At 71.6% G+C, this 55,696-nt stretch carries 46 protein-coding genes, 1 tRNA gene and 3 pseudogenes; 29 read left to right on the forward strand and 21 right to left on the reverse strand.

Features of this window, described 5'->3' with window-relative positions; all coding sequences use genetic code 11:
* Positions 1–239 precede the first annotated feature (239 nt).
* Positions 240–310 (forward strand) — tRNA-Gly (locus AC07CM_RS07220).
* A 430-nt stretch (positions 311–740) separates the two neighbouring features.
* Here AC07CM_RS07220 and AC07CM_RS07225 read toward each other — a convergent pair.
* Positions 741–935, reverse strand: coding sequence for a hypothetical protein (locus AC07CM_RS07225; protein WP_333777233.1), 195 nt, complete (start codon positions 933–935; stop codon positions 741–743).
* A gap of 532 nt (positions 936–1,467) precedes the next feature.
* Between AC07CM_RS07225 and AC07CM_RS07230 the strand changes: the two genes are divergently transcribed.
* The gene (locus tag AC07CM_RS07230; RefSeq protein ID WP_478875340.1) at positions 1,468–2,574 is read left to right on the forward strand and encodes an acyltransferase family protein; all 1,107 of its coding nucleotides are present in this window, start codon (positions 1,468–1,470) and stop codon (positions 2,572–2,574) included.
* A 37-nt stretch (positions 2,575–2,611) separates the two neighbouring features.
* Here the strand turns inward: AC07CM_RS07230 and AC07CM_RS07235 are convergent, their stop codons facing one another.
* The 3 genes and pseudogenes from AC07CM_RS07235 to AC07CM_RS07245 form a co-directional block, all read right to left on the reverse strand.
* Positions 2,612–3,067, reverse strand: a complete 456-nt coding sequence (locus AC07CM_RS07235) for an HD domain-containing protein (protein ID WP_478875341.1) — start codon at positions 3,065–3,067, stop codon at positions 2,612–2,614.
* Positions 3,064–3,582, reverse strand: a pseudogene (locus tag AC07CM_RS07240) (ABC transporter permease); the annotation flags it as partial. The gene AC07CM_RS07235 and the pseudogene AC07CM_RS07240, both read right to left, overlap by 4 nt.
* 255 nt (positions 3,583–3,837) lie before the next feature.
* Positions 3,838–5,010: a SpoIIE family protein phosphatase gene (locus AC07CM_RS07245; protein WP_478875342.1), complete on the reverse strand. Its 1,173-nt coding sequence runs from the start codon at positions 5,008–5,010 to the stop codon at positions 3,838–3,840.
* 175 nt (positions 5,011–5,185) lie between these two features.
* Between AC07CM_RS07245 and AC07CM_RS07250 the strand changes: the two genes are divergently transcribed.
* Positions 5,186–6,427 (forward strand): GNAT family N-acetyltransferase, encoded by a 1,242-nt coding sequence (locus AC07CM_RS07250; protein ID WP_478875343.1) that lies wholly within the window; start codon positions 5,186–5,188, stop codon positions 6,425–6,427.
* A 7-nt stretch (positions 6,428–6,434) separates the two neighbouring features.
* Here AC07CM_RS07250 and AC07CM_RS07255 read toward each other — a convergent pair whose 3' ends face one another.
* Both AC07CM_RS07255 and AC07CM_RS07260 read right to left on the reverse strand, forming a co-directional pair.
* A complete protein-coding gene (locus AC07CM_RS07255; RefSeq protein WP_478875344.1) occupies positions 6,435–7,244 on the reverse strand; it encodes an Fpg/Nei family DNA glycosylase in 810 nt (269 codons plus the stop codon).
* 68 nt (positions 7,245–7,312) lie between these two features.
* Positions 7,313–7,798 carry a ribose-5-phosphate isomerase gene (locus AC07CM_RS07260; protein WP_478875345.1) on the reverse strand — a complete coding sequence of 162 codons (486 nt, stop codon included), beginning with the start codon at positions 7,796–7,798 and terminating at the stop codon, positions 7,313–7,315.
* Between the two features lie 236 nt (positions 7,799–8,034).
* Between AC07CM_RS07260 and AC07CM_RS07265 the strand changes: the two genes are divergently transcribed.
* Positions 8,035–9,456 carry an amino acid permease gene (locus tag AC07CM_RS07265; RefSeq protein ID WP_478875346.1) on the forward strand — a complete coding sequence of 474 codons (1,422 nt, stop codon included), beginning with the start codon at positions 8,035–8,037 and terminating at the stop codon, positions 9,454–9,456.
* A 34-nt stretch (positions 9,457–9,490) separates the two neighbouring features.
* Here AC07CM_RS07265 and AC07CM_RS07270 read toward each other — a convergent pair whose 3' ends face one another.
* Entirely contained in the window at positions 9,491–10,165 is a 675-nt protein-coding gene (locus AC07CM_RS07270; RefSeq protein ID WP_478875347.1) for a hypothetical protein, read from the reverse strand.
* Between the two features lie 1,487 nt (positions 10,166–11,652).
* Positions 11,653–12,379, reverse strand: a pseudogene (locus tag AC07CM_RS07275) (serine/threonine-protein kinase); the annotation flags it as partial.
* A 252-nt stretch (positions 12,380–12,631) separates the two neighbouring features.
* On the opposite strand from AC07CM_RS07275, the gene AC07CM_RS07280 reads away from it, so the two are divergent.
* Together AC07CM_RS07280 and AC07CM_RS07285 are read left to right on the forward strand one after the other, a co-directional pair.
* Entirely contained in the window at positions 12,632–13,348 is a 717-nt protein-coding gene (locus tag AC07CM_RS07280) for an LPXTG cell wall anchor domain-containing protein (RefSeq protein ID WP_478875348.1), read from the forward strand.
* 99 nt (positions 13,349–13,447) lie between these two features.
* Positions 13,448–14,751: pseudogene (locus AC07CM_RS07285) on the forward strand (FAD-binding oxidoreductase).
* Here AC07CM_RS07285 and AC07CM_RS07290 read toward each other — a convergent pair.
* Positions 14,738–15,319, reverse strand: a complete 582-nt coding sequence (locus AC07CM_RS07290) for a biotin transporter BioY (protein ID WP_478875349.1) — start codon at positions 15,317–15,319, stop codon at positions 14,738–14,740. The pseudogene AC07CM_RS07285 and the gene AC07CM_RS07290 sit on opposite strands and share 14 nt — an antisense overlap.
* 442 nt (positions 15,320–15,761) lie before the next feature.
* Between AC07CM_RS07290 and AC07CM_RS07295 the strand changes: the two genes are divergently transcribed.
* The 8 genes from AC07CM_RS07295 (at position 15,762) to AC07CM_RS07330 (ending at position 24,337) form a co-directional block, all read left to right on the forward strand.
* Positions 15,762–16,961: an ROK family protein gene (locus tag AC07CM_RS07295; protein ID WP_478875350.1), complete on the forward strand. Its 1,200-nt coding sequence runs from the start codon at positions 15,762–15,764 to the stop codon at positions 16,959–16,961.
* A gap of 241 nt (positions 16,962–17,202) precedes the next feature.
* Positions 17,203–18,270 carry an ABC transporter substrate-binding protein gene (locus AC07CM_RS07300; protein WP_478875351.1) on the forward strand — a complete coding sequence of 356 codons (1,068 nt, stop codon included), beginning with the start codon at positions 17,203–17,205 and terminating at the stop codon, positions 18,268–18,270.
* Positions 18,267–19,115 (forward strand): ABC transporter permease, encoded by an 849-nt coding sequence (locus tag AC07CM_RS07305; RefSeq protein ID WP_478875352.1) that lies wholly within the window; start codon positions 18,267–18,269, stop codon positions 19,113–19,115. The genes AC07CM_RS07300 and AC07CM_RS07305 overlap by 4 nt, the downstream gene beginning before the upstream one ends.
* Positions 19,091–19,825, forward strand: coding sequence for an ABC transporter ATP-binding protein (locus AC07CM_RS07310; protein ID WP_478875353.1), 735 nt, complete (start codon positions 19,091–19,093; stop codon positions 19,823–19,825). Before AC07CM_RS07305 ends, AC07CM_RS07310 begins: the two co-directional genes overlap by 25 nt.
* A complete protein-coding gene (locus tag AC07CM_RS07315) occupies positions 19,822–21,162 on the forward strand; it encodes an LLM class flavin-dependent oxidoreductase (RefSeq protein ID WP_478875354.1) in 1,341 nt (446 codons plus the stop codon). Before AC07CM_RS07310 ends, AC07CM_RS07315 begins: the two co-directional genes overlap by 4 nt.
* Before the next feature lie 11 nt (positions 21,163–21,173).
* Complete coding sequence (locus AC07CM_RS07320) at positions 21,174–22,064, forward strand: TauD/TfdA dioxygenase family protein (protein ID WP_478875355.1); 891 nt, start codon at positions 21,174–21,176, stop codon at positions 22,062–22,064.
* Positions 22,065–22,185: 121 nt separating this feature from the next.
* Positions 22,186–23,565 carry an amino acid permease gene (locus AC07CM_RS07325; protein WP_478875356.1) on the forward strand — a complete coding sequence of 460 codons (1,380 nt, stop codon included), beginning with the start codon at positions 22,186–22,188 and terminating at the stop codon, positions 23,563–23,565.
* 124 nt (positions 23,566–23,689) lie between these two features.
* Entirely contained in the window at positions 23,690–24,337 is a 648-nt protein-coding gene (locus AC07CM_RS07330) for a superoxide dismutase (RefSeq protein WP_478875357.1), read from the forward strand.
* 100 nt (positions 24,338–24,437) lie between these two features.
* Here AC07CM_RS07330 and AC07CM_RS07335 read toward each other — a convergent pair whose 3' ends face one another.
* Positions 24,438–24,890, reverse strand: coding sequence for a MarR family winged helix-turn-helix transcriptional regulator (locus AC07CM_RS07335; RefSeq protein ID WP_478875358.1), 453 nt, complete (start codon positions 24,888–24,890; stop codon positions 24,438–24,440).
* A 139-nt stretch (positions 24,891–25,029) separates the two neighbouring features.
* Between AC07CM_RS07335 and AC07CM_RS07340 the strand changes: the two genes are divergently transcribed.
* Positions 25,030–25,875: an alpha/beta fold hydrolase gene (locus AC07CM_RS07340; protein WP_478875359.1), complete on the forward strand. Its 846-nt coding sequence runs from the start codon at positions 25,030–25,032 to the stop codon at positions 25,873–25,875.
* 5 nt (positions 25,876–25,880) lie between these two features.
* On the opposite strand, the gene AC07CM_RS07345 is transcribed toward AC07CM_RS07340, so the two are convergent.
* Positions 25,881–26,501, reverse strand: a complete 621-nt coding sequence (locus tag AC07CM_RS07345; protein ID WP_478875360.1) for a histidine phosphatase family protein — start codon at positions 26,499–26,501, stop codon at positions 25,881–25,883.
* A complete protein-coding gene (locus AC07CM_RS07350; RefSeq protein ID WP_478875361.1) occupies positions 26,498–27,940 on the reverse strand; it encodes an FGGY-family carbohydrate kinase in 1,443 nt (480 codons plus the stop codon). Before AC07CM_RS07350 ends, AC07CM_RS07345 begins: the two co-directional genes overlap by 4 nt.
* Before the next feature lie 178 nt (positions 27,941–28,118).
* Here AC07CM_RS07350 and AC07CM_RS07355 point away from each other — a divergent pair, with 178 nt between their 5' ends.
* The 8 genes from AC07CM_RS07355 to AC07CM_RS07390 are packed head-to-tail and all read left to right on the forward strand — an operon-like array spanning position 28,119 to position 36,696.
* The gene (locus AC07CM_RS07355; protein ID WP_478875362.1) at positions 28,119–29,555 is read left to right on the forward strand and encodes an ABC transporter substrate-binding protein; all 1,437 of its coding nucleotides are present in this window, start codon (positions 28,119–28,121) and stop codon (positions 29,553–29,555) included.
* A gap of 5 nt (positions 29,556–29,560) precedes the next feature.
* Positions 29,561–30,442, forward strand: a complete 882-nt coding sequence (locus tag AC07CM_RS07360; RefSeq protein ID WP_478875363.1) for a carbohydrate ABC transporter permease — start codon at positions 29,561–29,563, stop codon at positions 30,440–30,442.
* Complete coding sequence (locus AC07CM_RS07365; RefSeq protein ID WP_478875364.1) at positions 30,439–31,269, forward strand: carbohydrate ABC transporter permease; 831 nt, start codon at positions 30,439–30,441, stop codon at positions 31,267–31,269. The genes AC07CM_RS07360 and AC07CM_RS07365 overlap by 4 nt, the downstream gene beginning before the upstream one ends.
* Positions 31,266–32,357: an ABC transporter ATP-binding protein gene (locus AC07CM_RS07370; protein ID WP_478875365.1), complete on the forward strand. Its 1,092-nt coding sequence runs from the start codon at positions 31,266–31,268 to the stop codon at positions 32,355–32,357. The genes AC07CM_RS07365 and AC07CM_RS07370 overlap by 4 nt, the downstream gene beginning before the upstream one ends.
* Positions 32,357–33,181 (forward strand): DeoR/GlpR family DNA-binding transcription regulator, encoded by an 825-nt coding sequence (locus tag AC07CM_RS07375; RefSeq protein ID WP_478875366.1) that lies wholly within the window; start codon positions 32,357–32,359, stop codon positions 33,179–33,181. The genes AC07CM_RS07370 and AC07CM_RS07375 overlap by 1 nt, the downstream gene beginning before the upstream one ends.
* Positions 33,159–34,232, forward strand: coding sequence for an ABC transporter ATP-binding protein (locus AC07CM_RS07380; protein ID WP_478875367.1), 1,074 nt, complete (start codon positions 33,159–33,161; stop codon positions 34,230–34,232). The genes AC07CM_RS07375 and AC07CM_RS07380 overlap by 23 nt, the downstream gene beginning before the upstream one ends.
* The gene (locus AC07CM_RS07385) at positions 34,229–35,251 is read left to right on the forward strand and encodes a 2-hydroxyacid dehydrogenase (protein ID WP_478875368.1); all 1,023 of its coding nucleotides are present in this window, start codon (positions 34,229–34,231) and stop codon (positions 35,249–35,251) included. Before AC07CM_RS07380 ends, AC07CM_RS07385 begins: the two co-directional genes overlap by 4 nt.
* A gap of 20 nt (positions 35,252–35,271) precedes the next feature.
* Positions 35,272–36,696: an FGGY family carbohydrate kinase gene (locus AC07CM_RS07390; protein ID WP_478875369.1), complete on the forward strand. Its 1,425-nt coding sequence runs from the start codon at positions 35,272–35,274 to the stop codon at positions 36,694–36,696.
* Positions 36,697–36,945: 249 nt separating this feature from the next.
* On the opposite strand, the gene AC07CM_RS07395 is transcribed toward AC07CM_RS07390, so the two are convergent.
* Positions 36,946–37,608, reverse strand: a complete 663-nt coding sequence (locus AC07CM_RS07395; protein WP_478875370.1) for a mycothiol-dependent nitroreductase Rv2466c family protein — start codon at positions 37,606–37,608, stop codon at positions 36,946–36,948.
* A 138-nt stretch (positions 37,609–37,746) separates the two neighbouring features.
* Here AC07CM_RS07395 and pepN point away from each other — a divergent pair, with 138 nt between their 5' ends.
* The 3 genes from pepN (at position 37,747) to AC07CM_RS07410 (ending at position 42,220) form a co-directional block, all read left to right on the forward strand.
* Complete coding sequence (gene pepN / locus AC07CM_RS07400; protein ID WP_478875371.1) at positions 37,747–40,326, forward strand: aminopeptidase N; 2,580 nt, start codon at positions 37,747–37,749, stop codon at positions 40,324–40,326.
* Positions 40,327–40,533: 207 nt separating this feature from the next.
* Positions 40,534–41,574: a hypothetical protein gene (locus AC07CM_RS07405; RefSeq protein WP_478875372.1), complete on the forward strand. Its 1,041-nt coding sequence runs from the start codon at positions 40,534–40,536 to the stop codon at positions 41,572–41,574.
* Positions 41,575–41,689: 115 nt separating this feature from the next.
* Positions 41,690–42,220: a GNAT family N-acetyltransferase gene (locus AC07CM_RS07410; RefSeq protein WP_478875373.1), complete on the forward strand. Its 531-nt coding sequence runs from the start codon at positions 41,690–41,692 to the stop codon at positions 42,218–42,220.
* Here AC07CM_RS07410 and AC07CM_RS07415 read toward each other — a convergent pair.
* From AC07CM_RS07415 to AC07CM_RS07440, 6 genes are all read right to left on the reverse strand, one after another.
* Complete coding sequence (locus AC07CM_RS07415) at positions 42,131–43,375, reverse strand: glycosyltransferase (RefSeq protein ID WP_478875739.1); 1,245 nt, start codon at positions 43,373–43,375, stop codon at positions 42,131–42,133. The genes AC07CM_RS07410 and AC07CM_RS07415 overlap by 90 nt on opposite strands.
* Before the next feature lie 141 nt (positions 43,376–43,516).
* Positions 43,517–44,650, reverse strand: coding sequence for a serine hydrolase domain-containing protein (locus AC07CM_RS07420; RefSeq protein WP_478875374.1), 1,134 nt, complete (start codon positions 44,648–44,650; stop codon positions 43,517–43,519).
* Positions 44,651–44,743: 93 nt separating this feature from the next.
* Positions 44,744–46,495 carry a TIGR03767 family metallophosphoesterase gene (locus AC07CM_RS07425; RefSeq protein ID WP_478875375.1) on the reverse strand — a complete coding sequence of 584 codons (1,752 nt, stop codon included), beginning with the start codon at positions 46,493–46,495 and terminating at the stop codon, positions 44,744–44,746.
* Positions 46,496–46,695: 200 nt separating this feature from the next.
* Positions 46,696–47,184, reverse strand: a complete 489-nt coding sequence (locus AC07CM_RS07430) for an NUDIX hydrolase (protein WP_478875376.1) — start codon at positions 47,182–47,184, stop codon at positions 46,696–46,698.
* Positions 47,185–47,193: 9 nt separating this feature from the next.
* Complete coding sequence (locus AC07CM_RS07435; RefSeq protein ID WP_478875377.1) at positions 47,194–48,081, reverse strand: pyridoxamine 5'-phosphate oxidase family protein; 888 nt, start codon at positions 48,079–48,081, stop codon at positions 47,194–47,196.
* A gap of 2 nt (positions 48,082–48,083) precedes the next feature.
* The gene (locus tag AC07CM_RS07440) at positions 48,084–48,530 is read right to left on the reverse strand and encodes a VOC family protein (protein ID WP_478875378.1); all 447 of its coding nucleotides are present in this window, start codon (positions 48,528–48,530) and stop codon (positions 48,084–48,086) included.
* Positions 48,531–48,639: 109 nt separating this feature from the next.
* On the opposite strand from AC07CM_RS07440, the gene AC07CM_RS07445 reads away from it, so the two are divergent.
* A complete protein-coding gene (locus AC07CM_RS07445) occupies positions 48,640–49,182 on the forward strand; it encodes a CGNR zinc finger domain-containing protein (RefSeq protein ID WP_478875379.1) in 543 nt (180 codons plus the stop codon).
* A 157-nt stretch (positions 49,183–49,339) separates the two neighbouring features.
* Complete coding sequence (locus AC07CM_RS07450; protein ID WP_478875380.1) at positions 49,340–52,654, forward strand: S8 family serine peptidase; 3,315 nt, start codon at positions 49,340–49,342, stop codon at positions 52,652–52,654.
* 49 nt (positions 52,655–52,703) lie between these two features.
* On the opposite strand, the gene AC07CM_RS07455 is transcribed toward AC07CM_RS07450, so the two are convergent.
* Both AC07CM_RS07455 and AC07CM_RS07460 read right to left on the reverse strand, forming a co-directional pair.
* Positions 52,704–53,657: a hypothetical protein gene (locus AC07CM_RS07455; protein WP_478875381.1), complete on the reverse strand. Its 954-nt coding sequence runs from the start codon at positions 53,655–53,657 to the stop codon at positions 52,704–52,706.
* A gap of 1 nt (position 53,658) precedes the next feature.
* Positions 53,659–54,213: a sigma-70 family RNA polymerase sigma factor gene (locus AC07CM_RS07460; protein WP_478875740.1), complete on the reverse strand. Its 555-nt coding sequence runs from the start codon at positions 54,211–54,213 to the stop codon at positions 53,659–53,661.
* Positions 54,214–54,557: 344 nt separating this feature from the next.
* Between AC07CM_RS07460 and AC07CM_RS07465 the strand changes: the two genes are divergently transcribed.
* Positions 54,558–55,574: an aspartate-semialdehyde dehydrogenase gene (locus AC07CM_RS07465; RefSeq protein ID WP_478875382.1), complete on the forward strand. Its 1,017-nt coding sequence runs from the start codon at positions 54,558–54,560 to the stop codon at positions 55,572–55,574.
* Positions 55,575–55,696 lie beyond the last annotated feature (122 nt).

Here is a 55,696-nt window from a genome sequence, read left to right on the forward strand (position 1 = left end):
TCTACCAGCGGTCCCGTTCCGCATGTACTCCCAGGTCAGCGCGCATCAGCCCCCGCCTGGACAGTGCCCCGGCCAGCCTTAACTTCCCGGCCTTGGTACATGCACTGGCCGGATTCGTCGGCCGGTTTACGTGCCACCGCATACGCGGCATCGCCGCACCCCAACGCGTTGGCTTCCGCGGTGCGCGACCCGCTACGATGCACTGCAGTGCCGCGGTCACCGACCTGCGGCGCGCGCTTGCGGGCGTAGCTCAATGGTAGAGCCCTAGTCTTCCAAACTAGCTACGCGGGTTCGATTCCCGTCGCCCGCTCTGTACGGCTCAGGGCCAGGTCGGAGGATGATTCCTCGACCTGGCCCTGATCGTTTCCGCCCCTTGGGGGCTGGGCCTGCCTGCCGGAATGATCGATCACGTCGCCGTTCGAACAGTTGTTGGCGTGACCGGAGGCGTAGTGGTGAAGCCGGACCGGCGTCGGGCAGGGGGAGAGCGCTGCGCGCGGGACGTGCGAGGCGGGCGGCCGATCACGCGAGCGCCACGGTCCACGACCCCTGCGCGGTTGACGTCCCGCACGCGGCCGGGTGGCGGCGGGCACGGTGGCAAGGTGCCCGCCGGGGTTGCGGGGCGTGGTCGGTCAGGGGTGCGGCGCCTCGCTGTCCGCGTCCACCACGGGTGCCGTCAGGGCGGCCGGCGCCGTCGGCCCCGTTGGTTCAGTCGTTCGGGGCCGACCTTTCACCCGTCGGGGTCAGAAGTTGATCGAGTTGATCGTCTCGGCTATCGAGTTCAGGAACCGGTTGATGGACGGTGCCATGCCGGTCGAGGCGAGGAAGAAGCCGAAGAGGACGGCGACGATGGCTGGGCCGGCCTTGATGTTCCCCCCTCGGATCAGCACCACAAGGATGATCGCCAACAGCAGCACCACAGACAGTGAAATGGCCACAACTGATCACACCCTCGGTCGGTCCGCTCTCCCGGCCCGGGGGTACGGCCCCGCACCCCCGCCAGAACCATCGTGCCACCAACCCGGCCACGGTATGCGGCTCGTGACACAACGTTGGACAACGACCCGGCCCCCGCGACGCCCCGCACAGTAATTCGACAGGGCATCCACGCCCGACTCCCCCAGTAATTACGCACGTTCCTTTCGGTGTCCACACATCCTGTGCGCAGGTAATTCGAATTGATGACACAGAGACGTCGTATGACCCAATTAGTCGGGATGAATCGGGACATCAGGGGTGAACGACGGGCTTCGATGTGCCCACCGTCACGTGGACGGGGGAGCCAAGTCATGTAAATCAGGGGGTACCCGAAGGCGATAACCAGGAATGACCGCGAGGGTTTTACCAAATGCCACAGCCGACGCTAGGGTGCCTGAGATGTTTGACGCCGCCTCGTCCCCCGGCCAGAACCGCAGGCCACTCCCCCCGGCACAGTCGCCGGTCGACGGAGTGCCCAGTCCGCGTGCGCCGATGAGCACGCAGACACGGAAGCCGCCCACGGACAGGGCGGACAGACCGGGCAAACAGCGCGATGCGTTCTTCGACAACGCCAAGTTCCTCGCGATCGTGCTCGTCGCGATGGGGCACTCCTGGGAGCCACTGAAGGGCGACAGCCGCATCCTGGAGGCCGTGTACACCGTGGTGTACACCTTCCACATGCCGGCGTTCATCATCATCTCCGGCTTCTTCTCCCGCAGTTTCGACATGCGCCCGGACCGGCTGAAGCGGCTGATCACCGGTGTCGCCGTGCCGTACGTCCTCTTCGAGACGGCCTACCCGCTCTTCAAGCGCGTCGTCGACCACTCCCCCGACCAGGAGATCAGCCTCCTCGACCCCTGGTACCTGACCTGGTTCCTGGTGGCCCTGTTCGTCTGGCGGCTCACCACGCCGATCTGGAGGCTGGTGCGCTGGCCGCTGCCCCTGGCCCTCGGCATCGCGATGCTGGCGAGTCTCACCCCGAACATCGGCGACGACCTCGACCTGCAGCGCGTCCTGCAGTTCCTCCCCTACTTCGTGCTCGGCCTGTGCATGAAGCCCGAGCACTTCCAACTGGTGCGCCGCCGTTCGGTGCGGATCGCCTCGGTGCCGGTGTTCGCGGCCGCCCTCGCGGTCGGCTGGTGGGCGGTGCCGCGCATGAACACCGCGTGGTTCTACCACCGTGACTCCGCGCAGGAGCTGGGCGCACCGTGGTGGTGCGGCCCGGTGATGGTGCTCGCGATGCTGGCCTGCTCGCTGGTGCTGACGGCCTGCTTCTTCGCCTGGGTGCCGCGCCGGAACATGTGGTTCACGGCCCTCGGCGCGGGCACGCTGTACGGCTACCTGCTGCACGGCTTCCTGGTGAAGTTCGCCGACTACCGGGGCTGGTTCGACCACGCCTCGCTGCACCACCCGCTCGGCGAGATCGCGGTGACCGCCGTCGCGGCCGCCGTCGTCACGCTGCTGTGCACCCCGCCGGTGCAGCGGGTGTTCCGCTTCGCGATGGAGCCGAAGATGGAGTGGGCGTTCAAGCAGGACGCGGCCGAACTGGCCCGCGAGCGCCAGCGCAAGGAGCGCGAGCGCGAGAAGGTCGACGCCTAGCCCACCCTCGCCGCCCGGCTCCCCCTCGCTCCCTGGCTCACTCCTGCCGAAGACCGAGAAGTGCGCGCATTCCTGCGTACTTCTCGGTCAGTCGTTCCCGGGTCGCCTCGTCGAGGACCGCGAGCCGGCCCGGGTCGGCGTTGTGCGCCAGGTCGGCCTCCTTCACCAGCAGCGCGCCCGGGGTGGCGAGGATCCGCCGCGCGTACGCCTCCGGCTCCTCCTCCGCCCGCTTGGTGACGGCGCGCACGATGGCCTTGGTGCGCGGGCTGAGAGCGGCCCCCTCCAGCCACTCCTCGGACAGCGCGTCGTCCTCGACCGCGTCGTGCAGCCAGGCCGCGGCGATCTGCTCGGCGTCTCCGCCACGGGCGCGTACGCCCTCGGCGACGGCCGCGAGGTGTTCCGCGTACGGCCGTCCCGCCTTGTCGGTCTGGCCCTTGTGGGCGGCGCGTGCGAGGCCCTCGACCTCGGCGAGGGTCAGTTGCGTCTCGGTCACCCCTCCAGTGTCTCCCGGCGCAGCGCCGCCCGGGCCGGGACGGTGACCGCGGTCAGCCCGAGGGCGACGATGCCGCCGGCGAAGGCGCCGTAGACCACGGGCGGTATGTACGGCGCCTGCCCAGTCAGCCCCTTCGTCATCGGCACCAGCGTGGCCAGGGCGATCGCCGTGCCGAGCGCGATGCCCGCGAGGACGACCAGCAGGGCCTCCCAGTGGACCATGCGCAGGATCTGCCGCCGGGTGGAGCCGATCAGCCTCAGGGTGCCGAGTTCGCGGCGCCGGGCGAGGACGGTCATCACCAGTGTGTTGCCGGCGGCGACGGCCGCGAACCCGCCGAGTACGGCGGCCATCACGGCGTTGGCCCAGACATCGAGTTCCCGGTCCAGGGACTGGGCGGCGGAGTAGCCGTCGCGGTCCAGCACCGTGCCGAGGGGGGCGAGACCGGCCGTCGTACCGCCCTTCGTCCACAGCTCGGTGTCGAAGGCGGAGGTGACGTGGGAGGCGAGGCCGGCGCGGCTCGTCGGCCGCGGCGGTACGGGCGCCGGGGACGGCGGCCGCCTCGGCGACCAGGGAGGCGTCGAGGCGGGCCCGGTCCGGGACGGGCGCTCGCCACCGCGGCCGCCCGCGAGGGCGGACGGCGGCCGTGCTGGGCGCGACCCCGGAGGGGCGGGCCCAGCACGAGACGGTCGGCCGGCGGGTGCCGGCGCCGCCGACCGGCGCGATGCGCACCGCGGTCTGAGTCCGCGCGCCGCGTGCCGGGGCGGGCGTGCTCAGCGGGCCGCCGCCGATGCCTCCCGGCAGATCAGCAGCAGGGCGCGGTCGTCGTTGACGTCCTTCGCGACCGCCTCGATGAGGTGCCAGGCCGCGCCGTGGAAGCCGCCGGCGACGTAGCGGTCGGCCTCGCCGGTGAGGCGGTCGATGCCCTCCACGATGTCCCGGTCGGAGGTCTCCACCAGGCCGTCCGTGAACAGCATCAGCACGTCCCCGGGCCGGAGCGAGCCCTTCACCGGGTCGAACTGGGCGAGGTCGTACACACCCAGCAGCGGACCGTCGGCGGCCTTCTCCTCCCAGCGGCCGCTGCCCGCGCTCAGCTGCAGTCCCGGCGGATGGCCCGCCGAGTACAGCTCGTAGTCACCGGAGTCCAGGTCCAGGACCAGATGGATGGAGGTGGCGAAGCCCTCGTCCCAGTCCTGGCGGAGCAGGTAGCCGTTGGCGGCCGGGAGGAAGGCGTGCGGGGGCAGCGAGCCGAGCAGGCCGCCGAAGGCGCCGGACAGCAGCAGGGCGCGGGAGGCCGCGTCCATGCCCTTGCCGGACACGTCCGTGAGCACGACCTCCAGGGTGCGGCCGCCGTTCGTACGGGCCGCGACGACGAAGTCGCCCGAGAAGGACTGGCCGCCCGCCGGACGCAGCGCCATCTCGTGGTGCCAGCCCTGCGGCAGTTTCGGCAGCTTGCTCTGCACCCGGATCCGCTCGCGCAGGTCGAAGAGCATGGTGCCGCCGCGCCGCCAGGGCACGCCGACCCGGCTGCGGAACTGGGCGGTCAGCAGCCCGAAGAAGCCGCACGCGGCGACCACCAGGACCACGCCCGGGGTGACCCGCGAGGGCCCCTCGGTGTACGGGCCGAGCCGCACCGACTCCACGATCAGCGCGGTGGCTCCCGCCGCGTACAGGCCCAGCAGGCTCGCCGGGCGCAGCAACAGGCCGCCGGCGACGATGGGCAGCACCAGGGTGGCCGGGGAGCACCACACCGAGTTGCCGAGGGTCATGGCGGCGAGGACGGGGATCGTGAGCAGCAGCCCGGCCAGCGCGATCCAGTCCGAGCCGTCGCCGCGGAAGTAGTCCACCGCGCTTCTGCGCAGGCCGACGCGGACCCGGTGCCACTGCATCTTCCACCGGGCCGTGAACGTCTCGGCCTTCGCGCGCCGCTCTCGTCCTGCTGCCATTAGTTCGGGACCCTATCCATCGGACCAGCCGCTTGGCACGGGAGGTCCCACTTGTCCCCCGTGAGAGGCTCAACTTCAGGTTTCAACCTCACAGTGAACGGCACGCCGGCCCATCGCGCCGCCACCCAGGAGAAATTCGCTGGCTCGTCCCGCAATGCCCTGGTAGGCATGGCTCATGGCGACTGAGCGTGCGACCGAGTTGAAGGTGCTGCGCCCGGAGGAGTTCGATCCGTGGTGGGACGGGCTGCTCCGCGCCTTCGGCGGCGGGTCCGCTTCCCCCGAAGAGCGCGAACTGGACAAATCCCTCACCGAATTCGACCGTTCGATGGCGGTGTGGGACGGGGACGCGATCGTCGGGACCGGCGGGGCGTTCAGTTTCCGGATGACCGTGCCCGGCGGCGCCCTGGTGCCGGCCGCGGGCGTCACGATGGTGAGCGTGGCCGCCACGCACCGGCGGCGCGGGGTGCTGACCTCGATGATGCGGCGCCAGCTGGACGACGTGCGCGCCCTCGGCGAGCCGCTGGCGGTGCTGACCGCCTCCGAGCCGGCGATCTACGGCCGCTTCGGGTACGGCGCCGGCACCTTCCAGCTGCACGCCGAGATCGACACGAGCCGGGTGACGCTGGCGCTGCCCGCCGGTGCCGAGGACGTACGCCTGAGGTACGCGAAGCCCGCCGACGTCCTCGCCGAGTGCGAGGCGGTGTACGCGGCGCTGGTGCCGCGCCGGCCCGGGATGCTGGCCCGGCAGCCCGGCTGGGAGCGGGCGGGACTGCTCGACCCGGAGAGCGAGCGCGGGGGCGCGTCGGCGCTGCAGTGCGTGGTCGCCGAGCAGGACGGCGAGGTCACGGGGTACGCCCGTTTCCGCACCAAGCTCGACTGGGGTCCGAGCGGGCACGACGGCACGGTGACGCTGGAGTACCTGGCCGCGCTGGACCCGGCGACCGACGCGGCGCTGTGGCGCTTCCTGTTCGACATCGACCTGATGACGACGCTGACCGTGCGGGGGCGGCCGCTCGACGACGCCTGGCAGTACATGGTCTCCGACATCCGCCGCTGCGGGTTGCGGACGCGGGACTCGTGCCACGTCCGTCTGGTCGACGTCGGTACGGCGCTCGCGTCCCGGACGTACCAGGCGCCGGTGGACGTCGTCCTGGAGGTCGAGGACGCGTTCTGCCCCTGGAACGCCGGGCGTTGGCGGCTCACCGGGGACAGCAAGGGCGCGTCCTGCGAGCGGACCTCCGACGCGGCCGATCTCGCCCTGTCCGTAAGCGAGTTGGGGGCCGCCTACCTCGGCGGCGTGACCCTGCTGTCGCTGGCGGGGGCCGGGCGGATACGGGAACTGCGGCAGGGGTCGCTGACGGAGGCGTCGGTGGCGTTCGGCTCTCCGGTGGCGCCGTGGCTGCCGCACGGCTTCTAGCCGTCGGTCAGGGTTTCTGACAGGTCGGGCACCAGAAGAGGTTGCGGGCGGCGAGGTCGGCGGTGCGGATCCCTGTGCCGCAGATGTGGCAGGGCAGGGTGGCCCGGCGGTAGACGTACACCTCACCGCCGTGGTCGTCCACGCGGGGCGGCCGGCCCATGGCCTCCGGGGTGTGCTCCGGCCGGACGGTGTCGATGCGGTTGTGGCGGACGCCCTCGCGCATCAGATCCACGAGATCGGCCCAGACCGCGTCCCACTCGGCCGGGGTGACGTCCCGGCCGGCCCGGTACGGGTCGATGCCGTGCCGGAACAGCACCTCGGCGCGGTAGACGTTGCCGACACCGGCGATGACCTTCTGGTCCATCAGCAGGGCGGCGATCGTCGTACGGCTGCGGGAGATCCTGCGGTACGCCGCGCCCGGGTCGGCGTCCGTACGGAGCGGGTCGGCGCCGAGGCGGTCGTGTATGGACCGCTTCTCGGTGTCGGTGATCAGCGCGCAGGTGGTGGGGCCGCGCAGGTCCACGTACGAGGAGTCGTTCATGAGCCGGAGCCGCACGGTGTCCGTGGGCGGGGGCGCGGGGACCGGGCCGAAGCCGACCTTGCCGAAGAGGCCGAGGTGGATGTGGACCCAGTCGGCGTCCCGGAACCGGAGGAAGAGGTGCTTGCCGTGGGCCTCGGTGCCGGTGAGGAGGGCACCGTTCAGCAGGTCGGCCGCGTCGGAGAACTTGCCCTGGGGGCTGGTCACCAGCGGGGCGGTGTGCTGGAAGAGCTCGGCGTAGTCCTGGGCCAAGCGGTGGATGGTGTGCCCTTCGGGCAAGGCTGAGCTGTCCTTTCGTGCCGTGCCGCACGGAGGCCTGGGGGCGTGGAGCCCCCAGGTCCGGACTCCTACTGCTGGGGGTGGTGTGCCGGGATCGCCGGCAGCTCGCCCGTCGTCTCGTACGCCGACAGCATGTCGATGCGGCGGATGTGGCGCTCGTCACCGGAGAACGGCGTGTTGAGGAAGACCTCGACGAACTTGGTCGCCTCCTCCGTGCTGTGCATCCGGGCACCCACGGCCACGACGTTGGCGTTGTTGTGCTGGCGGCCCAGGGAGGCCGTCTCCTCGCTCCAGGCCAGAGCCGCCCGGACACCCTTCACCTTGTTCGCGGCGATCTGCTCACCGTTGCCGGAGCCGCCGATCACGATGCCGAGGGCGTCCGGGTCGGCGGCCGCCTTCTCGGCGGCGCGCAGGCAGAAGGGCGGGTAGTCGTCCTGGGCGTCGTAGATGTGGGGCCCGCAGTCGACGGGCTCGTGCCCCGCCGTCTCGAGCCATTCGACGAGGTGGTTCTTGAGTTCGTAGCCCGCATGGTCGGAGCCGAGATACACGCGCATGGGACGAGTGTGACACGGCCCATTCAGGGCAGCAGCTCCGGGTGTCGGCGCCGAAGAATGTGAGCCAGGCCATTGAAGCTCAAGGAAACCTCAAGTAACAATCCGGATTCAGAGGTTCCCGAATTCATTCACCTCCGATTCACTGGACCGGCTCGTACACCGCTCGTGCGAGGCCCTGTTCGCAGCCACCCCCCTCGAACGGGAATCGCTCCACCGGCGCAAAGGAAATCCGTCCCATGACCCCTGGTTCCGGACTTCAAGCAGGTCTCAAGAACCGACACCTGACGATGATCGCCATCGGCGGCGTGATCGGTGCCGGACTCTTCGTCGGCTCCAGCTCAGGCATCGCCACCGCCGGCCCCGGCATCCTCCTGTCGTACGCCCTCGTCGGAACGCTCGTCGTCCTCGTGATGCGGATGCTCGGCGAGATGTCCGCCGCAAACCCCACCTCCGGCTCCTTCTCGGCCCACGCCGACCGCGCGCTCGGGCGCTGGGCCGGTTTCTCCATCGGCTGGCTCTACTGGTTCTTCTGGGTCGTCGTGCTCGCCGTCGAGGCGACCGCCGGCGCGAAGATCCTCGAGGGCTGGGTACCGGCCGTCCCGCAGTGGGGCTGGGCCCTGATCGTGATGATCGTCCTGACCGCCACCAACCTGGTCTCGGTCGGCTCCTACGGCGAGTTCGAGTTCTGGTTCGCCGGCATCAAGGTCGTGGCGATCGGCGCGTTCGTCGTCGTCGGTCTGCTCGCGGTGTTCGGCGTGCTGCCGGGCGTCCACGCCGACAAGGCGAGCTTCTCCAACCTGACCGGCGAAGGGGGCTTCCTGCCGCACGGTCCGGGCGCGATCCTCACCGGTGTGCTGCTGGTCGTCTTCTCCTTCATGGGCAGCGAGATCGCCACCCTGGCGGCCGGCGAGTCGGAGGACCCGCAGCGCGCGGTCACCAAGTCCACCAACAGCATCATCTGGCGGATCGGCGTCTTCTACCTGGGCTCGATCCTCGTCGTGGTCTCGCTGCTGCCGTGGAACGACCCGTCCATCCAGAAGGACGGCTCCTACGTCGCCGCGCTGAACTCCCTCGGCATCCCGCATGCCGGCGAGGTCATGAACGTCATCGTGCTGACCTCGGTGCTGTCCTGCCTCAACTCGGGCCTCTACACGGCCTCCCGGATGGCCTTCTCGCTCGGCCAGCGCGGTGACGCCCCGAAGGCGTTCGCCCGCACCACCGCCCGGGGCGTCCCGATGGCCGCGATCCTGTCCTCGGTCGTCTTCGGCTTCGTGGCGGTCTTCTTCAACTACCAGTACCCGGACACCGTCTTCCTCTTCCTGCTCAACTCCAGCGGTGCGGTCGCCCTGTTCGTGTGGCTGGTCATCTGCTTCTCGCAGCTGCGGATGCGGAAGATCATCCAGCGTGAGGCGCCGGAGAAGCTCGTCGTGAAGATGTGGCTGTACCCGTACCTGACCTGGGCGACGGCCGGGATGATCGTGTTCGTCCTCGTCTACATGCTGTTCGACACCGAGCACGACGGCCGGGAGACGGTGCTGCTGTCACTGCTGGTCGCGGCGGTCGTGCTGGCGATCGCCTTCATCAAGGAGAAGGTGACGGCGGGCCGCCGGACGACGGTTCCCGCGGCCGACGAGCCCGAGAAGGTCACCACGGGCTGACGCGGGCCGCTTTCCGGCTCACGGACTCACGGACTCACAGCACGGTGAAGGTCTCCTTCACCGTGCTGTACGTCTTTACGGCCTCGGTCTCGATCTCCGGCTGGTACCAGGTGTTGATCTGGTACGACTTCCCGTCCGCGTCGAAGCCGAGCAGGCGGGCGTGCCAGGGGGTGCCCTTGAGGGTGAAGGTGTACTCCCAGACCACCGCCGGGTGCCCCTGGAACGTCGTCCTGGCCAGCCGGATCTTGACGTAGTCCCGCCCCTGGCGGGCGTCCTTCTCCGACCGGCTCCAGGTGTCCAGGAGGTCGCCCCGGGCGAGTGAGGACTTGGCGACGAGTTCCTGCTGTCCGTCGGGCGAGGTGTAGTGCACCTCGGCACCCGTCTTCACGTCCCGTCGCCACCCCCGCGGCGGAACCCACGCGAACCCGCCCGCCTCCGTACGCGCGCCGGGTGGCGGTACGGGGGGTCTCGAGGTGTCCTCGACGGTCGGAGAGGCGGCCGTGGGCGAGGAGGCGCCGGCGGTTCCGCCATGTACGGCCCCCTCCCGCCGACCGCCTCCGCCGGAGGTGGCGACCAGTACGGTGACCACGATCCCGACGGCCACGACGCCGAGCGCGGCGAGCACGGCGGTGCGGCGGGTCCGGGGCCCGGGCCCGCCGGCCCCGTCGCCCGCCTCGAACACCGGCCCCGCACGACGCTCGGTCCCCACCCGCCCACGCGCCCCCGGAACACCGTCCGGCTCCGTGGGCCGACCTCCGAGCCTCACACCGACACGCGGGCCGGAGCCGCCTCCGGCGGGCGTGGACCGACTGCCCACCCCGGGGTCAGCAGGACCGTTGCTGACCGGGGTTGGCCCAAGGCCGCCGGTGCCCTGGGGCGGCGAGGTGGGCCATGCGGCTCCTTGTCCGTCCTGGGGCTCGTACGGCCCCTGCCGCCTCGGCTCCCCTCCCAGCGCGCGGTGTTCCTCCAACTGCCCAGGATCCCCGTCTGCGGCAGAGGGTGAGGGGGGTGAGTCGGCCGGTGCCGGGACGGGCGGAACCTGGGCAGTCGGGTGCCGGTGTGGACCTCGGGCCTCACCGGCCCAGAGCCCGCTCGCTCGACCCGCCCCCGCCGGCCCGGGCCCCGGCCGCTCGCCCCCGGCCTGCCCCAGGCCCACCGTCTCGGCTTCTGCCGGCACCGGGCCCACCTCGGAACCCACCGGCCCAGGACCCGAGCCCTCGACCCCGACAGACCCGGGTGCTGCCGTCTCGCCCCCCATCTGGCCGGGCCCCGGCCGCTCGGCGCCCACCGGCCCATAGCCCACCACTTCGGCCATCGCCGGCACCGGGCCCACCTCGGAACCCAACCGCTCAGGACCCACCCCTACCGCCGCGGCCGGCCCAGAACCCGCTCCCTCAGTCCCGACCGCCCCGGGGCCCGCCCGCTCGGCTCTCGCTGCCTCCGAGCCAACCGCCTCAGTACCCACCAGCCCGGGCCCCACCGCCCCGCGGCCCTCCCTTCCAGGCCTCCCGGCCCCCGGGTTCTGCACCCCCGGCGTCATCGCCCCATGCCCCTCCGCCAGAGCTGCCCCAGCCACTGGGCTCTCCCCCGCCGGCCCGGCCCCCGTCGCCCCAGAAGCCGTTCGGCCGCCCATCGCCCCCTCGGCGGAAGCCGCTCCAGGAGCCACCCGGTCGCCCAACGCCCCCTCGGCCGAGTCCGGACGGGCCGCCGCAGAAGCCGGCCTGCCCACCGGTGAATCCGCCGTGCCCACCGGCGAACTCGCCTCCTGGTTAGGCGAATCCGCCTCGTCCGCCCGAGAGCCCGTCCAGCCTGCCGGCGCAACCGCCTCGCCCGCCCGCGAACCCGCCGAGCCCGTAGGCGAACCCGCCCCACCCGCTCCCGCTCCCGGCCCCGCCCCGGCCGCTGCCTGACCCTCCTCCCCCGCTCCCGGCCCCGCCGAGCCCGTAGGCGAACCCGCCCCACCCTTCGGCGAATCCGCCTCGCCCGCCCGCGAACCCGCCCAGCCCGTAGGCGAACCCGCCCCGCCCGCTCCCGGCCCCGCCCCGGCCGCTGCCGGACCCTCCTCCCCCGCCCACGGCCCCGCCGAGCCCGTAGGCGAACCCGCCCCGTCCGCCCGCGGTCCCGTCCGGCCGGCCGTCGGTTCCGGTACCCCCGGGAGGGTGGGGGACGGAGGGGGGTATGCCGTCAGGCGCAGGGTCGTTTCCGCCTCTGTGAGGGTGGGGCGGGTCGAGGGGTCCTTTTTCAGCAGGGAAGTCAGGAGGTTTCGCAGGGGGCCGGCGGTGGGTGGGAGTTCGGGGTCCTCGTAGAGGACCGCGTGCAGGGTCGCCAGAGTGGTGTCGCGGGAGAAGGGGGAGTGGCCCGCCAGGGCCGCGCAGAGTGTCGCGCCGAGGGACCACAGGTCGGACGGGGGTCCCTGGCGGCGGCCGGAGACGCGCTCGGGGGCCATGTAGTCGGGGGAGCCGACGAGCATGCCGACCATGGTCAGGGCCTTGGCGTCCTGGATCGCGGCGATGCCGAAGTCGGTCAGGACCACCCGCCCCGCCCCGCTCTCGACCAGGACGTTCCCCGGCTTGATGTCCCGGTGCAGCACACCCCCCGCGTGCACCTGCCGCAGCGCCGCCGCCAGCCCCAGTCCGATGCGCGCGGCCTCGCGCGGGCCCAGCGGGCCCTCCTCGGCCATGATCCGCTCCAGTGAGCGGCCGTGGACCAACTCCATGACGATCCACAGGCGTTCGCCCTCGTCCACGACGTCGTACACCCGCACCACGTTGGGATGGTCGATCCGCGCCGTCGCCCTGCCCTCGCGCAGGGTGCGTTCCCGGCGGGTGCGGACGTCCTCCGCGTCCTGTCCGCCGATGCGTATTTCCTTCACCGCGACCAGCCGGTCGAGTATTTCGTCGACGGCTCGCCACACCCGCCCCATTCCCCCCTGACCGATGCTTTCGACCAGCCGATAGCGCCCGTTCACCAGCAGCCCCGGAATCCCGCCGGCTCCCGGCCCTCCCGCTTCCCCCATTTTTCCCGGCAATGCGCCGCACCCCCCTCAACGACCGCCTCTGCTGAAACACAACGGTCACACTTCGCCCCGTACCAGCATAGTGCGGGGAAATCTTGTGGTACCTCTTCAAGTACTGCGAATTCAGGCGCAGTCCAGGGGGTTGCAAGGGGGGCGAACATGAGTTCTCGTCGCTGGGCGGGCATCGCGGGATCGCTGGTCACGGCATCTTTCTCGGCCGTGATGTTGCTTTCGCCGACGGCCGTCGCCGATGACCAGGGACCGGGGAGCGAGAAGGGGGGAAAGGTGGTCGACGAGGCACCGGCGGGCGTGCGGCTGCGCACCCTGCTGCCGGAGAAGATCTCGGTCGACAACAGTTCGAAAAGGACGGCGATTACCGCCACGGTGAAGAACGAGGGAACCAAGGACAGCGACGGCATCCGGCTTTTGGTGGTCGGCTTCGACGGACTGCGGATCACAGGAGCCGAGGGCTGCTCGGCGATCGCGAAAAAGGACCTGCCGGAAGGTTCGAACAGTGGTTTCAGTTGCCCGGTCGGTCCGCTCGCGGCCGGGAAGTCCAAGTCGTACGCGGTCCGGGCCACGTACGACCTGAGCAAGGCCGGGAAGATCTGTCTGCCCGTGCAGACCACGGACGGGAAGAAGACGTTCTGGCAGCAGGGCCCGGTGCCCTTCGGCACGACCAACCCGTCGCCGAACGCCCCGGCCACCCCGCTGCTCCTCGGCACCGACAACAAACCGGTCGCACCGGGCGGCGACGAGCTGCCGAAGACCGGTGTGGGGCGTGACGTGCTGCCGCTGGGCGCCACGGGCGCCGCACTGATCGCGGCCGGCGCGGCCGGACTGTGGTGGTCGCGACGCAGGCGCCAGGAGGCCTGACCCGGACGGAGGGCGGCCGCACAACCTGACGGGGACTGTCAGGTTGTGCGGCCATCCTGGGCGGCATGACCTTCGTGGACATCGACAACACGGCAGACCCTGTCCTCCTCCGCCCCGGGCGATCCGGGCTACGCGGACGAACTCGCCGGATTCCAGCTCGGCTTCACCCAGCGACCCGCGGTGATCGTGGCCGCGCGCTCGGCCGCCGACCTGGTGGCGGCCGAGCGGTACGCGGCCGCCGGGAACCTGCCCGTCGGGGTCCAGGCGACCGGGCACGGGCTGCCGGGCTCCGCCGAGGGCGGGGTACTGGTCACGACCCGGCGGATGGACGGGATCAGCGTCGACCCGGAGGCCCGTACCCGTGCGGGTGCGGGCCGGGGTGCGCTGGGGGCACGTGGTCGCGGCGGCCGCACCGTACGGCCTGGCGCCGCTGAACGGCTCGGCGCCGGGCGTGGGCGCGGTGTCGTACACCCTGGGTGGCGGACTCGGCGTCCTGGCCCGGGAGTTCGGGTACACGGCGGACCACGTGCGGTGGCTCGAGGTGGTCACCGCCGACGGCGAAGTGCGGCACGTCACCCGGGAGTCCGAACCCGACCTGTACTGGGCGCTGCTCGGCGCCGGGCATAGCCTCGGCATCGTCACGGAGCTGGAGACCGGGCTCGTGCCGGTGCGGACGCTGTACGGCGGCTCGGTCTCCTTCGACGAGCGCGCGGTGGACCCGGCCGCGGCGCTGCGGGCGTACGAGGCGTGGACGCGGACCGTGCCGGACGGGCTGACCTCGTCCTTCGCGGCAGTGCCGTACCCGGACCTGCCCGCGCTGCCGCCGCATCTGCGCGGGCGGTACGTCGTCTCCGTCCGGGTCGCCCACACCGGCGCCGGCGGCACAGAACTCGTCGCCCCGCTGCGGGAGATCGGGCCGGTGCTCGCGGACTCGCTGCGCACGATGCCGTACGCCGAGAGCCACACCATCCACAGTGACCCGGACTTCCCGCACGCCTACTACGGGGACAGCGCGGTGCTGCGGGAGCTGAACGCGAAGCGGGCAGGGGAGCTGCTGCGGCTGACCGGGCCCGAGGCGCCCGCGATGTGTGTCGTCCAGGTCAACCACCTGGGCGGGGCACTCGGCCGGCCCGCGCCGAACGCGGTGCCCTTCCGCGACGGGGGGTTCCTGCTGCGGCTGCTGACGGTCGGCGGCCGCGAGCAGGTGCGGGCCGTCCTCGACCCGGAGTTCGCGCTGCTGGCGGACGACACCCTCGGCCGGGCGCTGAACTTCGCCTTCGGGGCCGGGGACCGGGGCGCCGGTCTGTACGACCCCGAGACGCGGAAAGAGGCTCGCCGGGCTCAAGGAGCGGTACGACCCGGCGAACCTCTTCCGCGGGAGTTACGGCGTCAGCGCTTGCTGACGAACTTCCAGGCGGCGGGCAGCGCGCCCATCGCCAGGGCGGCCTTCAGGGCGTCGCCGATCAGGAACGGGGTGAGGCCGAGCGAGATCGCCTGCGACGCGGACAGGTCGGCTGCCAGGGCCAGGTAGGGGACGCCGACGGCATAGATGACGGCCTCGCCGAGGATCATCGTGCCCGCCGTGCGCAGCGGGGAGCGGTCGGCGCCGCGGCGGGCCAGGGCGCCGACGAGGGCGGAGGCGAGCAGCATGCCGAGGATGTAGCCGAAGGACACGGCGCCCGAGCCGGAGGTGCCGTCCGCGAACCACGGCACACCGGCGACGCCGGCGACGGCGTACAGGGCGAGAGAGAGGAAGCCGCGGCGGGCGCCGAGCGCGGTGCCGACGAGCAGCGCGGCGAAGGTCTGGCCGGTCACCGGCACCGGGGAGCCGGGCACCGGAACCGCCAGCTGGGCCGCGAGACCGGTGAGCGCGGCGCCGCCGAGCACGAGGGCGGCGTCACGCACGCGGGTCGCGGGAAGGAGGTCGGCGAGGACGGCGCCGGGGCGGACGGCGGCGGTGGCGGTGCTCATGGGGACTCCGCGGATGGTGTGGGCACGAGGGAACATCGTGACGCTATACCGGTGTCCACGTGCCGATCACCGTCAGCGCTCGACAAAGGCGGCCACGCACCCTTGGTGGGCTCCTCACAAAGGATGCGGGTTACACCGGGTACGGCGTGATACCGGTCACTGTGGTGGAGTGGCCCACGGTACGCAGAGCCATGACGGCCCGTCTGTAGGGTTCCACCAAAGGCTCGATGACCGTCTCGCCCGTCGGTCGCCGTCTGGGCAGCGCGGGGGCGGTTTGCTAGCTTCGAACGCATGGTTGCCCAGGCCCGGTACTTCACGTCGCGTCGCTATGTCGACCTGCGACGCCAGGGCACGGCCACCTGTCGCCGTCCGGGATAGAGGCGGGCCGCGGCACGCCTCTCCTTCCGAGACGTGTCGGCCCCGTTCCCGAGGACGGTTCTCCATGCCCCGTACCGCGGCATCCACTCTTGTCTCCCCCGTTCCCCGTGCCGCCGACAGCGACCGGCGGCGCACCAGCGCCAGCGTCGTGATGCGGTCCGTGCTGGAGCACGGACCCGTGGCGCGCAGCACCATCGCGCGGCTGACCGGGCTGTCGCCGGCGTCGGTGTCCGATCACTGTGCCCGGCTGACCGGGCTGGGGCTGATCCACGAGGAGGCGGCACCCCGCCGCTCCAACGGGGTGGGCAGGCCGCACGTGCCGGTCGACCTCGACGGCCGGCGGTTCGTGGTCGGCGGGGTGCACGTGGCCGTGCCGTACACCACGGTCGCACTGCTGGACCTGAGGGGCCGGGTGGTGGCCGAGCGGCGGCTGAAGCACGAGGGGACCGATCCGGTCCGGGTGCTCGCGCGGGCCGCCGACGGTCTCGCGGCGCTGCTCGCCGAGGCGCCGGGCCGCCGGCCGCTCGGAGCCGGGGTCGCGATCGGCGGCTGGGTGGACCGGGAGGCGGGCACCGTGGTCGAGCACGAGCTGCTGGGCTGGCGCGAGGTGCCGGTGCGGGAGCTGCTGGAGGCCCGTACCGGGCTGCCGGTCCATGTGGACGGCCACGCCCGGGCCTTGGTCAACGGGGAGCGGCTGTTCGGGCGGGCCCGGGGCAGCCGGAGCGTGCTGCACCTGTTCGTCGGCAACGTGGTCGACGCGGCCTTCGCCACCAACGACGAGGTGCACTACGGGCCGCGTTCGCAGGCCGGTGCGATCGCCCACCTCCCGGTGCCGGGCGGCACCGAGCCGTGCGCGTGCGGCCGTACGGGCTGCCTCCAAGTGGAGCTGAGCGAGCGGACGTTGTGCCGACGGGCCCGGGAGGCGGGGGTCATCGACTCGGTCAACCCGATGCACGTGGTGGCCGCCGCGGTGGCCGGGGACGCGGCTGCCCTGCGGCTGCTGGTGGAGCGGGCCCGGATGACCGGACGGGCGGCGGGACTGCTGCTCGACGTGCTCAATCCGGAGACCGTGGTGGTGACCGAGGTGGGTGTCATGCGCTTCGAGGACTGCCTGTCCGCGCTGCGGGAAGCGGCCGGAATACGTCGTGCGGCGGCCGTCCTGCCGACCAGTTTCCCGGATTCGGTGCTGGCGGTGGCGGGTGGTTCGGTTGCCCTTGACGTGCTGTATCGGGATCCGCTGGGTGCCTCACCAGAGGCTATTTAATTCAGAAACTCGGAATGTTGACAGAGGTCGCCCATGGCCGGGAACATCCTGCTCATGAACCCGCTCACGAGCTGTCGCACCCTCTGTTGCTGACACATTGCCGCGCATGAAGCGCGTGTTTCCGTCTGCGTGAGTTCACTTCTTCCGGCACCCTCCCCGTCCGGGATTCACCCGTTTCCGGTATTCGGCCTGCCTGGAATTCCTTCTGCCTTTCCGCCCCGTGCATCCAGGGAGTTCTCCCATGTCTGCTCCATCCGTCTCCGGCCTCGACCGCCGCCTGTTCCTCACCTCCCTGCTCGGCGCGTCCGCCGCCGTCGCGGGTCTCAGCGGCTGCGCCAAGGGCGACGCGTCCGCCGAGGCCAAGGGGGCCGCCACCAAGCCGCTCGCCGACAAGGTCCCGGCCGGCACCAGTCTGAAGATCGCCTCCTACCAGAACACGCAGCAGTTGCAGTTCAAGCTGGCGAAGCTGCCCAAGCTGCCGTTCACGGTGGCCGGCTGGGTGAACATCGGGGCCGGGCCGGACGTCATCAACGCGTTCCGCGCCAAGTCCCTGGACCTCGCCAACAACGCGGGCATCCCGCCGATCCAGGCGCACTACCAGGGCTTCGACGCGAAGATCGTGGCGATCAACATCACCCGCAAACCCAACTACCTCTTCGCCACCAAGCCCGGCAGCGACATCCGCACGGTCGAGGACTTCAAGGGCAAAAAGCTCGCGTTCTCGCAGGGCCAGGCCCAGGGCGTCGTACTGCTGCGGGCGCTGAAGAAGGCGGGCCTGAAGTACGACGAGGTGAAGCTGGTCCCGCTGACCAGCAACCAGTTCCTGACCGCCCTGCAGTCCGGCCAGGTGGACGTGGCCCCCCTCGGCAACACCCAGGCGCCCGCCTACCTCAGCCAGTACGGGTCCAAGGGCGCCCACACCATCCCCACCGACGTGGTCGACCTGCTCAACCTGCTGTGGGCGCCGCAGTCCGTGCTCGCCGACCCGGCGAAGGCCGCCGCGGTCGCCGCCTACATCCCCGAGTGGGCCAAGGGCCAGGTGTGGACGTACGAGCACCCGGACGTGTGGAACGAGGAGTTCTACGTCAAGACGCAGAACCTGACCCTGGAGCAGGCGCGGGGCATCTCCAAGCTCGCCAACAAGCCGCTGTTCCCGCCCAGCTGGGACGAGGCGATCCGCTGGGAGCAGGAGACGGCCGACCTGCTCGCCGAGGGCGGCTTCGTGAAGAAGTTCGACGTCTCCTCGCTCTTCGACCACCGCTTCGAAGCCATCGCCGCCAGGGCCGTACCGGCGGAGTACCGGAGGTGAGCGCCGTGACCACGACCACGACCGCCGTGGCGGCGACGGCAGCCGAGGAACTGCCGCAGGTCCGCCGGCGCCGCCGGCTCTCCCCCGGCCGTCAACTGCCCGCCGCCCGGCTCGTCGGCCCGCTGGTGGTGCTCGCCCTGTGGGCCGCCGCCTCGGCCGCCGGAGCGCTCGACACGGGTGCCATCCCGGCGCCCTGGACGGTGCTCAGGACGAGCGTCCACCTGTGGACCGACGGCACCCTGCCGACCGACGTGCTGACCTCGCTGAAGAGGGCCGCGTACGGCTTCGCGATCGGCCTGACCGCCGGGGTCGTCCTCGCGCTCGCCTCCGGGCTCAGCCGTACCGGTGAGGCGCTGATCGACGGGACCGTGCAGCTCAACCGGGCGATACCGACCCTCGGCCTGATCCCGCTGTTCATCCTCTGGCTGGGCATAGGCGAGACCTTCAAGATCGCCATCATCGCGATCGTCGTCTACATCCCCATCTACCTGAACACGCACTCCGCGCTGTCCGGCATCGACAGCCGGTTCGTCGAACTCGCCGAGGTGCAGGGCCTGTCGAGGCTCACCTTCATCCGTCAGGTCGTGATCCCCGGCGCGCTGCCCGGATTCTTCGTGGGACTCCGGCTCGGCGTCACCGGCTCCTGGCTGGGCCTGGTCGTCCTGGAGCAGATCAACGCCACCAGCGGCCTCGGCTACATGATGTTCCAGGCGCAGAACTACGGCCAGACCGACGTCATCCTGGTCGGCCTGCTGATCTACGGAATCTTCGGCCTGGTCTCCGACAGCGTGGTCCGTCTCGTCGAACGGAGGGTGCTGTCGTGGCGACGCACACTGAGCAGCTGACCCGTCCCGCCGTCCAGCTGCGGGGCCTGACCCGGTCCTTCGAGGGCCGTACGGTCCTCGACGGCATCGACCTCGATCTTCCCGCCGGCCAGTTCACTGCCCTGCTCGGGCACAGCGGCTCGGGCAAGTCGACGCTGCTGCGGGCGGTCGCCGGACTCGATCACGGGGTGGCCGGCGACGGGCAGCTCACCGCGCCCGAGCGGGTGTCGGTGGTCTTCCAGGACTCCCGGCTGCTGCCCTGGCGCCGGGTGCTGGACAACGTCCTGCTCGGCCTGGACGGCAAGGACGCCGAGGAGCGCGGCCGGGCCGCGCTGCAGGAGGTGGGCCTGGGGGGCCGCGAGCGGGCCTGGCCGGGTGAGCTGTCCGGCGGCGAGGCCCAGCGTGCCGCGCTCGCCCGCTCCCTGGTGCGTGAGCCCGAACTCCTTTTGGCGGACGAGCCGTTCGGGGCGCTGGACGCGCTCACCCGGATCAAGATGCACAACCTGCTGCGCGAGCTGTGGAAGCGCCACCAGCCCTCCGTGCTGCTCGTCACCCACGACGTGGACGAGGCGATCGTGCTCGCCGACCGGGTCCTCGTCCTGGACCGGGGCCGGATCGGCCTCGACCTCACCATCGACCGCCCCCACCCGCGCTCCTACCGCGAGCCGGTGCTGGGCGAATACCGCGAGCGGCTGCTGGCAGCCCTCGGTGTCACGGAGGACCACGCATGACCCGCCGGCTCCACCTGAACGCGTTCCTGATGAACACCGGTCACCACGAGGCCTCGTGGCGGCTGCCGGAGAGCGACCCGTACGCGCATGTCGACCTCGCCCACTACGTCGAGCTGGCGAGGATCGCCGAGCGCGGCACCTTCGACTCCCTCTTCCTCGCCGACGGCCCCCAGCTGTGGGGCAACCTGGCCCAGCGGCCGGCCGGTGCCCTGGAACCGCTGACCCTGCTGACCGCGCTGGCGACCGCCACCGAGCACATCGGCCTGATCGCCACCGCCTCCACCTCCTACAACTCCCCCTACAACCTGGCCCGCAAGTTCGCCTCGCTGGACATCATCAGCGGCGGCCGGGCCGGCTGGAACATCGTCACCACCGCGGGCGCCGAGGCCGCCCGCAACTTCGGCCTGGACGCCGAGCCCGCGCACGCCGAGCGCTACGCCAGAGCCGCCGAGTTCCTGGACGTGGCCCTCAAGCTGTGGGACAGCTGGGAGGACGACGCGATCGTCGCCGACAAGGCGGCCGGCGTCTGGGGCGACGACAACAAGATCCACCCGCCCCGGCACAAGGGGGCGTACTTCAGCGTCGAGGGCCCCCTCAACGTGCCGCGCTCCCCGCAGGGCTACCCCCTGCTGGTGCAGGCGGGCTCCTCGGAGGACGGCAAGGCCTTCGCCGCCCGGTACGCGGAGGCGGTGTTCACCGCCCAGCAGACCCTCGGGGACGCGCAGGCCTTCTACGCCGACCTCAAGTCACGGACCGCGAGGGCGGGACGGGATCCCGAGCACATCAGGGTGCTGCCCGGCATCGTCCCGGTGCTCGGTTCGACGGAGGCCGAGGCGCTGGCCAACGAGCGGATCCTCGAGGACCACATCGTGTACACGCACGGCGTGGGCCGCCTGGAGAGCCTGCTGCAACTGGAGCCCGGCACGCTGGAGCTGGACGCCCGGCTGCCCGAGGACCTGCCGCCCGAGTCCGCCGTCGAGGGCGCGAAGAGCCGCTACACGCTCATCGTGGAGCTGGCCCGGCGCGAGAAGCTCACCGTCCGGCAGCTGATCGGGCGGCTCGGCGGCGGACGCGGACACCTCACCTTCGCCGGGACGCCCGAGCAGGTCGCCGACCAGATCGAGACCTGGTTCACGCAGGGCGCCGCCGACGGCTTCAACATCATGCCGGCCGTGCTCCCCTCCGGTCTGGAGGCGTTCGTCGAGCACGTCGTACCGATCCTGCGCACCCGCGGCCTGCTCCGCACCGAGTACGACGGCCGCCCCCGCCAGACCCTGCGGGAGCGCTACGGCCTTCCCCGCCCCGCCAACCAGTACCTCACGCCCGCGTTCGCCTGAAAGGAACCCGCATGTCCATCGAGATCACCAAGGTCACCGCACGCATCGGCGCCCGCGTCCTCGGCGTCGACATCTCCAAGCCGCTCGCCCCGGAGCAGGTGGCCGAGATCCGCGAGGCCCTCAACGTCCACAAGGCGCTCGTGTTCGACGACGTCAACCTGGACGACGCGGGCCAGCAGGCCTTCGCCCGCCACCTCGGCGACCTCACCACCGCCCACCCGACGGTCGGCGCCGTCGACGGCTCCCCGAACGTGCTGCCCGTGGACAGCGAGCGCGGCCGTGCCAACCACTGGCACACCGACGTCACCTTCGTCCTCAACCCGCCGCAGGCCAGCACCCTGCGTTCGCTGACCGTTCCGCCGTACGGCGGCGAGACCCTGATCGCCAACCCGGCGGCCGCCTACCGCGACCTGCCCGAGCCGCTGCGGCACCTGGCCGACACCCTCTGGGCGGAGCACACCAACGACTACGACTACGCGGTGCCGAGCGAGGAGATCGACGAGGAGAAGGCCGCCCAGCGCGCCCAGTTCACCTCGATCAAGTACCGCACCGCCCACCCGGTGGTCCGGGTCCACCCGCTGACCGGGGAGCGCGGCCTGTTCATCGGCGGCTTCGCGCAGCGGATCGTCGGCCTGTCGGTGGGCGAGTCCCGCAAGATCCTCGACCTGTTCCAGTCGTACGTGACCCGCCCGGAGAACGTCCTGCGCCACCGCTGGTCGGAGAACCAGCTGGTCCTCTTCGACAACCGCATCACCCAGCACTACGCCATCGACAACTACGACGGCCGGCCCCGCCGGCTGCACCGGGTGACCGTCGCAGGCGACGTCCCGGTCGGCATCGAGGGCAAGGAGAGCTACTCGATCGAGGGCGACGCCTCGCACTACACGTCCGTGGCGGCGTAACCACCCTCTCACCCTGCGTACAGCAGGCGTCCGGATACTGGGCGGCCCCTCCGTGTGAGCGGACGGGCCGCCCAGACTGTGGGCGTTTTTGCCCGCCTATTGCACTGGACGAGCCGCGCCCATGCCCAGCACCACACTCGAGACGCCTCCCCAGCAGGAGAACGCCTCCCTCTCCCACGGTCTCAAGCAGCGCCACCTGTCGATGATCGCCCTCGGCGGTGTGATCGGCGCGGGCCTGTTCGTCGGCTCCGGCGCGGGTATCGCCGCCGCGGGTCCGTCCATCGTGATCGCCTACACCCTCTCCGGCCTCCTGGTGATGCTGGTGATGCGGATGCTCGGCGAGATGTCGGCCGCCCACCCCTCCTCGGGTTCCTTCTCCGCGCACGCCGAGCGGGCGATGGGCCCCTGGGCCGGCTTCACGGCGGGCTGGTCCTTCTGGGTCCTGCTGTGCACGGCCGTCGGGCTCGAGGGCATCGGCGCCGCGAACATCGTCCAGGGCTGGCTGCCGCACACGCCGCAGTGGATGTGGGTGGCGCTCTTCATGGTGGTCTTCTGCGGTGCGAACCTCGCCGCCGTGAAGAACTTCGGCGAGTTCGAGTTCTGGTTCGCCGCGCTGAAGGTCGGCGCGATCTCGCTGTTCCTGATCCTGGGTGTGCTGGCCGTCGCCGGTGTCCTGCCCGGCACACACTCCCCGGGTGCGTCGAACCTCACCGACTTCCTCCCGCACGGCAGTGAGGGCCTGGTCATCGGCCTGCTGGCCTCGGTCTTCGCCTACGGCGGCCTGGAGACGGTCACCATCGCGGCGGCCGAGTCGGAGAACCCGGTCAAGGGCGTGGCGAGCGCCGTGCGCACCGCGATGTGGCGGATCGCCCTGTTCTACATCGGCTCGATGGCGGTCGTGGTCACCCTCGTGCCGTGGAACTCCAAGGAGGTCGTGGCGAAGGGCCCGTACGTCGCCGCCCTCGACCACCTCGGCATCCCCGGTGCCGGCCAGCTGATGAACGTGGTCGTCCTGGTCGCCCTGCTCTCCGCCATGAACGCCAACATCTACGGCTCCTCGCGCATCGCCTACTCGCTGGTCCAGCGGGGTCAGGGCCCGAAGGCGCTGGCGAGGATCTCCGGCGGGGTTCCGCGCATCGCCGTCCTCACCTCCTGCGTCTTCGGCTTCGCCTGCGTGCTGCTCAGCTACTGGAGCCCGAACGGTGTCTTCCCCTGGCTGCTGAACATGATCGGCGCGGTGATCCTGGTCGTCTGGATCTTCATCGCCGTCTCCCAGCTGCTGCTGCGCCGCCGCGTGGAGCGGGAGGAGCCGCAGAAGCTGGTCGTACGGATGTGGGCGTTCCCGTTCCTCACCTGGGTCGCCCTGGCCGGCATGGCGGCGATCTTCGTCCTGATGGCCCGGCAGCCCGGCACCCGGGTGCAGCTGTACTCGACGGGCGGGATGACGCTGTTCCTGGCGGCCGTGGGCTATGCCTGGCAGCGGGCGCGCGCCGGGCGCTGACCCCGGGCTCTCCGGTTCGAGGCCCCCACGTACGACACGTGGAGGCCTTTGCGTTTCCACCGGGTACTTGTTGCTAGCCTGCAATTGCAAGGGAGTTGCAATAAGGTTCCGGAGGGGATCACCCATGCCCGTCTACACGCTGCCCGACCTGCCCTACGACTACTCCGCGCTCGCGCCCGTGATCAGCCCCGAGATCATCGAGCTGCACCACGACAAGCACCACGCCGCCTACGTGAAGGGCGCCAACGACACGCTGGAGCAGCTCGCCGAGGCGCGGGACAAGGAGTCGTGGGGCTCGGTCAACGGACTGGAGAAGAACCTGGCCTTCCACCTGTCCGGCCACATCCTGCACAGCATCTACTGGCAGAACATGACCGGTCCGAAGGGCGGCGGCGGCGAGCCGCTGGCCCAGGACGGCGTGGGTGAACTGGCGGAGGCGGTCAAGGAGTCCTTCGGGTCCTTCGCCGCCTTCAGGGCGCAGCTGTCCAAGGCCGCCGCCACCACCCAGGGTTCGGGCTGGGGCGTCCTCGCCCACGAGCCGCTCAGCGGCCGGCTGATCGTCGAGCAGGTCTACGACCACCAGGGCAACGTCGGCCAGGGCTCCACCCCGATCCTGGCCTTCGACGCCTGGGAGCACGCCTTCTACCTGCAGTACAGGAACCAGAAGGTGGACTTCGTCGAGGCCATGTGGCAGGTCGTCGACTGGCAGGACGTGGCCCGCCGTCACGAGGCCGCCAAGTCCCGCGCGAACGCCCTGCTGCTCGCCCCCTGAGACGTCCTGCCCCGTGATCGTCTTCTCACCCTTCACGTCGGCAGGCGGATGAAGGAGACGGCCCTCGCGAGAAGTGACTCGTGGGGGCCGTCTTCGCGGTTCAGGGCCGGCCGGCCGTCTCCGGCAGGAGGTTGCGGGCGAGCACGTTCAACGCTTCGGTGACGTCCCGCAACCGCTGCGGGTCGGCGGACCCCAGCATCGCGGCAAGAGCACTCTCGACGTCGGTTGCGCGGACCTGCGCCACGCGCTCGGACACCTCGGCCGCCGGGCGTACGAGCACACGGCGCCGGTCGGCGGGATCCGGCACGGTCCGCACCGATCCCGCCTCCTTCAGGCGAGCGACGGCCGCGGACACCTGACTCTGCGGCAGACCGGTGCGGGCGGCGATCTCGCCGACGGCGCTGCCGGGATGGGCCGCGACATCGCTGGCCACGACCAGCACCAGCCGGGCACTGCCCGCGTATCGGCCGGCCCCGCCAGGGGGCTCCGGCAGCGCTTCCTCACCGATCTTCATCAGGATGCGCCCCAGCAGGAACAGTTCGACTCCGTTCACACCGGCCAACGTACATCGAAATGGATCCATCGAGATTGATGCATCTCGATGGATGTATCGGGATTGATGTATCGAGTTCGATGGAATAACGTGAGTGGAGGACGCGGTGGACCGCCCGCCGCGACTGAAGGGGGTCACCATGCTCAGCACCACCGGGACGCTCGAAGCGCCAGGAGCGGTCCTGCACTACCAGCTCCGTGGCACCGGCCCCCTGCTGCTGATCTCGCAGAGCGGCGAGGGCGACGCCGACCGCAGCACGGACCTTGTCGCACAGCTCGAGGACGCCTACACCGTGGCCACCTACGACCGCCGTGGCCTCTCCCGAAGCCGACTCGCCGTCCCGGAACAGGGCGCGACGCTGGCCGAGCACGCCGACGACGTCCACCGCCTCCTGACAGCCCTCACCGACGCTCCCGCTCTCATGCTCGGCTGCAGTCTCGGAGCCGTGATCGGAATGCACGTCGCCGTGCGGCATCCGGGCCTGCTCCACACCCTGGTCGCCCACGAACCCGTCGCACCACGCCTGTTGCCCGGCGACGAGCGCTCCCGGCACGAGCACGAGCTCGCCGTCCTGCAGGAGCTCTACCTGCGGGAGGGCCTCGGCGCCGCCCTGCCGGAGATCGCCCGAACCCTGGGTATCGACCCCACCCACGCGGACGCCGAACCCGATCCGACCCCGCAGCCCATGAACAGCCAGCGCGTCGCCAACTTCGACTACTTCGTTCGGCACGACTTCACCGCGGCCATCCACGACACCCTCGACGTCGGTGCCCTGAGAAACACCGGCACCCGCATCATCCCCGCCGCCGGGAGCACCACCCCACGGGCCGTCTTCGACCGCCGGTGCGCGCGAGCCCTGGCAGAACTGCTCGACTGCGCGCTCCTGGAGTTTCCCGGTGGCCACAACGGAAACACCAGCCACCCCCGTGCCTACGCGAGCCGCCTCCGGCAGATCCTGGGCGGTGCCCGGCCCGACCCCGGGTGACGGCCTTACGGCACGTCCGGCTCGCACGGAACATTGAAGGAAAGGAGAGCAGCCGTGGGGCCGTCGAGGCGGATCTCGCTCACCGCTCCGTTGCGCAGCTTCGGCAGGACACGGCGGTATTCCGCGACCGGGATGCGCAGGAGCGAGCACAGGGTCAGTCGGAGCAGGGTGTTGTGGGCGACGACGAGGACCCGGTCGCCGGGGTGGGCGGCGGCGATCCGGCGCAGGGCGGCCGTGCCCCGGGCGACGGCGGCGCGCGGGTCCTCGGCGCCGGGGAAGGGATGGGCCACGGGGTCCGTCCGGAAGTCCTGGGCCGCCTGCGGGTTCTCCGCCTCGAACTCGGCGATCGTACGCCCCTCCAGCACGCCGAAGTCGCACTCCCGCAGGTCGTCCTCGCGGTGCGGAGTGAGGCCGAGGGCGCGGCAGGCGGGCTCGGCGGTGCGGACCGCCCGGGACAGGGCCGAGGTCCAGATCGCGTCCACGGGGTGGGCGGCGGCCCAGCGGCCCAGCGCCTCGGCCTGGGCGCGCCCGGTGTCGGTGAGGTCGATGTCGCTCACGCCGGCGTACCGGTTCTCCGCGTGCCAGACGGTCTGGCCGTGCCGGGCCAGCAGCAGGGTCGTACTCATGAGCCCGAAGTATCCCGGTGCAGCCGTGCCCGCGCATGCCTCGCGACCACCCCCGGCAGCCATCCCCGCGCCTCCAGTTCGTCGACCAGGCGGGCGTACGGCTCGGTGAAGCGGGCCGTGCGGTCCGGGCGGGGATCGACGCTCGTGCCGCTGCGGACCATGCCCTCGGCCGCGTCCGCGAGGGTGGGGGCCGCGCCCGTGCCGTACGCGGCCAGCGCCGACATGCCCAGCGCCGGCTCGGTCCGCTCGGGCACCCGCGCCGGGCGGCCGAGGACGTCCGCGCGCAGCTGCGTCCAGTAGGGGCTGCGGGCCGCGCCCCCGGTGAAGGTGAGGGGGCCGTCCAGGGGGGCGCCCAGGTGGTGCAGGTAGTCCAGGCACAGGCGTTCCGCGAAGGCCACCCCCTGGAGCAGGGCCGCCCACAGGTCGGCGTCCGAATCCGGGTCGCCAAGGAGGAGGGCGGTGGCGTGCGGGGCGCGAAAGGGGAAGCGTTCTCCCGGGGAGACGAGGGGGTAGGCGACGGCGTTCGACGGTTCGAAGGCCGCGGCCCGGGCGTCCAGTACGGCCGGGTCGGCGCCCGGGAAGCGGGCGGTGAGCACTCCGGCGCCGACGCTGGAGGCCCCGCCGGGCAGCCACGTGCCGTCGGGGGCACGGTGGTTGTAGACCACGCCGGCCGGGTCGCGGACCGGTTCGGCGGCGGCCCCCTTCAGGACCAGGGTCGTGCCCAGCACCGAGTTCCAGGCGCCCTCGCGCAGCGCTCCGGAGGCGATCTGTGCCGCGCAGCCATCCGTCATGCCCGCGACGACAGGGGTGCCGGCGGGTATGCCGGTGGCCTCGGCGGCGGCCCGGCAGACCTCACCGAGCCGGGTGCCGGGCCGTACGACGTCCGGGAGGGTGCCCGCGGGGAGCCCGGTGAGATCCGGCCAGCGTTCGCGCTCCACGTCGTACGCCGTCTTCAGGGCGTGGCTGGAGTCGGTGGGCACCCTGTGCCCGACCAGGCGTGCGGTGATCACGTCCGGCTGGTGCGCCGGCCGGCCCGGGCCGTGCCGGTCCACGAGCCAGCGCACCTTCGGCAACGCCCAGGTGTCCTGCACCGCGAGCCCCGCCGACCGCAGCCGTCCCGCCTCGGAAGCGGCCCGCCCGTCGTCGTACATCAGCGCCGGACTCACCGGGCGGCCGGTGTCGTCCGTGAGCAGCACGGTACCGGAGGTCCCGCACACCGCGAGTCCGCCCACCCGCGTCCGCACCCCGTCGAGCGCCCGCCGGCAGGCCGCGCACACCGCCTCCCACCACTCCGCCGGATCCTGCTCGTGCCGCACACCCTCGCGCCGCCCGCGCTCCAGGGGTGCCGTACCGCTGCCGAGGACGCTGCCGTCGGCCGTCACGAGCAGGGCGCGCACCCCTTGCGTGCCGAGATCGATTCCGAGCCACGCCGACCTCATCCGAACCTCCCGCGCATCGCGACCAGTTCTGTGAACTTCCCACGCTCTTCTGAGATTTCCCCCTCATTTCCCCGTGCACAAGGGATTGACGAACATCCGCCGCCGTTACACCCTCTGTTGTCGAGTCGACTCACCGTGTTAACCGCCCGACCCCACCGCCCCACCGACGGAGGTACGGATGGACAGGCACGTGCACGACCGCCGACGCTTCCTGGCTCTCACGGGAGCCCTCACCGCCGCCACCGCGGCGGCCCCGCTGCTGTCCGCCTGCGGCACCGGTTTCGGCGGCAACGGAGGCGACAAGGGTGGTGGTTCGGCCGCCGACGACGTCACCGGCGCCTTCGACTGGAAGCGGGAGAAGGGCGCCACCGTCAGGGCGCTGCTCAACAAGCACCCCTACACGGACGCCCTGATCGCCGACCTGAAGTCCTTCACCGAGAAGACCGGCATCGAGGTGCGATACGACGTCTTCCCCGAGGACAACTACTTCGACAAGCTCACCGTCGACCTCTCGAGCGGGCGCGCCTCGTACGACGTCTTCATGCTCGGCGCCTACATGGTCTGGCAGTACGGGCCACCGGGCTGGCTGGAGGACCTCGGCCCCTGGATGCGCAACTCCTCGGCGACCGGCGCCGAATGGGACCAGGCCGACTTCTTCCCGAACCTGCTGCAGGCCGACCAGTGGTCGCTGAAGGCGGGCGCGCCGCTCGGGCAGGGCGGGCAGTACGCGCTGCCGTGGGGCTGGGAGACCAACGTGGTCGCCTACAACACCGAGGTGTTCGGCAGACTGGGGCTGAAGCCCGCCGAGTCCTTCGGCGAGCTGCGCGAGCTGGCCGGGGCGATCAAGAGGAAGGCTCCGGGTGCCGGGTTCGACGGCATGTACGGGATCGCCGTACGGGGGTCGAGGAGCTGGGCCACCATCCATCCCGGGTTCATGACGATGTACGCCCGCAACGGGCTGCACGACTTCACCGTCGAGGGCGGAAAGCTCACCCCCGCCATGAACACCCCGAAGGCCGTCGCCTTCACCGAGGACTGGGCCCGCATGGTCGAGCAGGGCGGGCCGCCGTCCTGGACGTCCTACACCTGGTACCAGTGCTCCGGCGACCTCGGCGCCAAGAAGGCCGGGATGCTGTTCGACGCGGACACGGCCGCCTACTTCCAGGCGGTGAAGGGGGCGAGCCCGGCCTCCGGGAAGATCGCCTTCCATCCCGGGCCGAAGGGGCCGGACGGTTCGCTCGCCACCAACATGTGGATCTGGTCGCTCGGCATGAACGCCAGGAGCAGGCGCAAGAGCGCCGGCTGGCTGTTCCTGCAGTGGGCCACCGGGAAGGAGCACCTGCGCAGAGCCGCCCTCGAGAACAACCACATCGACCCGGTGCGCAGGTCGATCAGCCAGGACGGCGCCTACAAGGACAAGATGCGGCACCTGCCGGGCTTCCTGGACACCTTCGAGACGGTCGTGGACCAGACGAAGATCCAGTTCACCCCGCAGGCGCAGTTCTTCGACGCCACCACCAGCTGGGCGGCGGCCCTGCAGGAGATCTACGGCGGCAAGAACGCGAGGGCCGTGCTGAACGGGCTGGCGAGCGACCTGAAGTCCAAGGTGGGTTGAGGGCCATGGGCCTGCGGACCGCCCTGCGGCCGTACTTCCTCGTCGTCCCGGCGCTGCTGCTGACCTGCGGAATCCTCTACCCCTTCGGCCTCGGGCTCTACTACACGCTGTTCGACTTCTCGGCGAGCAAGCCACAGCCGGACATGGTCCGCCTGCACAACTACGAGACGGTCTTCACGCAGGACGCCTTCTGGAACTCGGCCTGGGTGACCGTGCTCTACGCGGTCGGCGCGGCCGCCGTGGAGACCCTGCTCGGCGTCGCGGTCGCCCTGCTGCTGCACCGGTCGTCCCTGGTCGGCCGGATCCTGGAGAAGATCCTGATCCTTCCGCTGATGATCGCCCCGGTGATCGCGGCGATCATGTGGAAGCTGATGCTCCAGCCCTCGGTGGGCGTGGTCAACCACCTGCTGAAGCCCTTCGGACTCGGCGGGGTGCAGTGGACGGACACGCCGGCGGGCGCCCTGTTGTCGTCGATCGCCGTCGACGTCTGGGTCTACACCCCGTTCGTGGCGATACTGGCGCTGGCCGGTCTGCGGTCGCTGCCCACCTCCCCCTTCGAGGCGGCGGCCGTGGACGGCGCCGGCTGGTGGTACACCTTCCGGCGGCTGACCCTGCCGATGCTGTGGCCGTACGTCCTGGTCGCGGTGATCTTCCGGTTCATGGACTCGCTGAAGGTCTTCGACATCATCTACGCCCTGACCGAGGGCGGCCCCGGCGACTCGACGGTGGTGCTGCAGATCCGCGCCTACCTGGAGGCGATCCGCTTCCAGCGCTACTCCTTCGGGATCAGCTACACGATCGTGCTGTGGGCCGTGGTGTACCTGGCCGCGATGGTGCTCGTCCGGCATCTGGGGCGCATCCAGCGGAAGGCGGCCGAGGCCAAGTGACCCACCGGAAACGGCTGCTGGGGTGGCTCGCGGATGCCGCCCTCGTCCTCTACTTCGTCTTCGCGCTCTTCCCGATCGCCTGGATGGTGATCCTGTCCCTCAAGCCCGCCGACCAGCTCTTCAGCACCTACTTCTCCTTCACCCCGACGCTGGACTCCTACCGGACCGTGCTGGGCGACAGCGAGGGCATCCCGTTCGTGCGGTTCTTCGTCAACAGCCTGGTGGTGTCGGTGGGCGCGGTCGTGCTCTCGCTGGTGGTCGGCCTGCCGGCCGCGTACGCCTCGGCGCGCTGGCGGTTCCGGGGCTCGGAGAACCTGATGTTCACGCTGCTGTCGTTCCGGTTCGCGCCCGAACTCACGGTGATCATCCCGCTGTTCGTGCTCTACCAGAAGCTGGGACTGTTCGACACCTACGTCGGCATGGTGTGGGTGCTGCAACTGGTCACCCTGCCACTGGTGGTGTGGATCATGCGGTCGTACTTCGCCGATCTGACGCCGGAGCTGGAGCAGGCCGCGCTGCTCGACGGCTACTCCCGCAAGCAGGCCTTCTTCAAGGTGGCCCTGCCGCTGGTGAAGCCCGGCATCGCGGCCGTGTCCCTGCTGGCGTTCATCTTCGCCTGGAACAACTTCGTCTTCCCGCTCATCCTCACCTCCAGCTCGGCGCAGACCGTGACCGTGGGCGCGCTGTCCTTCCTCGGCGGCGACCGGCCCAAGTACAACCTCACGGCCGCCGCCGCGCTGGTCTCCGTCGTACCGCCGCTGCTGCTGGCTCTGACCATCCAGCGGTATCTGGTGCGCGGGCTGTCGTTCGGGGCGGTGAAGTCATGAGCGTGGCGCTGCGGGACGTGCACAAGACGTACGGGAGGACCACGGCCCTCGACGGGCTCGATCTTGAGGTCGAGGAGGGTGAGTTCTTCTGCCTGCTCGGGCCCTCCGGCGCGGGCAAGACCACGACGCTGAAGACCGTCGCCGGGCTGGAGCGGCCCGACTCCGGGACCGTCGAGATCGACGGCCGCGACATGCGGGACGTGGAGCCCTACGACCGGGGCGTGGCCATGTGCTTCGAGAGCTACGCCCTCTACCCGCACCGGTCCGTCTACGACAACCTCGTCTCACCCCTGCGCTCCCCGAGACACCGGCTGCCGGCCGCCGAGGCCCGCGACCGGGTCGCCGCCGTCGCCGAACTGCTCGGTGTCGGCGCCCTGCTGGACCGGTCGGTGGGGCAGTTGTCGAACGGGCAGCGGCAGCGGGTCGCCCTCGGCCGGGTGCTGGTCCGCCCGGCCCGCGCCTTCCTCCTGGACGAGCCGCTCTCCCACCTGGACGCCAAGCTGCGCCAGCAGATGCGGGCGGAGCTGAAGGCGATCGGGGCCGTCCGGCGGACCACCACCCTGTACGTCACCCACGACTCCGTCGAGGCGCTGGCGCTCGGGGACCGGATCGGGGTCGTCCGGGACGGGCGGATCGTGCAGACCGGCACCCGGGAGGACATCTGGTACCGGCCCCACGACACCGAGGTCGCCCGGGCCTTCGGACGGCCCCGGATCAACCTGCTGCCCGGGACGGTGACCGAGAGCGGGGCCTTCCGTTCGGTGGACGGCGCGCTCGAACTGCCGCTGCCGGTACGGGTTCCCGCGGGCGGCGAGGTGCTGGTCGGCCTGCGCCCCCGGGACGTCTCCCTGGCCGGGGAGGGCCACCGGCTCACCGGAACCGTGTACGTCACCGAGGTGCTCGGGCGGTCCGTCGAGGTCACGGTGCGGATCGGCACGCAGCACCTGTCGCTCGTCGTGCCGCGGAGCGAGGCGGCCGGGCTGCGTCCCGACGATCCGGTCCGCCCGGCCGTCCGGCCTGAGAACCTGCTGGTGTTCGAGGCCGACCGGCCGGAGCGCCCAGGACGACGAATCGGGAAGAGCACGTGATGAGCAGTGGTGCACAGCAGGGACCCGCGGCCCGGCAGGCCGCCATGGCCGAACTCGTGCTGGCCGAGGGCTCGGCCACGGCGGCCGAGCTGGCCGAGCGGTTCGGGGTGAGCCTGATGACCATCCACCGGGACCTGGACGAACTCGAACGGCAGGGCATCGTACGGAAGTTCCGGGGCGGGGTGACCGCGCAGCCGTCCGGGGTGTTCGAGTCGAACGTGCAGTACCGGCTGAAGACCATGCGCCCGCAGAAGGCCGCGCTCGCCGAGCACGCGCTGCGCCACGTAGAACCCGGTATGGCGATCCTCCTCGACGACTCCACCTCCACCCTGGAGATAGCGCGCCGGCTCCGCCTCGGCGAGATCACCCCGCTCACGGTCGTCACCAACTTCCTGGAGGCGGTCAACCTCCTCGCCGACCAGCGGGGCATCCATCTGATGGCCCTCGGCGGCGACTACGACCCGCTGCACTCCTCCTTCCTCGGAGTGTCCTGCGTGGAGGCGGTCGAACAGCTGCGCGTGGACGTGTGCTTCGCCTCGACCTCGGGCGTGCACGGCGGCTACGCCTACCACCAGGAGCAGCACATCGTCTCCGTGAAGCGGGCGATGCTCGACGCGGCCGCCCGCAACGTGCTGCTGGTCGACCACGGCAAGCTGGGCCGGGTCGCCCTGCACCGGGTCGCCCCGCTCTCCCGGTTCGACCTGCTGCTGGTGGACGACGGGGCGTCCGCCGAGGCGCTGCGCGACCTGGACGAGCACAAGGTGCGCTACGAGGTGTGCGCCACGGATCCGAGGGAGGGCGATGACCGCGCTGGAGCTGCGTGAACTGCGCAAGACGTACCGGTCGCGGGGTCGCCCGGCGGTGGAGGCGGTGCGGGGGCTCGACCTGAGCCTGAAGTCGGGCGAGCTGCTGGGGCTGCTGGGCCCGTCGGGCTGCGGGAAGTCCACCACGCTGCGGATGATCGCGGGGCTGGAGGCGGTGACCGGCGGGGACATCCTGGTCGGGGGCGCCTCGGTGGTCGGCCGTCCGGCACAGCGGAGGAACGTCGGGGTCGCGTTCGAGAACTACGCGCTGTACCCGCCGCTGACGGTCGCGGAGAACCTGGCGTTCGGGCTGCGGGCCCGCAGGCGTGCCGAGCGGGGAGACGTCTCCCGCAAGGTCGCCGAGATCGCCGAGCGGGTCGGCTTGACCGATGTCCTCGACGCCCGCCCGGCGGGGCTGTCCAGCGGGCAGAAGCAGCGCGTGTCCCTGGCCCGGGCGCTGATCCGGGAACCGGACGTGCTCCTCCTGGACGAGCCGCTGTCCCATCTGGACGCGGCCCAGCGCGACACCACCCGCCGTGAACTCAAGCGCCTGCAGCGGGACCTGGGCCACACCACGATCCTGGTCACGCACGACCAGGAGGAGGCCCTGTCCCTCGCCGACCGGATCGCCGTCATGCGGGACGGCGTGATCCAGCAGCTCGGCACCCCCTACGAGATCTACGACAGCCCGGCCACCACCTTCGTGGCGGACTTCGTCGGCGAGCCCGCGATCAACCTGCTGCCAGGCATCGCCGACGCCGGCGGCCAGGCGCGCCTCGCCGCCGGGGCGCGGGTCGCGCTGCCGGTGCCGGTGGCCCCGGACCGGCCCGTGGTGGTCGGCATCCGCCCCGAGGACCTGGCCCTCACCGGCGACGAGGGCATCCCCGCCCGCGTGGTGGCCCACGAGCCGCTGCTGGAGTCGGGCATCGCCACCCTCGCCCTCGACGGGGTGGAAAGGCACCTGGTGGTGCTCACCGGGCCCGAGGTGCGCCTCGCGCACGACGAACAGGTCCGGGTGGCGGCCGGGCTCACGCATGTCTTCGACGCCGAGACGGGAGACTCCCTGCGATGACCTCCAGCGTGCGTGTGGTGGCCGCCGGCGACCACTTCGTCCTGCCGTCGCTGATCGCCGAGGCCCTGGGCCGGGAAGCAGCCTGTGAGGTGCGGGAACTGACCCTCGGCTGGCCCCTCGAGCCCTTCGGGCCGGTCGCCGAGGTGAGCGAGGCCAGCGACGCCGAGGACGAACTGATCGGCGCCCTGCGGGGCGCGCAGGTGCTGGTCACCCAGATGGGGCCGGTCACCGAACGCGTCCTCGGCGCGTGCCCGCAGCTGCGGCTGGTGGTGGTCTGCCGGGGCGGGCCGGTCAACGTCAATCTGGACGCCGCCGGGCGACACGACGTACGGGTGTGCTTCGCGCCGGGCCGCAACGCCACGGCGACCGCCGAGTTCACCGTCGGCCTGCTCCTCGCGGCCCTGCGCCGCATCCCCCAGGCCCATGAACTCCTCGCGCGGCAGGGGAGTTGGGCCGGATCGGCGTACTACACCTACGAACACAGCGGCCTGGAGCTGGAGGACCTGCCGGTCGGCCTGGTCGGCTACGGCGCGGTGGGCAGCCGGGTGGCGCGAGTGCTGTGCGCCTTCGGGGCGCGGGTGATGGTGTACGACCCCTATGTGCGCGGCGAGGTGCACGGGCTGCGCGTGGCCTCGCTGGACGACCTCCTGCGCCGCTCCGCCGTGATCACCCTGCACGCCCGGCTCACCGCCGAGACCCGGGGGCTGATCGGCGCCCGCGAGCTGGCGCTGCTGCCGCCCGGCGCGGTGGTGGTGAACGCGGCCCGGGGTCCGCTGCTGGACGAGGAGGCGCTGTGCGACGCGCTGGAGAGCGGGCGGCTGGCGGCGGCGGCCCTGGACACCTACGCCCGTGAACCGCTCCCGCCCGGCTCCCGGCTGCCCGGGCTCGCCGACCGTGTCGTCCTCACCCCGCACCTGGGCGGGGCCAGCCGGGCGGTGGCGGAGAAGGCCGCGCGGATCGCCGCCGCCGAGGTGGGGCGGTGGGTGCGCGGGGAACCGCTCGCGCACTGTCTGACCTGAGAAGCTGCCGGGAGGCGGGCATGTTCGTCGGGATCGATGTGGGCACATCCACGGTCAAGGCCGCCGCCTTCGACGGCACCGGCCACCAACTGGCCGTAGAGACACGACCGGTGGGCCTCGACCTGCACGACGGGGCCGTGGAACAGGACATGGAGGAGGTGTACGGGGCCGTCGTCGCTGTGCTGGAGGCCCTGACCGGGCAGGTGCCGGGGCCGGTGGAGCTGGCCGGGCTGACCGGGCAGGGCGACGGGGTGTGGCTGGTGGACGCGGCGGGCCGCCCGGTGCGGCCGGCGGCCTCCTGGATGGACGGCCGGGCCCATGAGCTGGTGGACCAGTGGCTCGCGGACGGCACCTTCGAGGCCGTCTTCCGGCGCACCGGCGGCGCCATGTTCCCGGGCTGCCCGGGCCCGCTGCTGGCCTGGCTGGACCGGCACGAGCCGAAGTCCCTGGACGCGGCCGCGGCGGCCGTCTACTGCAAGGACATGGTCTTCCAGCGGCTGGCCGGCACCGCACGGGCGGTGACGGACGTGTCGGACGCGTCGATGCCGTTCCTGGACCCGCGCACCCGGTCCTACGACGGCCGGGTGGTGGAACTGCTCGGCCTGACCCACCGCCGGCACCTGCTCGCCCGGATCGGCGACCCGGTGGCGACCGGCGAGGCGCACGAGGGGCTGCCGCCCGGCACCCGGCTGGCGAACGGCCCGTACGACCTGCCCGCCTGTGCGCTCGGCGCGGGGGTCACCGCGCCCGGCGACGGGCTGCTGATCGTCGGCACCTGCCTGGCGAGCCTGGTCGCCACCACCGAGCTGGACCTGGGCGGTGAACCGGCCGGCCTGTACATCTCCACCGACCGGCCCGGCCACTGGCTGCGCGCGATGCCCGCGATGGTCGGCACGGCGGCCCTGGACTGGGTGCTGAGGACGACGGGGGTCCGGCATCCGGAGGTCGACGACCTGCTGGCCGCCACCCCGCCCGGCGCGCACGGCGTGCGTGTGCTGCCGTACTTCGCACCCTCCGGCGAGCGCGCCCCCTTCGTGGAGCCCCGGCTGCGGGCCGAACTCACCGGTGTCTCACTGGAGTCGACGTCCGCCGATCTGATCCGCGCCACCTGCGAGGGCATCGGCTACGCGGCCCGGCACTGCCTGGCGGCGGCGGGCCTGACCGGGACGCTCGCGGTGTGCGGGGGCGGCACCCGCAGCCCCGCCTGGATGCGGCTCCTGGCCGACGTCCTGGGCCGCCCGCTGCGGGTGGTCGAGGGCGAGGTGGGCGCACGGGGCGCGGTGCTCGCGGCGGCCGAGCGGTACGGGGTCGCGCTGGACGCCGATCTCTGGACCCGGCCGACGCGCGTGGTGGAACCCGACGCCGACCGGGCGGCGTACTACACGAAGGGCTACGAGGAGCATCTGGAGCGACTGGCGACGGCCAGGGACCGGGCGCGGCGGTGACCGCTGCCCGGCCCGTGACCGTCGGGGAGGGTGCTACATGGAGTTCAAGCGATGCCCGAGCTGCGGCGGCCCGCTGCAGGCGTTCCGGCCGCTCAGCGACGAGGAGAAGGTACACGTCCGCAAGGAGAAGTCGGGGCACGCGCCCGATGCCTACGTCCGCTGCACCAGGGAGGGGTGCCGCCGCTACCAGCGCAGCTGGAACTGGACCGACGGCGGCTGGTTCCCCCCCTCCCGAGGACACGTGACGGGTCAGAGGTTGCTGAAGTCCGGGCCCTTGGTGCGGGTCCGCTTGATCTCGTAGAAGCCGGGGACAGAGGCGACCGCCAGGGTGCCGTCCCACAGGCGGGCCGCCTCCTCGCCCTTGGGGGCGGGGGTGACGACCGGGCCGAAGAAGGCGATCTGCTCGCCGTCGGGGCCCGGGACCGCGATGACCGGGGTGCCGACGTCCTGGCCGACCTTCTCGATGCCCTCCTTGTGGGAGGCGCGCAGCTCCGCGTCGAACTCGAAGTCCTGCTGCTCGGCGTACTCGATCAGCTCGGCGGGCAGGCCGACGTCCGCGAGCGCGCCGGCGACGGCCTCCAGGGTCGAGCCCTCGCCGTTGTTGTGGATCCGGGTGCCGAGCGCGGTGTAGAGGGGGCCGAGGATGTCCGCGCCGTGCTTCTGCCAGGCCGCGGTGACCACGCGCACCGGCTGCCAGGCCGTGGTGGCGAGCATCTCCCGGTACGACTCGGGCAGCTCGTCCAGCCGGTTCTCGTTGAGGACGGCGAGGCTCATGATGTGCCAGCGGACCTCGATGTCGCGGACCTTCTCCACCTCCAGCACCCAGCGGGAGGTCATCCAGGCCCAGGGGCACAGCGGGTCGAACCAGAAGTCCACGGGGGTCTTGCCGGACGTGGTCGCGGTCTCGGACATGTCTCTCCTCGGCGAAACGGGCTTTTGAAAGCCCAACATTCCCGCTCGCCCCCTCATTCCCTGGTGCCCCTGTCAGGGGCGCATGGCAGGATCGGTCCTGTTCTGAGGTGTCCAAGCGACCACGAGGGAGTGCCGCCCGTGCCCGGTGAGAATCTGTCCCGCGACGAGGCCCGGGAGCGGGCCGCCCTGCTGTCCGTCGACGGGTACGAGGTGGCGCTCGACCTGCGCTCCGCCGTCGGTGACGGGAACGGGGAGCCGCGCACCTTCCGGTCGGTGACCACGATCAGGTTCCGCTGCAACGAGCCGGGCGCGTCCAGCTTCGCGGACCTGATCGCGCCGAGCGTGACGTCGGTCACGCTCAACGGCAAGGACCTGGACCCCGGCGAGGTGTTCGACGGCTCCCGGATCGCCCTGGAGGACCTGGCCGCCGAGAACGAACTGGTGGTCGACGCCCGGTGCGCCTACTCCCGCACCGGTGAGGGCCTGCACCGCTTCGTGGACCCCGAGGACGGCGAGGTCTACCTCTACACCCAGTACGAGCCGGCCGACGCCCGCCGGGTCTTCGCCAACTTCGAGCAGCCGGACCTGAAGGCCCCCTACCGCTTCGAGGTGCAGGCGCCCGAAGGGTGGACGGTGTGGAGCAACGGCGCCGGTGAACTCGCCGACGGGGTATGGCGGTTCGCGGAGACGAAGCCGATCTCGACGTACATCACCTGCGTGGTGGCGGGGCCGTACCACTATGTGACGGACTCCTACGAGCGGACCTTCGAGGACGGCACGAAGCTGGAGATCCCGCTCGGCGCGATGTGCCGCAAGGGCCTCGCGCCCTACTTCGACGCCGACGACGTCTTCCTGGTCACCAAGCAGGGCCTGGACTTCTTCCACGACCACTTCGACTATCCGTACCCGTTCGGCAAGTACGACCAGGCGTTCGTGCCCGAGTACAACCTGGGCGCGATGGAGAACCCGGGTCTGGTGACCTTCCGCGAGGAGTACATCTTCCGCGGGAAGGTGACGCAGGCGTCGTACGAGGCCCGGGCCAACGTCATCCTGCACGAGATGGCCCACATGTGGTTCGGCGACCTGGTCACCATGGTGTGGTGGGACGACCTGTGGCTGAAGGAGTCCTTCGCGGACTTCATGGGCACGTTCGCCAACGTCGGCGCGACCCGCTTCACCGCCGCCTGGATCACCTTCGCCAACCGCCGCAAGGCCTGGGCCTACCGCGCGGACCAACTGCCCTCCACGCACCCGATCACGGCGGACATCCGCGACCTGCAGGACGCCAAGCTCAACTTCGACGGCATCACCTACGCCAAGGGCGCCTCCGTGCTGAAGCAGCTGGTGGCGTACGTCGGCCGGGACGCCTTCCTCGAGGGCGCCCGCCGCTACTTCAAGCGGAACGCGTACGGCAACACGCGCCTGGGCGACCTGCTGTCGGTGCTGGCGGAGACCAGCGGCCGGGACATGACCGTGTGGGCCCGCTCCTGGCTGCAGACGGCCGGGGTGAACTCGCTGACCCCGCAGGTGCTGCTGGACGCCGAGGGCCGGGTGGCCGAGCTGGCGGTGGTGCAGGAGGCGCCGGAGTCGCACCCCGAGCTGCGCCCGCACCGGGTCGCGGTGGGCCTGTACCGCCGTACGCCCGCGGGAGCGCTGGAGCGGTACGCGCGCGTGGAGACGGACGTGGAGGGTCCGCGCACGGTCGTGGCGGAGCCGGCCGGTGCCGAGGCGCCGGAGCTGGTGCTGGTCAACGACGACGACCTGACCTACTGCAAGATCCGCTTCGACGAGACCTCGCTGCAGACCCTGCGCGCGCACCTGGGTGAGCTGACCGACCCGCTGGCGCGCGCCCTGTGCTGGTCGGCGCTGTGGAACCTCACCCGGGACGCCCTGCTGCCGGCGCGCGACTTCGTGGACCTGGTGCTGCGGTTCGCGGGCCGGGAGTCCGACATCGGCGTGCTGCAGATGCTGCACGCCTGGGCGAACTCGGCGCTGGTGCACTACGCGGCGCCGACGTGGCGGGCGACGGGCGAGGCGCTGCTCGCCGAGGGCGCGCTGCGCGAGCTGCGGGCCGCGGAGGCCGGCAGCGAGCACCAGCTGGCCTGGGCGCGCTTCTTCGCGACGGTCGCCTCCACCGAGGAGGACCTTGCCCTGCTGAAGGGCCTGCTTGACGGCACCGGGACGGTCGAGGGCCTGGAGGTTGACCAGGAGCTGCGCTGGGCCTTCCTGGAGCCGCTGGCGGCCCACGGGGTGGCCGACGAGTCCGCGCTGGCGGCCGAACTGGCCCGCGACGACACGGCGTCCGGCAAGCGCCACCAGGTCCGCTGTCTGGCCGCGCGCCCGTCGGCGGCGGTCAAGGCGCAGGCCTGGGCGCAGGTCGTGGAGTCCGACGCCCTGTCGAACGCGCTGGTGGAGGCGACGATCACGGGCTTCGACCAGCCCTCGCAGCGGGAGCTGACGGCGCCGTACGCCCAGTTGTACTTCGCGGCGATCGAGCGGGTGTGGCGGGAGCGGTCGATCCAGATCGGGATGGACGTCGTACGAGGCCTGTTCCCCTCCTTCCAGGACCGTCCGGAGACGCTGGAGGCGACGGACGCGTGGCTGGAGTCCCACGCGGACGCGGCGCCCGCGCTGCGCCGGCTCGTGCTGGAGGCGCGGGACGACCTGGCGCGGTCCCTGCGCGGACAGGCGTGCGACGCGGCGACCGCCGGAGCCTGATCGTTGGCCTGAGCTTGCCCGGTCGGTGACCGTTACGGAATTCAGGCAATAGGAGCCGTAACCCCTGGTCCGCACCTGATTGGACCAGGGGTTTTCCGTGCCTACTCGGCACCCGAACACCCGTCCTTTAGTTCCACCTTGTCCGCATTCCTCGACGAGCGTGTAACAACGGTTAAAGAAGGGACCGCACGCGGGAACTTCGAGGCCATGACGCACAACACCCCGCTCTCCCCCCGCCCCCTCCGTCATCTCTCCGACGTCCGGCGCCGCGTCCTGACGGTGGCCCAGCTCCGGTCCCAGGGCGTCTCGACGGCCGAGCTGAACGATCAGTGCCGCCCCGGCGGCGCCTGGCAGTTGCTGCTGCCGAACGTGGTCCTGCTGCACCCCGGCCCGCCGACGAGCGAGGAGCGGCTGCACGGGGCGCTGCTGTACGCGGCACGGGAGTCGGTCCCGGGCGGCGTCCCGGTACAGCCCACCGCCGACGAGCCCCACCGTCCGGTGTACGCGGAGGTCGCGATCACGGGCCTCGCCGCCCTGACCCTGTACGGCTTCTCCTCCGCCCCGTCGCTGCTCTCCCTGGACCGCGTCGACGTGCTGGTCCCCCGGCTGCGCCGGCTGCGCTCCAGCGGCTACGTCCGCATCCTGCGCACCTCCGGTCTTCCCGCCCCCCGCGCGGTGACGGGCCTGCCGGTGGCGCCGGTGCCGCGCGCACTGGCGGACGCGGTGGCGGAGCTGACGGACGCGGAGGCGGTGCGGCTGCTGCTGACCGAGGCCGTACGCGGTGGTCATTGCGAACCGGCGTCCGTGGTGCGCGAGTTGACCCAGGCGAAGCTGCTGACCCGCCCGCACGTGGTGGACGCCGTGGACTCGCTGCTCGCCGAGGGCCGGGCGATCGCCGAGGACCGCCTCTACCGGATGGTCCGCGAGTTCGGCCTGCCCGACCCCGTCTGGAACGTGGACCTGCGCCTGCCGGGCGGACCCCACCTCGGCGGGCTGGACGCGTACTGGCCGCGGCAGGCGGTCGCGCTGGAACTCGACACCCGCGCACCCCGCCAGGACGACGACGCCCTCTGGTCGGAATACGCCCGCAAGCGCGAGCACTTCGAACGTCTGGGCATCACGGTCGTCCACATCACACCCAGGAAGCTCCGCGACTCCCCGGAACAACAGGCGACCGTGGTCCGTACGGCCCTGATGGCGTCGGGCGACCGTGACCCGGCGGCGTATGTCGTGGTGCTGCCCCGGTAGTGACGGACCAGGGCCGCATCAGGAGGGGGGAAGAGGAGGGGCCACCGGGCCGAACACCCCGGTGGCCCCTTTCATGTCCAACTCTCCTTGCCGGCAGGCGCGTTACTGTGACCGGATGAGCGATGAAGCCGTCGTGCTGCGCCCTGCCCGCGAGGACGATCTGACCTTGCTGGAACGGTTTCTGCTGGAGCCGGATACCGCCGGGCCGTTCCAGTGGTACGGCTGGTCGGACCCCGGGCGGTTCAGGCGCCGCTTCACCGAGAACGGGCTGCTGGGCGAGGACGGCGGCCTGCTGATCGTGGAGTCCGCCGCCGACCCGCTCGGATTCGTCGCCTGGCGCAGACGCGTCATCTCGCCCTCCACCCACTGCTGGAACATCGGCGCCCAGCTGCTGCCCGAGGCCTGTGGGCGCGGCATCGGAACCCGTGCCCAGCTGGAGCTCGTCCGCCACCTGTTCGCCCACACCCCCGTGCAGCGGATCGAGGCCGACACCGAGGTCGGGAACATCGCCGAGCAGCGGGCCCTGGAGAAGGCCGGTTTCACCCGCGAGGGCGTGCTACGGGGCATCGTCTTCCGGGCCGGGCAGTGGCGCGACGGCGTCGGCTACAGCGTGCTGCGCGACGACCCGCTGCCCGCCGACGTGTGAGGCGTACACCTCGTCGAGCAGCGCGGCGTACGCCGCGATCATCCGGGTACGGCTGAACCGCTCCCTGCTGCGCTCAAGCGCCGGGGTCAACCGGGCACGGCCGGCGATCGCGCTCGACCAGGCCAGGGCGATCGCGCCCGGGTCCGGCGGGGTGACGAAGCCGTGGCCCGCCGCGATCGACGCGCTGTCGCCGACGTCCGTCGTGACCGGCACGGCCCCGCACATCATGCCCTCGATCAGGCACAGCGGCGCGGCCTCCCCGGAGACGGAGGTCAGGGCGACGACGTCGGCGCCGGCGTAGACGGCCTCCATGTCGTGCCGGACGCCGAGCAGGTGCACCCGGTCGGTCAGGTCCCGCTCGCCGGCGAAGGCGATCTCCATGTCCGCCCACAGGGCGGGGTTGACGTCCGTCATCCCGGCCCCGCACATCACCACGTGACCGCCGCCCTCGCGGGCGAGCCAGGTCCGCGCGGCCCGCAGCAGGAGGGGCACGTTCTTCATCGGCGCGTACCGGGCCGCGAAGACGACCACCGGGGCCGTCGCCGGGATGCCCAGCGAGGCACGGAAGCCCAGCCGGGCCGCCGCGTCCGGCCGGAACCGGAGCAGATCGACCCCGTTGGGGATGACGTGCAGCAGCTCGGCCGGGATGCCCGCGGCCTCGTACGCCGCCCGCGTCGACTCGGCGCAGCACACGCACGCCACCACCGTGCCGTCCGCGATCGCGGCCTTCAGCTCGTCCAGGGCGGGCCCCTGGTTCTGCGGGTCGGAGCGGTGCAGGCAGACCACGACCGGCCGGCGGGGCAGGCCCGCCTGGTTCAGCAGGGCGAGCGGCTGCTCCTTGAGCGAGAGGATCACATCGGCGCCGGCCATGGACCGAGCGGTTTCGGCCAGCTCCGGACCGCTGAAAACCGACGCTGCCACCGACCCGTCCACCAGGCCCGCGCTGCGGCCCAGTGAGGCGACAGCGACCTCGCCGGCCGTCAGCGCCCGGTAACAGTGGTCGTCCTCCATCCGCTGCCGGGTGGCCTCGCGATGGACCTCCCCGTGGATGCTGAGCACCCGGTGGGACTGGCCGCCCTCGGCCAGTCCCAGTACGACGTCGCTGTGCACGATCCTGGCTCCTCCGGAGAAGAAGCCCTCGTAGACCGACAGCACACGCAGTCCGTGCCTCGTGCGCACACGACCACCCGCCTTGCATAGAAATCGAGCCATCCCCGTTCGCAGCGGGTTAGCCGATATGAGGCGGTACGGACATTACGTACGCGTTAACAACGAACGTCGCGGATGAAACAGTGACTAACAAAATTCCGCTTCGATCACCGCGTCCGCGTCCCCCACCCAGTCCCCGTTGAAATTGAGTGCGAGGGAATGGCGCCCGTCGGCCGTGGTCACGGCCGAGGACGCCGAGCCGTGGATGCCTCCGTCATGGCCCCAGACATGAACACCGCAGGTCAGCGTGCGGTCCATGACGCCGAGCCCGTAGCCGATGTTGGGAGCGCCGACCATCTTCACGGTGGTTTTCATTTCCTTCAGCTGAATCGGCGGGAGAAGTTTGCCGCGCAGCAGTGCGCTGTAGAAACGATCGAGGTCCGCGGAATTCGAGATCATTTCGCCCGCGGACGAGGCGAGGGAGGGGTTGAGGGTCGTGACGTCGTACGATGGCCCCGTGGGCTCCCCGAATTTCGAGTAGGCGCGGCTGCTGGGGCGCGGGACGGTGACCCGGGTGCCGGGTACCGAGGTGGCGGTGAGGTGCAGGGGGTCGACGATGCGCCTGATGATCTCCGTGGCGTAGGAATGGCCCGTCACCTTCTCGATCACCATGCCGGCCACGACGTAGTTGGTGTTCGAGTAGTTCCAGGAGGTGCCCGGCGCGAAGTCGGGCTCGTGCTTCATCGCGATCGCCACCAGGTCCTGCGGGCGGAGCGTGTCGTAGCGGTGCTGGAAGAAGCCGTCCTTGAGGAAGTAGGCGTGTCCGAAGTCGTCGTCGGCCGTGTAGTTGTAGATGCCGCTGGTGTGGTTGAGGAGCTGACGGACGGTGATGCGGCTCCCGTCGTGTCCGTGACCGTGGACGAGCCCGGGCAGCCACTTCTCCACGCTGTCGTCCAGGGAGAGCCGGCCCTCCGCCTCCAGCTGGAGCAGGACGGTGGAGACGAAGGTCTTGGTGATGCTGCCGACGCGGTAGCGGTCGGCCGTCGAGCGCGGCCTGCCCGTGCGGATGTCGCCCACGCCCGCGGTCGCGGACCAGGTGCCGTGGCCGTCCTTGGCGGTGGCGGTCGTGCCCGGTACGCCCGCCGCGACGGCCGCCTCCAGTGCCCGGCGGGTGTCGGAGTGACCGCCCGTGGCGGGACCGGCGGCCGCGAGGGCCGGGCCCGCCAGGGCCGTGGTGAGGAGCAGGGCGGTGGCGCCCACCAGGGTCGTACGTACGCGCATGTCTTCCCCCAACTGTGCCGTTCGGTTCGGTCGGAGGAAGAAACCCCGGGGGGTTGTCCGAAGTTGCCTCGTTGTAGGCCGGTTGAGTGAGTTTCAGCCCTTCTTCAGCACCAGCTCCGTGTTCCGGTCGGACGAGCTGCCCGCGAGGGTCGTCTTGGCGCCGGGGGCGTTGTACGACAGCTCGCGGTAGAGGGCGGCGAGTCCGGTCTGGGAGAGGTCGGCGTAGTCGGTGCGGTGCGGGGCGGCGGACTCGATCAGGGTGGTGAAGACGGAGAGCGTGCCGTCCTTGTTGTCCACCAGCTCGATCACGCGGGCGAGCTGGGGGTGGTCGACGTGCGAGGCGGTGGAGATCTCCCAGAAGGAGCGGCCGCCGGAGGCCTTGTGCGGGGTGATGACGTTCTTGTGGATGTGACCGTTCACCCAGGCGAGCACCTTGCCGTGGGCGGAGAGCGCCGAGACCACCTCGGCGCCGTCGTGGCGCCGCTCCCCCGGGTGGGCCGGGTCCGGGCGGGTGTTGGTCATCGTCTTGCTGGTGTGGTGGCTGAAGACGACGGCGTAGGAGTCCTTGTTGTCCGTCAGCGTCCGCTCCAGCCACTTCAGCTGGGCGGTGCCGATGGAGCCCTCGTAGTGGCCGCCGGCGTCGGTGGTGTCGAGGCTGATGCCGATGACGTCGTCGGAGATGCGGAAGGCGTAGTACTGGGTGCCCGCGTCGAGGTTCGCCAAGGAGTAGCCGTGACCGGCCGGGCCGTGGCCCTGGTGGGCCGGGTCGAGGTGGGCCTTGAGGTAGTCGGCGGAGGTGTAGGGGGCCCGCTTCTCGTCCGGGGTGACCGAGTGCGCGGAGCGGGCGTGGGCCTTGAGGAAGTCGCGGTAGCCGACGCCCTTGGGGTCCGTGGCCTTCTTGATGGCGTCCTGGAGCTTCTTCGCGTCGGCGGCGGAGACGTTCATCAGCTTCTTGCCGCCGATGGCCGCCTCGGCGAGGTAGGGGTCGCCGTGGGAGCCGTAGCAGCCGAGCGGGAGCGCGTCGTGGTTGCCGACGGTGGAGTACCAGGGCAGGTTGAGGCCGGGGCTCTTCACCTCGCGGGTCGCGGCGGCCAGGAAGCCCGCCAGGTGCGGGAAGCCGAGCGCCTTGTCGCCGTCCCGGACGGTGGAGTCGGGCTGCCAGTACAGCTTCAGGCCGCTGTTCTGCACGCCCTCGTAGTGCCGGGGGTCCCCGGAGTTCGGGGTGATGCGGCCACCGCTCATCACCTTCATGAACCACTCCAGTTCGGAGTGGGCGTTGTTGTCGGTGTTGTCGCCGGTGGTCATCACGAAGTGGAGCGGGGCGCCGGTGACGGGGGCGCCCCGCAGCGCGTTGACCCGCTCGACGAGCGAGATGGCGCCCGGCACGGTGAGCGCCTCGTGCGGCCGCCAGGCGTGCGGGTCGGTGGAGCGCAGGAACTCGAGCCGCAGCGGGTGCTGGACGTCCATCAGGTGCAGGTCGGTGAACTGCACGAACGCCGCGAGGGTGGTACGGCGGCCCGCGCGGCCGGACTTGGGGGCGGCCAGCTCGCCGCGTACGACCCGCTTCCAGCCGGGGCCGTCGCCGAGGCGCCGGTAGCCGGAGCTGTTGCGGGGTGCGGCGACGGAGGCGAGGGTCGTGCCCTTGGTGTAGGGCGCGAGCGGGGTTGCGGCGGAGGCCCGCCGGGAGTGGGCGACGGGCGCCTCGGCGGTGGTGGCGGCCCGGCTGTCGGTGGGACGCAGGACGTAGCCGGCGCCCGCGGAGAGCGAGACCGCTCCGGCGGCGGCAAGGACGGTACGGCGGTGGACCCCCAGAGCGGAGGTGGCGACAGAGCGTATGCGCGACATGGCGCGATCTCCCCGAGTGCGAACGCGTCGGCAGTGGTCGCGGGTCGTCGCAGGCGCGAACGCCCCGCTCGCTCTGGATGGTTGGCACCGGGGATGACCTGCGCGTGAACGCGGCGGCAACGCGCAGCGCCGATCACCGTACGTGGATCACGCGGTGGACGGGGCGGTCATGGAGTGGATTGCGGGTGGCTGGAAGGCGGTCACTCCTCGTTCATCTCCTGGGGTAGGGGAGGGGCTCCGAGGCCCGCGTGTCCGGCCGCCGGCCGCTCGCGCCACAGGCGCAGCGCCACGTCGACCAGGCGCACCCGGTTCAGGCCCGGAACGGCGTCCAGGTCCTGCCAGGCGGCGAGGTCGGTGGATCCGCCGACCTCGTAGCGGAGTTCACCGCCGGTGATCCCGCCCTCGTAGAGGATCCGCACCCCGTGGTGGTCGGTGAGCCGGCGCAGACCGCCGCCGCGGTGGACGTGGCGGGAGGAGTCCACGCCGAGGAGGCCGGTCACCTCGATGCGGTAGCCGGTCTCCTCGGTCACCTCGCGGCGTACGGTGTCGTACGGGTCCTCACCGTGCTCCATGCCGCCGCCCGGCAGCACCCATTCGGGGGTGCCGTCGGGGCTCGGCGAGCGGGCGAGCAGGATCTGTCCGTCGCGCACGCACACGGCGTAGGCCGCCACCCTCAGCTTCCGTCGCATGGACGGACGTTAGCGTGCCTTGTCCGGATTGGCGGGCGAATATTCCGGCGCGGACCAGCACAGGGGAAGGGCCGTCGGCGTCTCCACGGCCTCCGTGAGCAGGAAGCGGACGGTCCGCTCGCCGTCGGCGGTGAACTCCGTGTGCGCCTCGCCGGTGAGCTGGAGGGTGGTGCCGGTCGTCCAGTCCAGCAGGAGCAGTCCGGCGCGGGGGTCGGCGCGCAGGTTGCCGAGGGTGAGGAACATGGCGTTGCCGGAGTAGTCCGGCCAGGTCAGTTCGCGCGGTGAGACCACGCGGACGAAGCCCGGGTTGCCGCCCCGGTGGCTGACGTCGGCGCCCGCGGCGTGCACGGTGGCCAGGAAGAAGGTGTCGGCCGAGGCGACGAACCCGGCCTGCATGTCGTCCAGTCGAGCGACCCGGCGCGGTGTGCCCGGCTCGCGGTCGGGCACCGTCCCGTACGACTCCCGGCGCTGGATGTACTTGGGGCAGTTGGAGAACACCTGGTCGGCCTCGACCGCGAAGCCCCGGGCCGTGGGCCGGAGACGGCCGTTGAGGCGCATCCGGCGGCGGGTGCGCGGGTCGAGGGCGATGGTGCCGACGGGAGTGCCCGGCGTGGTCAGGGCCGTCGCGAGCGGGTCGGCCGGGGGTGGCCCGCCCGCGACGGATGCCTGCCGCGGCCCGGTGGCCCGGACGAAGCCCGGGGTTCCCGTGATCGCCGAGGCCCACACCCGGCCCGTACGGGGGTCCGCCGCGCCCACCACCAGCAGGGGCTGGATGTCCAGGAAGGCCGCCGCGACCGGCTTGATGCCCTGACCGAGGGAGCGGCCGACGTGGTCGGCGCGGTCCCGGAGGCCGAGCAGGTCCTGCACGGCACGCGAACCCGCGTGATACACGCCCATGGCTAGAAGAAACCGCAGGTCGGAGCGGAGGCGTGCGGGGCCGGGGCGCCCTCGGCGCCGTGCGGGACGGAGATCTCCAGGCGGGTGCCGTCCGGGTCGTGGAAGAAGATCCCTCCCGAGGCCGAGCCCTCCCGGTGGGCGACCAGGCCCTCGTGCGCGAACTCCACCCCGGCGGCCCTGAGCGACGACTCGTACTCCCGGACCCGGTCCACCGAGTCCGCCGTGAAGGCCAGGTGGTGCAGCCCGGCCCGGCCCCCGTCGTACGACCCCTCGGCCTGCTGCCAGAGGGTGAGGACGGGCGCGTCGCCCCCGTCCCCGAGGAACGCGTACCTGCGGTCGTCGTCCTTGCCCTCGGCCAGCAGCGCGAAGCCCAGCACGTCCCGGTAGAAGGCGAGCGAGCGGTCGAGGTCGGTGACGTTCAGGCCGGTGTGGCCCGTGCTCAAGGCCATGGCTCTCCCCTTCGGATTGTCTAACCTTCATAAACCACGTTAGAAGGTTAGAGTCGGGGGCGTCAACCGGTCACGTACTCTTGACCGGTTAGCCGAGAAGGAGTGCCCGATGTCCGCCGCCCGCGATCCCCGCCCGCTCACCGGTGAGCCCCTCGCGCTCGACCTGCTCAACACCCGGTGGAACAAGGAGGGCGCCATGCAGGACCTGCTCGCCGACACCGAGGGCCTCGCGGTGTGGCTGGCGAGCAACGGGCTCGACGGCGCCCACACGGCCGACGCGGACGCCCTGCGGCACCTGCGGCAGGCGCGGGAGGCGCTGCGGACCGCGGTGGACGGGTCACTGGCGCAGGGGGCGCCGCTCGTGGACGCCGTGCTCGGACACGGGCGCGTGCGGGACCGGCTGACCGAGGAGGGGGCGGCCGAGGAGTTCGAGTTCGCCGCCCCGTCCTGGGGGCCGGCCTGGCTGGCCGCGCACGACTACCTGGACCTGCTCACGCGGGCGCCGGACCGTATCCGCACCTGCGCCCACGAGACGTGCGTCCTGCACTTCTTCGACACCTCGCGGAACGGCACCCGCCGCTGGTGCTCGATGGCCGCGTGCGGCAACCGCGCGAAGGCGTCCCGCCATTACGCCCGCTCGAAGGAAAACTGAGCAAATCCCGCACTACGGGGGTTTTTTCCACCCAAACCACATCGCGGGTTTTCCCCATACCTGCATCTCGGTTAGGTCAACGGCTCCCAAAGAACCGTCCCTTGGGTAAGGCTGTGCGCTCGTCCGGCACTGGATTCTTCACCTACAAGGGATGCCGATGACCCACACCCCCGAGCGCGATCCCATACCCGGCCACAGACGCCTGGCCCGAATAGCCGTGGCCGTCGGAGTGGTGGCCGCCCTCTCCGCGACCGGACCGATACCCCTGGCCCTCGCGACGGACGCGTCGCAGTCCGCCACTGCCGCCGACCCCGGCGTCAAGTCCGCCCACGACAAACTCGGTTCGGACGACGCCGACCTGCTCGCCGAGGCCAAGGCGGACGGCGACAAGAACGTCACGATGATGATCGCGACCACGCCCGGGAAGACCGAGCAGGTCGCCGAGGAGCTGGACGCCGTCAAGGGCGGCTCCGTGGGCCGCACCTACGACAAGCTCGGCTACGTCCGGGCCACCGTGCCGACCGGCCGGGCGGACTCGGCGATCGCCGCCGCGGCGAAGCTGTCCTCGGTGCAGGCGATCGACCTCAGGCAGGAGATCCCGCTCGACGAACCGACGCCGGCCGCGGACACCGCGCAGGGCGCCAAGGGCACGGGCTCGGCGGCCACTTACCCCGCCCCGGGCAAGAACACCCCGGCGGAGAACCCGTACAACCCGTCCTTCGAGACCGGTGCCGTCGACTTCGTGCGGGAGCACCCGAAGGCGGACGGCCGGGGCATCACCATCGGCATCCTCGACTCCGGCGTCGACCTGGGCCATCCGGCGCTGCAGAAGACCACCACCGGCGAGCGCAAGATCGTCGACTGGGTCACCGCGACCGACCCGATCGTGGACAGCGACGCCACCTGGCGCCCGATGGTCACCGCGGTCTCCGGTCCCTCGTTCTCCTACGCCGGCCAGACCTGGACGTCGCCGGCGGGCGCGTACGGGATCAGCACCTTCAAGGAGTCCGCCACCACCGGCGGCGACGAGAAGGGCGACCTCAACCGGGACGGCGACACCACCGACAGCTGGGGCGTCCTGTACGACGCGGCGGCCGGCACGGTCACGCTGGACCTGAACAACAACCACGACTTCACCGACGACACGACGATGAAGCCGTACAAGGACGGCTACCAGGTCGGCTACTTCGGCACCGACGACCCGAAGACGGACGTCGTGGAACGGGTGCCGTTCGTCGTGCAGGTCCGCAAGGACGTCCCGATGGACCCCTACGGCGGCTCCTGGGTCGGCAAGAAGGCCGACTTCGTCAACATCGGCGTCATCGAGTCCGAGCACGGCACCCACGTGGCCGGCATCACCTCCGCCAACGGCCTGTTCGGCGGGAAGATGAACGGCGCGGCCCCGGGCGCGAAGATCGTCTCCTCCCGTGCCTGCACCTGGACCGGCGGCTGCACCAACGTCGCCCTCACCGAGGGCATGATCGACCTGGTCGCCAACCGGGGCGTCGACATCGTCAACATGTCGATCGGCGGTCTGCCGGCGCTGAACGACGGCAACAACGCGCGCGCCGAGCTGTACACGCGGCTCATCGACACCTACGGCGTCCAGCTCGTCATCTCGGCGGGCAACTCCGGTCCCGGCGCCAACACCATCGGCGACCCCGGCCTCGCGGACAAGGTGATCTCGGTCGGCGCCGGCATCTCCAGGCGGACCTGGGCCGCCAACTACGGCTCGCAGGTGGAGACGGAGTACGCGCTGATGCCGTTCTCCTCGCGCGGCCCGCGTGAGGACGGCGGCTTCACGCCGACCCTGGTCGCGCCCGGCGCCGCGATCAACAGCACCCAGACCTGGCTGCCGGGCTCCCCGGTCGCCGAGGCGGGCTACTCGCTGCCGGCCGGCTACTCGATGCTCCAGGGCACCTCGATGGCCTCGCCGCAGGCCGCAGGCGCCTCCGCGCTGCTGCTGTCGGCCGCGAAGCAGAAGGGCATCGACCTGACGCCCGCCGAGCTGCGCACGGCGCTGACCTCGACCGCCGACCACATCAAGGGCGCGCAGGCCTACGAGGAGGGCGCCGGCCTGATCGACATCGTCGACGCCTGGGACGCGATCCGCGACGACGCGACCTCGCACGACTACACGGTCAAGGCCCCGGTCGACACCGCGATCGACTACGCCCTGAAGACCCCGGGCTTCGGCACCGGCCTGTACGACCGCGAGGGCGGTCTGAAGGCCGGCCAGAAGAAGACGTACGACGTCACCATCACCCGTACGTCCGGCCCGGACAAGGCGGTGTGGCACGAGCTGCACTTCGAGAACAACGCCGGGCGCACCTTCCGGATCCTCGGAGACGACGTCGTGCGGCTGCCCCTGAACCAGCCGGTGACGGTCAAGGTCCAGGCGGCCCCGCGGTCGGCGGGTCTCAAGAGCGCGATCCTGGAGGTCGACGACCCGAGGACGGAGGGGATCGACAAGCAGATCCTCACCACCGTCGTGGTCTCCACCCCGGTGAACTTCACCTACTCCACGTCGGGTTCGGTGCAGCGCAACAGCACGCGGTCGTACTTCCTGACCGTGCCCGAGGGCGCGAAGTCGCTGGAGGTCGCGATCGGCGGGCTGAAGGACAAGAGCCAGACCCGGTTCATCGCGATCCACCCGTACGGCACTCCGGTGGACAACACCGGCACCCCGTACTGCTACAACAACTACCTGGACGGCAACGGCTGCAAGCCGGACGTCCGGTCCTTCTCCGACCCGCAGCCCGGCGTCTGGGAGGTCGAGGTCGAGGCGCGCCGCACCTCGCCGCTGCTCGACAACCCGTACACGCTCGACGCCTCCGTCCTCGGCGCGGCCTTCGACCCGGAGACCGTGACCGTGCCCGAGGCGAAGGTCGGCACCCCGGCCACCGCCTCCTGGAAGGTGACCAACAAGTACGCCGCGCTCGACGGCAAGCTGGTCGGCGGCCCGCTCGGCTCCTCGAAGACGGCCCGTCCGGCCATCAAGGAGGGCGAGACGCAGACCACCACGGTGGACGTCCCGGCCGGCGCGAAGTCCCTCGACGTCGCGATCGGCGACGTCTCGGACGCGGCCGCCGACCTGGACCTGACCGTGTACGACGCGAGCGGCAAGCAGGTCGCGCAGTCCGCCGACGGCGACTCGGAGGAGGCGGTCTCCATCGCGTCGCCGGCCGCCGGTACGTACACGATCCAGGTCGTGGGCTACTCGGTCCCCTCCGGTTCGACCGACTACGACTACCGGGACGTGTTCTTCTCCTCCGCGCTCGGCACCGTCACGGTCGACGGCTCGGCCCCGGTCAAGCTCGGCACCGGTGACTCGGCCACGGTGACCGGCCAGGTCACGGCCGCCGCCGAGGCCCCGGCCGGCCGCGAGTTCTTCGGCCGGGTCCAGCTGGTGAACGCCCGTGGCACGGTCGCGGGCACCGGCAGCGTGAAGATCGAGAAGGTCACCCCGTAGGGGTCGCTCCACGGTGAGGGGCGGGTGTCCGGGTCCGGACACCCGCCCCTCACGGCTTGTCGGTCGGCTCCTCGGCCGGGCAGCCGGTGTGCCGGGACCCGGGCAGCGCCTCGGTGATCCAGGCCCGGTTGGCGGCCACCCGGGTGTCACCGACGGCCCACAGGCTCGCGCCCAGCTGCCCCCGGCCGACCCGGACGAGGACGTGCTGTCCCGTGCGCGGGGCCGGCTTCGCACCGCCGTCCAGCAGGAAGGCGACCTCGGCCGGGCCGTGGGCGGGCTTGTAGGAACGGATCACGGTCAGCGTGATCCGGGTCCAGGGCGCCGACCTTCTCGGGTCCACCTCGGCCACGGTGCCCTCCACGACCAGTTCGGAGCAGGCCAGGACCCGTTCCGGGTCGGAGGGCCGCCCGCCGTCCCCGGACACCTCGGCCGTGGCCTGGTCCGCCTTCTTGTCCGAGGCGCTCCCGGCGCTGTCCTCCGAGGCCCCGGGCGCGTGCGTCACGACCCAGCCGAGCCCGACGGCCATGGTGAGGGCGGCGGCACCGGCGAGCGAGCCGAGGGCGATCCGCAGGGCCCGGCGGGGGCCGGGGCGCGGCGGCCGGGCCGGGCGTACGGGAGCGGCGGGACGCGTGGCGCTCCACGGACGCTTCCCGTGCCGACCGGACGCCGGGGTCTGCGAGGACTCCGGGGAGTCCGACGGCGCCGAGGACTCCGGCGCCCCCGTGGGTGCCGCGGCCTTCGCCGGCCCGGGCGGCTCCGGTGCCCGCGCCTGCCCGGCCCCCGTCGGCTCCTCCCCCAGTTCCTCCCCGGTCAGCGCCTCCGCGAGCCACGTCAGTCGGCCCCGCAGTACCACCAGGTCGGCCTCGGCCGAGCTGTGTTCGGTCACGTAGGCGGCGTCCCCGCGGGCTTCCTCCGGCAGGGGTTCGCCCGTGATCGCGGCCATGAGCGCGTCCATGCCGGCGTACTCCCCCGCGCCTGCCGCGCCCTCGTGTTCGGCGGTCACGTCACACCACCTCGTCCTCGTGCAGCGTCTCGCGCAGGGCGCGGACCGCCGTGTGCAGCCTGCTCTTCACCGTGCCCTCGGGAATGCCCAGCTCCTCGGCGATCGCGCGCACCGGCAGGTCGGCGAAGAAGCGCAGCACGAGGACCTGACGCTGGGCGTCGGGCAGTTCGTCCAGGCCCCGGGCCACGGCCAGGGAGAGCAGGCTGGTCTCCTCGCCGGAGGGGTGCGCGGGCTCGCGCAGCGAGGCCAGCCGCTCCCCCAGCCGCTCCTGGCGCCGCTTGGCCCGGTGCCAGTCCATGGCCAGGTTGGAGGCGACCACCGCCGCCCACGCCGACACGTCCCGCGGCGCCTCGCGCCCGCTCGCGGCCCGTTCCAGCAGCCGCAGGCGGACCTGCTGGACCCCGTCCGGCAGGTCCGCCTGCGGCACCCCGCCGAGCGCGAGCACCGCCCGCACCCGGCGTTCCTGGGCCGCGTCCAGTGGGTCGTCGTCGATGCGGCCGGTGCGGTCCGCACCGGCGTACGCCCCCTGGTCGCGGCGCGCCCTTCCGCGCAGCACAAGCCACCCCCTCACGCGTTTGCCCCTACGACGCCCGAGCGGGTGGAAACGTTCGGCCGGATACCGGGCGTGTCGAGAGGCGTACGTCACACCGCCGTGTGGCCGGCGCCGGCAGGGGCAGGGGCGGCACAGCACAGCTTCCGGCGCGGGGCCGCCTCCGAGGGAACATCTGCAGCTCAGCGGGGTGCCCGGCGGAGGTACGGAACCGTCGGCCGGGTGATCGTGTCCCACTCCTCGGGCACGCGTCGCAAAGAATTGGACAGGTGGACCGGGGTCGGCCGCATGATGGAAAAGCCCCGGTCATGCATGAGACACGCAGCAAGAGACACATAGAGGGAGTCGCCGTGAGGGTCGGAATCGTCGGAGCCACCGGTCAGGTCGGCACGGTCATGCGCAGGATCCTCGCGGAGCGGAACTTCCCGGTCACACAGCTGCGCCTGTTCGCCTCGGCCCGCTCGGCCGGGACGGTGCTGGACGGCGTGACGGTGGAGGACGCGGCGACCGCCGACTACACCGGCCTCGACATCGTGCTCTTCTCCGCGGGCGGCGCGACCTCCAAGGCGCTGGCCGAGAAGGTGGCCTCGCAGGGCCCCGTCGTGATCGACAACTCCTCCGCCTGGCGCAAGGACCCCGAGGTTCCGCTGGTCGTCTCCGAGGTGAACCCGCACGCGATCGCCGACCGCCCCAAGGGCATCATCGCCAACCCGAACTGCACCACCATGGCCGCCATGCCGGTGCTGAAGGCGCTGCACGAGGAGGCCGGCCTGGAGGCGCTGATCGTCGCCACCTACCAGGCGGTGTCCGGCTCCGGTCTCGCGGGCGTGGCCGAGCTGCACGGCCAGGTGCAGAAGGTGGCCGCCGAGGCCGACAAGCTGACCCACGACGGCGCGGCGGTCGACTTCCCCGAGCCGCAGGTCTACAAGCGCGCCATCGCCTTCAACGTGCTCCCGCTCGCCGGCAGCATCGTCGACGACGGTCTCAACGAGACCGACGAGGAGCAGAAGCTGCGCAACGAGTCCCGCAAGATCCTGGAGATCCCCGGGCTGAAGGTCTCCGGCACCTGCGTGCGCGTCCCGGTCTTCTCCGGCCACTCCCTCCAGGTCAACGCCCGGTTCGCCCGCCCGATCTCCCCCGAGCGCGCGACCGAGCTGCTGGCGAAGGCCCCGGGCGTCGCCCTCTCCGAGATCCCGACCCCGCTGCAGGCGGCCGGCCAGGACCCGTCGTACGTCGGCCGGATCCGCCGCGACGAGACGGTGGACAACGGCCTCGCCCTGTTCATCTCCAACGACAACCTCCGCAAGGGCGCCGCGCTGAACGCGGTCCAGATCGCGGAGCTGGTGGCGGCGGAGCTCAAGAGCTGACAGCTCGGCGCACGGCACCTCCGGGGGGGGAACCCACCGGGGGTCCCCCCACTGTTTTTCTCGGGGTTTTCCTCCGGGTTTCCCCCCCCACCACCGGGAACCCCCCCCCCTTTCGGGCCCTT

Source organism: Streptomyces sp. NPDC044061, assembly GCF_056434305.1.

Bases quoted from the DNA above. Each gene is read 5' to 3' on its own strand.
- AC07CM_RS07260 (WP_478875345.1), bottom strand. From the start codon at position 7,798: ATGCGCGTGTATCTCGGCTCCGACCATGCGGGCTACGAACTCAAGAAC.
- AC07CM_RS07250 (WP_478875343.1), top strand. From the start codon at position 5,186: ATGGCGACTGAGCGTGCGACCGAGTTGAAGGTGCTGCGCCCGGAGGAG.
- AC07CM_RS07325 (WP_478875356.1), top strand. From the start codon at position 22,186: ATGCCCAGCACCACACTCGAGACGCCTCCCCAGCAGGAGAACGCCTCC.
- AC07CM_RS07340 (WP_478875359.1), top strand. From the start codon at position 25,030: ATGCTCAGCACCACCGGGACGCTCGAAGCGCCAGGAGCGGTCCTGCAC.
- AC07CM_RS07300 (WP_478875351.1), top strand. From the start codon at position 17,203: ATGTCTGCTCCATCCGTCTCCGGCCTCGACCGCCGCCTGTTCCTCACC.
- AC07CM_RS07430 (WP_478875376.1), bottom strand. From the start codon at position 47,184: ATGCGACGGAAGCTGAGGGTGGCGGCCTACGCCGTGTGCGTGCGCGAC.
- AC07CM_RS07380 (WP_478875367.1), top strand. From the start codon at position 33,159: ATGACCGCGCTGGAGCTGCGTGAACTGCGCAAGACGTACCGGTCGCGG.
- AC07CM_RS07450 (WP_478875380.1), top strand. From the start codon at position 49,340: ATGACCCACACCCCCGAGCGCGATCCCATACCCGGCCACAGACGCCTG.
- AC07CM_RS07265 (WP_478875346.1), top strand. From the start codon at position 8,035: ATGACCCCTGGTTCCGGACTTCAAGCAGGTCTCAAGAACCGACACCTG.
- AC07CM_RS07355 (WP_478875362.1), top strand. From the start codon at position 28,119: ATGGACAGGCACGTGCACGACCGCCGACGCTTCCTGGCTCTCACGGGA.
- AC07CM_RS07370 (WP_478875365.1), top strand. From the start codon at position 31,266: ATGAGCGTGGCGCTGCGGGACGTGCACAAGACGTACGGGAGGACCACG.
- AC07CM_RS07280 (WP_478875348.1), top strand. From the start codon at position 12,632: ATGAGTTCTCGTCGCTGGGCGGGCATCGCGGGATCGCTGGTCACGGCA.
- AC07CM_RS07245 (WP_478875342.1), bottom strand. From the start codon at position 5,010: ATGGCAGCAGGACGAGAGCGGCGCGCGAAGGCCGAGACGTTCACGGCC.
- AC07CM_RS07290 (WP_478875349.1), bottom strand. From the start codon at position 15,319: ATGAGCACCGCCACCGCCGCCGTCCGCCCCGGCGCCGTCCTCGCCGAC.
- AC07CM_RS07420 (WP_478875374.1), bottom strand. From the start codon at position 44,650: ATGCGCGTACGTACGACCCTGGTGGGCGCCACCGCCCTGCTCCTCACC.
- AC07CM_RS07375 (WP_478875366.1), top strand. From the start codon at position 32,357: ATGAGCAGTGGTGCACAGCAGGGACCCGCGGCCCGGCAGGCCGCCATG.
- AC07CM_RS07425 (WP_478875375.1), bottom strand. From the start codon at position 46,495: ATGTCGCGCATACGCTCTGTCGCCACCTCCGCTCTGGGGGTCCACCGC.
- AC07CM_RS07390 (WP_478875369.1), top strand. From the start codon at position 35,272: ATGTTCGTCGGGATCGATGTGGGCACATCCACGGTCAAGGCCGCCGCC.
- AC07CM_RS07320 (WP_478875355.1), top strand. From the start codon at position 21,174: ATGTCCATCGAGATCACCAAGGTCACCGCACGCATCGGCGCCCGCGTC.
- AC07CM_RS07410 (WP_478875373.1), top strand. From the start codon at position 41,690: ATGAGCGATGAAGCCGTCGTGCTGCGCCCTGCCCGCGAGGACGATCTG.
- AC07CM_RS07395 (WP_478875370.1), bottom strand. From the start codon at position 37,608: ATGTCCGAGACCGCGACCACGTCCGGCAAGACCCCCGTGGACTTCTGG.
- AC07CM_RS07435 (WP_478875377.1), bottom strand. From the start codon at position 48,081: ATGGGCGTGTATCACGCGGGTTCGCGTGCCGTGCAGGACCTGCTCGGC.
- AC07CM_RS07440 (WP_478875378.1), bottom strand. From the start codon at position 48,530: ATGGCCTTGAGCACGGGCCACACCGGCCTGAACGTCACCGACCTCGAC.
- AC07CM_RS07360 (WP_478875363.1), top strand. From the start codon at position 29,561: ATGGGCCTGCGGACCGCCCTGCGGCCGTACTTCCTCGTCGTCCCGGCG.
- AC07CM_RS07350 (WP_478875361.1), bottom strand. From the start codon at position 27,940: ATGAGGTCGGCGTGGCTCGGAATCGATCTCGGCACGCAAGGGGTGCGC.
- AC07CM_RS07345 (WP_478875360.1), bottom strand. From the start codon at position 26,501: ATGAGTACGACCCTGCTGCTGGCCCGGCACGGCCAGACCGTCTGGCAC.
- AC07CM_RS07230 (WP_478875340.1), top strand. From the start codon at position 1,468: ATGAGCACGCAGACACGGAAGCCGCCCACGGACAGGGCGGACAGACCG.
- AC07CM_RS07315 (WP_478875354.1), top strand. From the start codon at position 19,822: ATGACCCGCCGGCTCCACCTGAACGCGTTCCTGATGAACACCGGTCAC.
- AC07CM_RS07295 (WP_478875350.1), top strand. From the start codon at position 15,762: ATGCCCCGTACCGCGGCATCCACTCTTGTCTCCCCCGTTCCCCGTGCC.
- AC07CM_RS07405 (WP_478875372.1), top strand. From the start codon at position 40,534: ATGACGCACAACACCCCGCTCTCCCCCCGCCCCCTCCGTCATCTCTCC.
- AC07CM_RS07445 (WP_478875379.1), top strand. From the start codon at position 48,640: ATGTCCGCCGCCCGCGATCCCCGCCCGCTCACCGGTGAGCCCCTCGCG.
- AC07CM_RS07385 (WP_478875368.1), top strand. From the start codon at position 34,229: ATGACCTCCAGCGTGCGTGTGGTGGCCGCCGGCGACCACTTCGTCCTG.
- AC07CM_RS07330 (WP_478875357.1), top strand. From the start codon at position 23,690: ATGCCCGTCTACACGCTGCCCGACCTGCCCTACGACTACTCCGCGCTC.